The 56,920-nt window shown below is 68.4% G+C and carries 52 protein-coding genes and 1 pseudogene; 23 read left to right on the top strand and 30 right to left on the bottom strand.

The features are described from left to right. Nucleotides 1–186, bottom strand: a 186-nt coding sequence (locus ACFYTS_RS32215) for a hypothetical protein (protein ID WP_387309196.1), incomplete at its 3' end; no start/stop codon positions are given. Nucleotides 187–459: 273 nt separating this feature from the next. Between ACFYTS_RS32215 and ACFYTS_RS32220 the strand changes: the two genes are divergently transcribed. From ACFYTS_RS32220 to ACFYTS_RS32235, 4 genes are all read left to right on the top strand, one after another. Beyond that, on the top strand, nt 460–1,332 hold the full coding sequence (locus ACFYTS_RS32220; RefSeq protein ID WP_387309197.1) for an alpha/beta hydrolase: 873 nt from the start codon (nt 460–462) through the stop codon (nt 1,330–1,332). A gap of 29 nt (nt 1,333–1,361) precedes the next feature. Beyond that, nucleotides 1,362–2,936, top strand: coding sequence for an FAD-dependent monooxygenase (locus tag ACFYTS_RS32225; protein ID WP_387309198.1), 1,575 nt, complete (start codon nt 1,362–1,364; stop codon nt 2,934–2,936). Between the two features lie 123 nt (nt 2,937–3,059). Beyond that, nucleotides 3,060–3,938: an alpha/beta fold hydrolase gene (locus tag ACFYTS_RS32230; protein ID WP_387309199.1), complete on the top strand. Its 879-nt coding sequence runs from the start codon at nt 3,060–3,062 to the stop codon at nt 3,936–3,938. Between the two features lie 2 nt (nt 3,939–3,940). After that, nucleotides 3,941–5,056, top strand: coding sequence for a GlxA family transcriptional regulator (locus ACFYTS_RS32235; RefSeq protein WP_387309200.1), 1,116 nt, complete (start codon nt 3,941–3,943; stop codon nt 5,054–5,056). A 311-nt stretch (nt 5,057–5,367) separates the two neighbouring features. Here ACFYTS_RS32235 and ACFYTS_RS32240 read toward each other — a convergent pair whose 3' ends face one another. The 3 genes from ACFYTS_RS32240 to ACFYTS_RS32250 all read right to left on the bottom strand — a co-directional run bounded on the left by ACFYTS_RS32240 (nt 5,368) and on the right by ACFYTS_RS32250 (nt 7,630). Further along, nucleotides 5,368–5,808, bottom strand: a complete 441-nt coding sequence (locus ACFYTS_RS32240; protein ID WP_387309201.1) for a hypothetical protein — start codon at nt 5,806–5,808, stop codon at nt 5,368–5,370. A 248-nt stretch (nt 5,809–6,056) separates the two neighbouring features. Then, nucleotides 6,057–7,088, bottom strand: coding sequence for a hypothetical protein (locus ACFYTS_RS32245; protein WP_387309202.1), 1,032 nt, complete (start codon nt 7,086–7,088; stop codon nt 6,057–6,059). Between the two features lie 32 nt (nt 7,089–7,120). Continuing rightward, nucleotides 7,121–7,630 (bottom strand): PspA/IM30 family protein, encoded by a 510-nt coding sequence (locus ACFYTS_RS32250; RefSeq protein ID WP_387309203.1) that lies wholly within the window; start codon nt 7,628–7,630, stop codon nt 7,121–7,123. A 209-nt stretch (nt 7,631–7,839) separates the two neighbouring features. Here ACFYTS_RS32250 and ACFYTS_RS32255 point away from each other — a divergent pair, with 209 nt between their 5' ends. Continuing rightward, on the top strand, nt 7,840–9,012 hold the full coding sequence (locus ACFYTS_RS32255) for a transcription termination factor Rho, short form (RefSeq protein WP_387309204.1): 1,173 nt from the start codon (nt 7,840–7,842) through the stop codon (nt 9,010–9,012). On the opposite strand, the gene ACFYTS_RS32260 is transcribed toward ACFYTS_RS32255, so the two are convergent. From ACFYTS_RS32260 to pheS, 3 genes are all read right to left on the bottom strand, one after another. Beyond that, nucleotides 8,999–9,784, bottom strand: a complete 786-nt coding sequence (locus tag ACFYTS_RS32260; RefSeq protein WP_357285973.1) for an alpha/beta hydrolase — start codon at nt 9,782–9,784, stop codon at nt 8,999–9,001. The two genes, ACFYTS_RS32255 and ACFYTS_RS32260, sit on opposite strands and share 14 nt — an antisense overlap. Nucleotides 9,785–9,847: 63 nt before the next feature. Continuing rightward, nucleotides 9,848–12,349, bottom strand: a complete 2,502-nt coding sequence (gene pheT, locus ACFYTS_RS32265) for a phenylalanine--tRNA ligase subunit beta (RefSeq protein WP_387309205.1) — start codon at nt 12,347–12,349, stop codon at nt 9,848–9,850. 32 nt (nt 12,350–12,381) lie between these two features. After that, nucleotides 12,382–13,440, bottom strand: coding sequence for a phenylalanine--tRNA ligase subunit alpha (pheS, locus tag ACFYTS_RS32270; protein ID WP_357285968.1), 1,059 nt, complete (start codon nt 13,438–13,440; stop codon nt 12,382–12,384). Between the two features lie 185 nt (nt 13,441–13,625). Between pheS and lipB the strand changes: the two genes are divergently transcribed. Further along, the gene (gene lipB / locus ACFYTS_RS32275) at nt 13,626–14,297 is read left to right on the top strand and encodes a lipoyl(octanoyl) transferase LipB (protein ID WP_387309206.1); all 672 of its coding nucleotides are present in this window, start codon (nt 13,626–13,628) and stop codon (nt 14,295–14,297) included. On the opposite strand, the gene ACFYTS_RS32280 is transcribed toward lipB, so the two are convergent. Beyond that, nucleotides 14,275–14,796 carry a hypothetical protein gene (locus tag ACFYTS_RS32280; RefSeq protein ID WP_387309207.1) on the bottom strand — a complete coding sequence of 174 codons (522 nt, stop codon included), beginning with the start codon at nt 14,794–14,796 and terminating at the stop codon, nt 14,275–14,277. The genes lipB and ACFYTS_RS32280 overlap by 23 nt on opposite strands. A 29-nt stretch (nt 14,797–14,825) precedes the next feature. After that, nucleotides 14,826–16,277, bottom strand: coding sequence for an MFS transporter (locus tag ACFYTS_RS32285; protein ID WP_387309208.1), 1,452 nt, complete (start codon nt 16,275–16,277; stop codon nt 14,826–14,828). Nucleotides 16,278–16,381: 104 nt separating this feature from the next. On the opposite strand from ACFYTS_RS32285, the gene ACFYTS_RS32290 reads away from it, so the two are divergent. Further along, nucleotides 16,382–16,954 carry a TetR/AcrR family transcriptional regulator gene (locus tag ACFYTS_RS32290; RefSeq protein ID WP_357285957.1) on the top strand — a complete coding sequence of 191 codons (573 nt, stop codon included), beginning with the start codon at nt 16,382–16,384 and terminating at the stop codon, nt 16,952–16,954. A gap of 6 nt (nt 16,955–16,960) precedes the next feature. Here the strand turns inward: ACFYTS_RS32290 and ACFYTS_RS32295 are convergent, their stop codons facing one another. The 4 genes from ACFYTS_RS32295 to infC all read right to left on the bottom strand — a co-directional run bounded on the left by ACFYTS_RS32295 (nt 16,961) and on the right by infC (nt 19,278). After that, on the bottom strand, nt 16,961–17,764 hold the full coding sequence (locus tag ACFYTS_RS32295) for a TrmH family RNA methyltransferase (protein WP_387309209.1): 804 nt from the start codon (nt 17,762–17,764) through the stop codon (nt 16,961–16,963). A gap of 106 nt (nt 17,765–17,870) precedes the next feature. Beyond that, the gene (gene rplT, locus ACFYTS_RS32300) at nt 17,871–18,251 is read right to left on the bottom strand and encodes a 50S ribosomal protein L20 (RefSeq protein WP_040807291.1); all 381 of its coding nucleotides are present in this window, start codon (nt 18,249–18,251) and stop codon (nt 17,871–17,873) included. Nucleotides 18,252–18,320: 69 nt separating this feature from the next. After that, nucleotides 18,321–18,515, bottom strand: a complete 195-nt coding sequence (rpmI, locus tag ACFYTS_RS32305; RefSeq protein ID WP_033090982.1) for a 50S ribosomal protein L35 — start codon at nt 18,513–18,515, stop codon at nt 18,321–18,323. Nucleotides 18,516–18,579: 64 nt separating this feature from the next. Beyond that, a complete protein-coding gene (gene infC / locus ACFYTS_RS32310) occupies nt 18,580–19,278 on the bottom strand; it encodes a translation initiation factor IF-3 (protein WP_357286021.1) in 699 nt (232 codons plus the stop codon). A 332-nt stretch (nt 19,279–19,610) separates the two neighbouring features. On the opposite strand from infC, the gene ACFYTS_RS32315 reads away from it, so the two are divergent. Further along, nucleotides 19,611–19,979 (top strand): DUF1844 domain-containing protein, encoded by a 369-nt coding sequence (locus ACFYTS_RS32315; protein ID WP_213560615.1) that lies wholly within the window; start codon nt 19,611–19,613, stop codon nt 19,977–19,979. Between the two features lie 75 nt (nt 19,980–20,054). Here the strand turns inward: ACFYTS_RS32315 and ACFYTS_RS32320 are convergent, their stop codons facing one another. After that, a complete protein-coding gene (locus ACFYTS_RS32320) occupies nt 20,055–20,663 on the bottom strand; it encodes a TetR/AcrR family transcriptional regulator (protein WP_387309210.1) in 609 nt (202 codons plus the stop codon). Between the two features lie 6 nt (nt 20,664–20,669). Next, complete coding sequence (locus ACFYTS_RS32325) at nt 20,670–21,506, bottom strand: class I SAM-dependent methyltransferase (protein ID WP_387309211.1); 837 nt, start codon at nt 21,504–21,506, stop codon at nt 20,670–20,672. Nucleotides 21,507–21,909: 403 nt separating this feature from the next. On the opposite strand from ACFYTS_RS32325, the gene ACFYTS_RS32330 reads away from it, so the two are divergent. The 4 genes from ACFYTS_RS32330 (at nt 21,910) to ACFYTS_RS32345 (ending at nt 27,668) form a co-directional block, all read left to right on the top strand. Continuing rightward, on the top strand, nt 21,910–22,740 hold the full coding sequence (locus ACFYTS_RS32330; RefSeq protein ID WP_357285947.1) for an LppX_LprAFG lipoprotein: 831 nt from the start codon (nt 21,910–21,912) through the stop codon (nt 22,738–22,740). Between the two features lie 305 nt (nt 22,741–23,045). After that, complete coding sequence (locus tag ACFYTS_RS32335) at nt 23,046–24,437, top strand: fatty acid desaturase (protein WP_379106974.1); 1,392 nt, start codon at nt 23,046–23,048, stop codon at nt 24,435–24,437. An 81-nt stretch (nt 24,438–24,518) separates the two neighbouring features. Beyond that, nucleotides 24,519–25,715, top strand: a complete 1,197-nt coding sequence (locus ACFYTS_RS32340; RefSeq protein ID WP_387309212.1) for a type III polyketide synthase — start codon at nt 24,519–24,521, stop codon at nt 25,713–25,715. 36 nt (nt 25,716–25,751) lie between these two features. Continuing rightward, entirely contained in the window at nt 25,752–27,668 is a 1,917-nt protein-coding gene (locus ACFYTS_RS32345) for an ATP-binding cassette domain-containing protein (protein WP_387309213.1), read from the top strand. A gap of 183 nt (nt 27,669–27,851) precedes the next feature. Here the strand turns inward: ACFYTS_RS32345 and uvrA are convergent, their stop codons facing one another. Together uvrA and ACFYTS_RS32355 are read right to left on the bottom strand one after the other, a co-directional pair. Continuing rightward, nucleotides 27,852–30,854: an excinuclease ABC subunit UvrA gene (gene uvrA, locus ACFYTS_RS32350; RefSeq protein WP_387309214.1), complete on the bottom strand. Its 3,003-nt coding sequence runs from the start codon at nt 30,852–30,854 to the stop codon at nt 27,852–27,854. Between the two features lie 147 nt (nt 30,855–31,001). Further along, nucleotides 31,002–31,838 carry a sigma 54 modulation/S30EA ribosomal C-terminal domain-containing protein gene (locus ACFYTS_RS32355; RefSeq protein WP_387309215.1) on the bottom strand — a complete coding sequence of 279 codons (837 nt, stop codon included), beginning with the start codon at nt 31,836–31,838 and terminating at the stop codon, nt 31,002–31,004. 261 nt (nt 31,839–32,099) lie between these two features. Here ACFYTS_RS32355 and ACFYTS_RS32360 point away from each other — a divergent pair, with 261 nt between their 5' ends. Beyond that, nucleotides 32,100–32,747, top strand: a complete 648-nt coding sequence (locus tag ACFYTS_RS32360) for a response regulator transcription factor (protein WP_357285936.1) — start codon at nt 32,100–32,102, stop codon at nt 32,745–32,747. Between the two features lie 71 nt (nt 32,748–32,818). Beyond that, nucleotides 32,819–34,564, top strand: coding sequence for a GAF domain-containing sensor histidine kinase (locus tag ACFYTS_RS32365; RefSeq protein WP_357285934.1), 1,746 nt, complete (start codon nt 32,819–32,821; stop codon nt 34,562–34,564). A gap of 7 nt (nt 34,565–34,571) precedes the next feature. On the opposite strand, the gene ACFYTS_RS32370 is transcribed toward ACFYTS_RS32365, so the two are convergent. Further along, nucleotides 34,572–35,717 (bottom strand): beta-ketoacyl synthase N-terminal-like domain-containing protein, encoded by a 1,146-nt coding sequence (locus ACFYTS_RS32370; RefSeq protein WP_387309216.1) that lies wholly within the window; start codon nt 35,715–35,717, stop codon nt 34,572–34,574. Nucleotides 35,718–35,895: 178 nt separating this feature from the next. On the opposite strand from ACFYTS_RS32370, the gene ACFYTS_RS32375 reads away from it, so the two are divergent. Both ACFYTS_RS32375 and ACFYTS_RS32380 read left to right on the top strand, forming a co-directional pair. Continuing rightward, on the top strand, nt 35,896–37,230 hold the full coding sequence (locus tag ACFYTS_RS32375; RefSeq protein ID WP_387309217.1) for a diguanylate cyclase domain-containing protein: 1,335 nt from the start codon (nt 35,896–35,898) through the stop codon (nt 37,228–37,230). Nucleotides 37,231–37,388: 158 nt separating this feature from the next. Next, a complete protein-coding gene (locus ACFYTS_RS32380) occupies nt 37,389–39,674 on the top strand; it encodes a HelD family protein (protein ID WP_387309218.1) in 2,286 nt (761 codons plus the stop codon). A 114-nt stretch (nt 39,675–39,788) separates the two neighbouring features. On the opposite strand, the gene ACFYTS_RS32385 is transcribed toward ACFYTS_RS32380, so the two are convergent. From ACFYTS_RS32385 to ACFYTS_RS32395, 3 genes are all read right to left on the bottom strand, one after another. Further along, nucleotides 39,789–40,241 (bottom strand): universal stress protein, encoded by a 453-nt coding sequence (locus tag ACFYTS_RS32385; RefSeq protein WP_357097823.1) that lies wholly within the window; start codon nt 40,239–40,241, stop codon nt 39,789–39,791. 349 nt (nt 40,242–40,590) lie between these two features. Next, complete coding sequence (locus tag ACFYTS_RS32390) at nt 40,591–41,010, bottom strand: DoxX family protein (protein WP_387309219.1); 420 nt, start codon at nt 41,008–41,010, stop codon at nt 40,591–40,593. A gap of 89 nt (nt 41,011–41,099) precedes the next feature. Then, nucleotides 41,100–41,963, bottom strand: coding sequence for a DUF6597 domain-containing transcriptional factor (locus tag ACFYTS_RS32395; RefSeq protein ID WP_387309220.1), 864 nt, complete (start codon nt 41,961–41,963; stop codon nt 41,100–41,102). Between the two features lie 56 nt (nt 41,964–42,019). Here ACFYTS_RS32395 and ACFYTS_RS32400 point away from each other — a divergent pair, with 56 nt between their 5' ends. After that, a complete protein-coding gene (locus ACFYTS_RS32400; protein WP_357285922.1) occupies nt 42,020–42,490 on the top strand; it encodes a VOC family protein in 471 nt (156 codons plus the stop codon). A gap of 158 nt (nt 42,491–42,648) precedes the next feature. On the opposite strand, the gene uvrB is transcribed toward ACFYTS_RS32400, so the two are convergent. Further along, entirely contained in the window at nt 42,649–44,814 is a 2,166-nt protein-coding gene (gene uvrB, locus ACFYTS_RS32405; protein ID WP_387309221.1) for an excinuclease ABC subunit UvrB, read from the bottom strand. A gap of 366 nt (nt 44,815–45,180) precedes the next feature. Between uvrB and ACFYTS_RS32410 the strand changes: the two genes are divergently transcribed. Beyond that, the gene (locus ACFYTS_RS32410; protein WP_357285917.1) at nt 45,181–45,765 is read left to right on the top strand and encodes a DUF402 domain-containing protein; all 585 of its coding nucleotides are present in this window, start codon (nt 45,181–45,183) and stop codon (nt 45,763–45,765) included. A gap of 73 nt (nt 45,766–45,838) precedes the next feature. Here ACFYTS_RS32410 and ACFYTS_RS32415 read toward each other — a convergent pair whose 3' ends face one another. Then, nucleotides 45,839–46,315, bottom strand: a complete 477-nt coding sequence (locus tag ACFYTS_RS32415) for a hypothetical protein (RefSeq protein WP_357097840.1) — start codon at nt 46,313–46,315, stop codon at nt 45,839–45,841. A 212-nt stretch (nt 46,316–46,527) separates the two neighbouring features. Between ACFYTS_RS32415 and ACFYTS_RS32420 the strand changes: the two genes are divergently transcribed. Then, complete coding sequence (locus ACFYTS_RS32420; RefSeq protein WP_357285915.1) at nt 46,528–47,052, top strand: DUF402 domain-containing protein; 525 nt, start codon at nt 46,528–46,530, stop codon at nt 47,050–47,052. 76 nt (nt 47,053–47,128) lie between these two features. Here ACFYTS_RS32420 and coaE read toward each other — a convergent pair. Next, nucleotides 47,129–48,073: pseudogene (gene coaE, locus ACFYTS_RS32425) on the bottom strand (dephospho-CoA kinase); the annotation flags it as partial. Between the two features lie 288 nt (nt 48,074–48,361). Between coaE and ACFYTS_RS32430 the strand changes: the two are divergent. Next, nucleotides 48,362–48,580 carry a hypothetical protein gene (locus tag ACFYTS_RS32430; protein ID WP_357285913.1) on the top strand — a complete coding sequence of 73 codons (219 nt, stop codon included), beginning with the start codon at nt 48,362–48,364 and terminating at the stop codon, nt 48,578–48,580. Nucleotides 48,581–48,695: 115 nt separating this feature from the next. Here ACFYTS_RS32430 and ACFYTS_RS32435 read toward each other — a convergent pair whose 3' ends face one another. Both ACFYTS_RS32435 and rpsA read right to left on the bottom strand, forming a co-directional pair. Then, nucleotides 48,696–50,219: a phospholipase C gene (locus ACFYTS_RS32435; RefSeq protein ID WP_387309222.1), complete on the bottom strand. Its 1,524-nt coding sequence runs from the start codon at nt 50,217–50,219 to the stop codon at nt 48,696–48,698. Between the two features lie 180 nt (nt 50,220–50,399). After that, complete coding sequence (rpsA, locus tag ACFYTS_RS32440; RefSeq protein ID WP_357285909.1) at nt 50,400–51,866, bottom strand: 30S ribosomal protein S1; 1,467 nt, start codon at nt 51,864–51,866, stop codon at nt 50,400–50,402. A 267-nt stretch (nt 51,867–52,133) separates the two neighbouring features. Between rpsA and ACFYTS_RS32445 the strand changes: the two genes are divergently transcribed. Together ACFYTS_RS32445 and ACFYTS_RS32450 are read left to right on the top strand one after the other, a co-directional pair. Continuing rightward, nucleotides 52,134–53,006, top strand: a complete 873-nt coding sequence (locus ACFYTS_RS32445) for a methyltransferase domain-containing protein (RefSeq protein WP_357285907.1) — start codon at nt 52,134–52,136, stop codon at nt 53,004–53,006. A 60-nt stretch (nt 53,007–53,066) separates the two neighbouring features. Then, on the top strand, nt 53,067–53,222 hold the full coding sequence (locus ACFYTS_RS32450) for a hypothetical protein (protein ID WP_387309223.1): 156 nt from the start codon (nt 53,067–53,069) through the stop codon (nt 53,220–53,222). Here the strand turns inward: ACFYTS_RS32450 and ACFYTS_RS32455 are convergent, their stop codons facing one another. From ACFYTS_RS32455 to ACFYTS_RS32465, 3 genes are all read right to left on the bottom strand, one after another. After that, nucleotides 53,223–53,387 carry a hypothetical protein gene (locus ACFYTS_RS32455; protein ID WP_357097856.1) on the bottom strand — a complete coding sequence of 55 codons (165 nt, stop codon included), beginning with the start codon at nt 53,385–53,387 and terminating at the stop codon, nt 53,223–53,225. After that, a complete protein-coding gene (locus tag ACFYTS_RS32460; protein ID WP_357285901.1) occupies nt 53,387–54,262 on the bottom strand; it encodes an SPFH domain-containing protein in 876 nt (291 codons plus the stop codon). The genes ACFYTS_RS32455 and ACFYTS_RS32460 overlap by 1 nt, the downstream gene beginning before the upstream one ends. A 128-nt stretch (nt 54,263–54,390) precedes the next feature. Then, complete coding sequence (locus ACFYTS_RS32465; RefSeq protein WP_387309224.1) at nt 54,391–55,752, bottom strand: FAD-binding oxidoreductase; 1,362 nt, start codon at nt 55,750–55,752, stop codon at nt 54,391–54,393. 71 nt (nt 55,753–55,823) lie between these two features. Here ACFYTS_RS32465 and ACFYTS_RS32470 point away from each other — a divergent pair, with 71 nt between their 5' ends. After that, nucleotides 55,824–56,765 carry a LysR family transcriptional regulator gene (locus ACFYTS_RS32470; protein WP_387309225.1) on the top strand — a complete coding sequence of 314 codons (942 nt, stop codon included), beginning with the start codon at nt 55,824–55,826 and terminating at the stop codon, nt 56,763–56,765. Here the strand turns inward: ACFYTS_RS32470 and ACFYTS_RS32475 are convergent. Beyond that, nucleotides 56,723–56,911 (bottom strand): hypothetical protein, encoded by a 189-nt coding sequence (locus tag ACFYTS_RS32475; RefSeq protein WP_387309226.1) that lies wholly within the window; start codon nt 56,909–56,911, stop codon nt 56,723–56,725. The genes ACFYTS_RS32470 and ACFYTS_RS32475 overlap by 43 nt on opposite strands. Between the last annotated feature and the right edge of the window lie 9 nt (nt 56,912–56,920).

Raw genomic sequence — 56,920 nt, forward strand, 5'->3', positions numbered from 1 at the left:
GATCAGACACGTATCCAACGCCGCGAGTTGACGCTTGCAGCCTTCAACCTGCCGCATCAACGACACAACATCCTCGTCGGAGAACCCTGTCATCTCCCCGCCCTGAATGGACTCGGTCAGAGTCGCCACCGCGGCCGCCAGTTCAGCGATACCGCAGTCGTCGAGTGTCACCCCATTCGAATCCATGCCCCAATTCTACCGCGATAGAGTGACTCAGATAGGCGAATTAAATTGTGATACAGGGCTTTTCAGAGACAGAGAAGCCCATCCCCAACCAATTGCTTGCCACTCCCCATGCCGGTTGGTACGGTTCTCGCGACCGTGACACCACGCAAGGAGGTGAGACCCATGAACGCTGATTCCATGTGGGTGCTCCCCATCGTGGTCGCGGTCGGGCGTACGCAGTAGCTGTCGCCGGGAGCGCTTGTGTAGCAAGGCATTCCCGAGAGGCAGAACATCATGCATTTCATTGCGCGGACATCGGTGAGCGGTGTCGTAGAACGTGAATTCCAGTTGGGCGAGATCACCGGTGTGATGTGGTCCCCCGAATCCCATTCCGAGGGCGCGCCGCTGATCCTGTTGGGTCACAGCGGCGGCATGCACAAGAAGGCGCCGAACCTGGTGACCATGGCGCGCCATTTCGCAACGGAGAGCGGCTACCGGGTCGCCGCTATCGATGCTCCCGGGCATGGCGACCGGCCGCGCAACGCGGAGGATCAGCGGTGGGCCGAGGCGCTGCACGTGGCGCGGGCGGCCGGCGAACCGATGGATTCGATGATCGCCGACTACAACACGTCGCTGGCGGAGCGGGCCGTGCCGGAGTGGCAGGCCACCCTGAACGCACTCCAGGCACTGCCGGAGATCGGCCCGGACGCGCCGATCGGTTATGGCGGCATCACCTTGGGCACCGTCATCGGGATGTGGCTCACCGCGGTCGAACCCCGGATCCAGGCCGCGACGTTCAACAGCGTCTTCGTCTTCGACGCGCTGTTCCACATCGCCTGCAAGTTCACCGTCCCGCTCACGTTCCAAGTCGCCTGGAACGACGAGGAAATCGATCGCCGACCCAGTTTTCGACTTGTTCGAGGCCTTCGCCTCGGAGGACAAGACGCTGCTGGCCACACCCGGTCGGCACAACCAGATGTCCAAGACGCAGCCCGATTTCGCGGCCGCGTTCCTGCGACACCACCTGGGCCGGTAAACGAAAAAACCGCCCGGCGATGGCGGACGGACGGAGTGGGGGGTGGGTCGAACCACTTCCCTCTTCAACGTATATCGCACCCCGGGGCTTGCCACAAGACCCCTGTGATGCCGCAGAATCGCTCGCCGTAGCGAAAACCCACGGAAACGGAGTAATGCGAGTGCGTAGTACCGATGCCGACGTGATCATCGTGGGTGCGGGCCCGACGGGTCTGATGTTGGCCGCCGAACTGCGGCTGGCCGGGGTGCGGCCGATTGTGCTGGAACGGCAGCCGCAGCTGCGGACCGTTCCGAAGGCCAATGGTCTGGGTGGGCAGATCCTGCGCTTGCTGGACTATCGGGGGCTGACCGAGCGGCTCGGCGAGATCGGCGTGGATGCCGGTCCCACGGCGGCGATTCCGTTCGGCGGATTGCACGTGGACTTCAGCCCCTTGGTCGATTCGCCGCTGCAGGCGATGCACCTGCCGCAGCAGAAACTCGAACAGCTGCTGGATGATTGGTCGTCCGAGCTCGGCGCGGAAGTGCGCCGGGGCCACGAGGTGACCGCCCTCGAACAGGACGACGCCACGGTCACCGTGGACGTGCGCGGCCCGGACGGCGACTACCGGCTCACCGCGCGCTATGTGGTGGCCTGCGACGGTTCGCGCAGCCGCGTGCGCGACCTGGTGGGAGTCGACTTCCCGGGCTCCACCTATCCGGAAGTCAACCGGCTGGGGCAGGTGAGCGTGCCGGATTCGGTGACGCAGCGGGAGAACGGGGACCTCGACGTCCCCGGGTTCGGCACCGTCGCGGCCGGTTTCACCCGCACCGAGCACGGCGTGTTCGCGATGGGGTCGCTCGCCCCGGGCACGATGGCGATCCAGACCACCGAGGACACCATCGACGACACCGATGACAACGAGCCGCTGACCCTCACCGAACTGCAGGACAGCATCCGCCGCGTCCTCGGCGTCGACCTTCCACTGGGAGACCCGATCCGCCTGTCCCGTTACCAGTTCCAGGCCCGCCAGGCCGAACGGTACCGGGCCGGAAGGGTTTTCATTGCCGGTGATGCCGCGCACGCCTTTCCCATGACCGGTGTCGGCCTCAACGCGGGCATGCTCGACGCGATCAACCTGGCCTGGAAACTGGCCGCCGACCTGCACGGGCGGGCGCCGGAGGGACTGCTGGACAGCTATCACACGGAGCGGTACTTCGCCGGCACCCGCATCATGATGCAGACCCAGGCTCAGGTGGCCTTGCGGCGCGGTGACGATCCGGCGGCGCTGGCGCTGCGGGAACTGTTCCAGGAACTCCTCACCGACGAGCCCGCCCTGCGCCGGGTCGGAGCTCTCATCGCGGGCACCGAGCTGCGCTACCCGCTGCCGAACCCCAACCAGCACCCCGTGACCGGCACCGTCGTCCCGGATCTGCCGCTGCGCACCGACGCGGGAGACACCCGCGTCGCCGAACTCCTGCGGACGGCCCGCCCGGTTCTGCTCGTCCTGGCCGACCGCCCGGACCTTCGCGCCATCGCCGAGGAGCGGGCCGGCCGTGTCGACCTCCGGGTCGCCGCCACCGACGACCGTCCCGGCGACGCCCTGCTGATCCGCCCGGACGCCCACATCGCCTGGGCCGCAACGGTCGACGAACCCGGGGACACGGCGGAGCCGGCGCTGCGGGACGCGCTCACCACCTGGTTCGGCGCCGCCGAAACGGCGAAGACCGAGGTGCGGGTCGGGGCGGTCAGCGACTGACCGGATCGGCCACACCACTGATCCGCCCTGCCCGAGCCGTCTGCCGAACCCCGCTTCCGGCGTTCAATTCCTGCATGCCGCCCATCGCGGCATCGGAGCGAAATCGCTGGGAAGGACCGGGAAATGACCGAGTATGTAGAGCTCGAGCACGGGCGGATCGCGTGTGACGTGACCGGTGACGGCCCGTTGGTGGTGTTGTCGCACGGGATGGGGACCTGGCGGCGGGATTTCCGTCATCTGGTCGCCCCGCTGGCCGCCGCCGGGTACCGCGTGGTCAACGTCGATATGCGCGGGCACGGCGAGTCCAGCGTGGACTGGCCGTCGGTGACCGGCAAGGCCGCCATCAGCCGCACCGACGTGGCCCTCGACCTGCTCGGAGTCATCCGGCATTTCGGGGGTCCGGCGGTGATCGTCGGGCATTCGCTGTCGGGTGGCTCGGCCACCATCGCGGCGGCCGAGGCGCCGGAGCTGGTATCGGCGATCGTCGAGATCAACCCCTTCACGCTCACCCAGAGTGTGGACTTCGGGGCGCTGTGGTCGGATCGCCGTCACCGCCGCGGCTTGCTGGAGCTGGTGGGCACCCAGCTGTTGAAGTCGCCCCGGCTGTGGTTCCGGTACCTCGACGGCGTGGCCTACCCGACCGCGCCCGCCGATCACGACGACTACCTCGCCGAACTGCGGACCCTCTTGGAACGCCCCGGCCGCTGGGCGGAATTCATGAAGACCGGCAAGACCACCCCCGCCGACGCCGAGGCCCGGCTGCCCGAGGTCCGCTGTCCCGCACTGGTGATCATGGGCGTGGACGATCCGGACTTCCCCCACCCCGAGGACGAGGCCCGCGCGATCGTGGCGGGCCTGCCGACCAGGCTCGGCCAGTTCGTCCTGGTCGATCGAGGCGGCCACTATCCGCACGCCCAGTTCCCCGAACGGGTGGCCGCGCTGATGATTCCGTTCCTGGACCGCCACACCACCCGCGATCCGGCCGGATCGGTCAGCAACTGACCGTGACAGCCGCGCGCGCCGACTGCGATGATCGGGAGGTGCCCGCGCCTCGCACCATCGTCTTCGTCGTCTTCCAAGGCATGCAGATCTCCGAACTGGCGGGACCGCTCGATGTGTTCGCGCTCCTCAACACCATCGTCGAGACGCCTCCGGATCGGCTGCCACCGGAATTGCGTGGTCCGGCCGGCACTCTCGGCGAGACCGGGGACACCTCCGGCGGCGACTCCCCCGCACTGCCGTATCGGCTGCTGACGGCTTCGCCGGGCGGACTGCCCATCGAAGCCGATGGCGGACTGACCCTCTCGGTCGCGCATTCGCTCGAGGACATCGCCGCCGGGGACGACTTCGACACCCTCATCGTGGTGGGCGGCGATGTCCACGGTCCAGGGGCGGCGGCGGTGGTCCCCGCTCTCCCCACCCTCGCCCGGAAGGCTCGCCGGGTGACGTCGGTGTGCGCGGGCGCGCTGCTGCTGGCCGCCGCGGGTCTGCTCGACGGCTACCGGGCCACCACTCACTGGGGTTCGACCGCTCTACTCGCCCAGCGCTATCCGCGGGTCACCGTCGAACCGGACCGCATCTACGTCCGCGACCGCAATCGCTGGACCTCCGCGGGCATGTCCGCGGGCGTCGATCTGGCGCTGGCCCTGGTCGAGGACGACCACGGTCGCGAGACGGCCGCCATGATCGCGCGGGTGTACGTGGTGTTCACCCGCCGTCCCGGCGGTCAGGCCCAGTTCAGCGCCCAGTTGCGCAGTCAGCCCGCCCGCACGCCCGCCATCCGGGCCGTACAGCAGTGGCTGCCCGACCACCTCGGCGACGAGCTCACGGTGAGCGGGCTGGCCGCCCGCGCGGGTATGAGCGAACGTCATTTCGCCCGCGCCTTCCGCGCCGAAACCGGCTGCACGCCCGCAGCATTCGTGGAGGACCTGCGGGTGGAGGCGGCCCGCCGACTCCTGGAGTCCACCGAACTGACGATCGCCGCGATCGCCCGGCAGGTCGGCTACCGCCACGGGGAGACACTGCACCGGGTGTTCACCCGCCGCCTGGCCACCACGCCCGAACGCTACCGCCAGCATTTCGCCCTGGGCCCGGCTCGGTCGACCGGCACCAGCGAGTAGATCCACCACGGCCGCTGCGGCAGTTCGAATTCGAAGAGCTGGACGTGCATGCTCACCCATTCGCCGGTCTCGGGTGAGCGCACCCGGATGGGACGGCGCTCGGTATCGGCGGGCGCGACCTCGGTCGACCAGAACCGCTCCCGGACGGCGATATCGGGTGTCTGCCAGGGGACGCCACGAACGCGGGCACCTCGGGTCGCCGTAGTCCGTGAGGCGTGCCGAAAGACAGGCCCGGGTCGCGCCGGTGGACCCGATGAGGGGTCCACCGCCGGGCGATATCGCCGGTCGCACAACAGTTTTCATCCACGCCGTCAGGCGATTGCGATGTGCTGGTGGTCGGTGCGGATGCGGCCGTGCTCGTCGAGCGCCAGCACGTCCAGGCCGCCGCCGACCACGGCGCCGTCCTCGGTCACCATGGACCAGGTGACGGCGACGACATGGTTCAGCAGCGCCGTCGCCTCCCCGCGCTGCACGAAACGGTGGCCGGTGCCGATGAACATGTCGTAGGCGCGCTCCACGCGACGTTCCAGGGCGTGGTGGCCGCGGACCTCGAGGGCCGGGATCGGGAAGTTCAGCTCGGCGGCCGCGTTGCGCAGGTCCTCGGGCGGATCGACGAGGATCTGCGCGCCGTCCTCGGCCCACAGGTCGGCGATGAGCTTGCGGCGCACCTGCGGGTCGGGCTCGTTCCACTGCGCGATGTAGCGATCGGTGAGGTCATTGATGTCGATGGCGGTCTCGTTGCTGTTCGTCATGACCATGAGTCTGCGAGGAATCGATGCGGTGCGCGATTCCCTCCAGGGAATGACGCACACAGCCCTCCAGGGAATGATGAACACAGCCCTCCAGGGAATGATGAACACAGCCCTCCAGGGAATGACGCACACAGCCCCCCAGGGAATGACGAGCACCACCCTCCAGAGACTGGCGAACACCGCCCCCGCAGGAACGACACAGGGCCGCACGCGGATTCCGCGCGCGGCCCTGTGACAGGTACCGGCCGTCAGTTCCCGGCGAGCACCGCCAGCACCGGCTCGGACAGGAAGAACGGCTCCAGCCGCTCGCGGATCAGCTTGGCCAGCAAGCCGTTCCGCTTGGCGGCCTCCACCACGGCCGGGCCGTAGCGCAGGATCTCCTCGGCGATGATCGCCTCGGACAGGCCCAGCTCGGGCAGCATGGCGGCCAGGGTGTGGTCGCCGTACTTCTCGAAGAACACCTCGACGCCCTGGTCCACCAGCACGCCGACGTATTCCTTGTTGCGGGTGGTCACCGCGATCCGGTGGATGATCAGCGCCAGATCCTTCAGGTCCTGCTGCGACAGGTACTCGCGCAGGCCGCTGACCGGTTCCCCGGCGTGCAGGTCCCAGAACTCCATGGCGGCGTCGTGCACGGGCGCGTCGCGCAGCATCTCGCGGATGGCGTTATTGGTCCGCTTGAGCGCGAATTGCGCTCCCTTCCCGGCCATTTCGCCGATGAAGGTGCCACCGGCCTTCTCCGCCGCCTTGCGCGCGGTCTTGGCGGCATTGGTGCCCATCGACACCAGCGAGCCGACCCCGGGAATCTTCGAGGCCATCTGCTTGTTGGTCTCCATGAGATCGTCGACCAGCTTGTCCACGAACTTGGCGGCCACGGTCGCGATCAGGGGGCTCTCGGTGAGGCGTTCCAGGATCCGCTCCTGGGCCTGGTGCATGCCGAAGAGCTTCTCCAGCAGCTGTTCGACCGGTTCGCGGTCGACCACGTCACCGAGGGTGTACTCGGTGTTCCCGGCGATGTCCTCGTAGAGCGTGTCGGCCAGCGTGCCGACCATCTCGCCCAGCACCGGGCTGCCGCCGATGAGGTCGATGACATTGGCGACGGTCTGCTTGGCCTGATCGATCTCGACCACGTCGCGGAAGATGATGGTGTCGGCGACGCCGATCACGTCTTTCACGTCGCGGGCGATCACTTCCGCGAAGCGGTCGCCGCTGACCTCGGCGACAATGAAGTCGACCTGCAGATCCAGCAGCTTCTCGGCGATTTCACGAGGCTCGGTCAAAGTTCCACCCAATCTTAGACGGAACGCCGGACCTACTCGGAATCGTTGCCGTGCATCGATTTTCGAATTTGATCCAGGCGTTCCCGCGCGGCCTTGGCGCGCGCATCCCACTGTTCCTCTACGCTACGGCCCACTGGTGTCTGCCGATCGAGCTCGCCCATCCCCTGCGAAGTCCCGTAGCGCTGCTCGACCTTATCGCGAACTGACTCGAAAGTAGGGACGCCGGCGGAGGTATAGCCGCCCACCGCGGGCCCGGTGGGGATACCCGCAGGCGGTACCGGTATCCCGGTCGCCACCGGACCCGCTCCGACCTGCCCGGATCCCCCGACCGTCTCAGACTGTGAATAGCTTTCCACCGGCAGGGTGTCAGGAGTCACATCGATGACATCCGGCGCATGACCGAGAGTATCGGTCAGGGACCGCGCCACCGCGTGCAGGGCGGCCAGACCGGCCCGGCCCTCGGTGGCGGCGGCGACCACGGCCGCGAGTTCGGCGTCCGGCAGCTGCGCCAACAACGCCGCGAGTTCCTGGGCATCGCTCATGGGTTCCAGGCTACGCATTGACCGCGCAGCGCGGGGTGACGTACCGTGGTGGCGTCGCGATCCCGTGGACGCAGGTCGACGCAGAGTCCCTCCCACCGCGATTTCCTTCCTCACCGAGCAGATCCCGCCCCATGCGGTGATCCCTCGGCATTCATCCGCGGTCTCCCACCGCCCCTCGGCCGTATCCGGCCACAGCAAGGAGAAACACCATGACAACCACCGAAATCCGGCCCCCGGTCGTATCCACCGATCCGACCCCGGCCCTCGACCACATCGAAACACTCACTCCAACAACGGGAATTCTGGATATGCACGGTCAGACCGGCGTCCTGCGCCGCGACGGCTACCTGCCCGGCCCGAACGACATCCACGTCCCGGCCCGCCTGATCCGCACGCACGGACTGCGCCGCGGCGACCTGGTCGCCGGACTCGCGCAACCGAATCCCAAGGGCGGCAAGCAAGCTCCGCTCGTGCGCGTCGACACCGTCAACGGCCGACCGGCCGCCGAGGCGGCCGCGCGACCGCACTTCCGGGAACTGACCCCCATCCACCCGAACGAGCGGCTGCGCCTGGAAACCCGGCCGAACCAGCTCACCACCCGCGTCACCGACCTGATCATGCCGATCGGCAAGGGCCAGCGCGCGCTGATCGTCGCACCGCCCAAGGCGGGCAAAACCTCTGTGCTGCAGTCGATCGCGCACGGCATCGCCGTCAATCACCCCGAGGCCCACCTGATGCTGGTGCTGGTCGGCGAGCGCCCCGAGGAGGTCACCGACCTGTCCCGCGGCGTCCCCGCCGAGGTGGTCGCCGCCACCTTCGACCACTCCCCCGCCGAGCAGACCGCCCTGGCCGAACTGGCCGTCGAACGGGCGCAGCGCCTGGTCGAGGAGGGCCGCGACGTCGTCGTGCTGCTCGACTCGCTCACCCGGCTGGCCCGCGCCTACAACACCTCCGGACCGGCCTCGGGCCGAATCCTCTCCGGCGGTGTGGATTCCACCGCGCTGCTGCCGCCCAAGCGGTTCCTGGGCGCGGCCCGCAATATCGAGCACGGCGGTTCGCTGACCATCGTGGCCAGCGCGCTCGTCGAAACCGGTTCGCTCGCCGACACCGTCATCTTCGAGGAGTACAAGGGCACCGGCAACGCCGAGCTCAAACTGGACCGCGCCCTGGCCGGCCGCCACGTCTTCCCGGCGGTGGACATCGCCAAGTCCAGCACCCGCCGCGACGATCTGCTGCTCGACCCGGCCGAACGCCAGGCCATCGCCACCCTGCGCCGCACCCTCGCCGATCTGGACGATCAGCGCGCCCTCGAGCTGCTCCTCGACGGCCTGCGCAAGACCGGCGGCAATGCCGAGTTCCTCGCCAATATCAGCCGGAAATGAGCCGCTTGGGCGGTAGTACGCCCGCCGCCCAGGACGCGACCCGCTCGGCCCAGCCGGGGAATCCGATCAGATTGTTGTGCAGCCCGCCCGGATAGATCACCAGCTCCTTGGGCTCCGGCGCCGCCGCGAACAACTCCCGCCCCATCCGCACGGGCAACAGCTCATCCGCGTCCCCGTGCATGATCAGGACCGGGCAGCTCAACCGCCGAATCCGCCGCAGACTCGGATACGCGTTGGGCACGAAGATCTTCGGCAGGAACGGATACACCGCCGTCGCCGCGTCCCGCATGCTCGTGAACGTCGACATGAGCAGCAACGCCGCGGGCGGCACAGCGTTCGCCAACTCCAGCATCACTCCCCCGCCGAGCGACTTGCCGAGATACACGACCCGCTCGGCATCCACCCCGGGCTGCGCCAGCAACGCCTCCCGCGCGGCCCGCACATCCTGATACGTCCCGCTCTCGCCCGGCCGCCCGGTACTGCGCCCGTACCCCCGGTAATCGAACGTCATCACATCGAATCCGGCCGACGCCAGCATGCCCAGCATCGGTGATCGGTCCCCGATGTTCCCACCATTGCCGTGCGCGAACAGGATGTGCCCCACCGGTTCCCCCACCGCCGGCACGAACCACGCGTTGACGGTCTCCCCGTCGGAGGTACGCAAGTACAGGTCCGCATAGGCGAACCCATACGTTTCGGGAGTCTCCATGATGCCGCGCTCGCCCGGTTGATAGCTGAGGGCGTTGAGGACGGGCGTCGCCGGATGCCACATGGTTCATTCATACCGAAAGGGCCCCGATCCATCAGGATCGGGGCCCTTCGCGGTGGCCTCGGATCAGCCGCGCAGGACCGCGCCCACAGTGTCCGAGGCGCGGGCGACGGCCGCGTCGCGGGCGGCGCTGGCCTCGTCCTCGGTGAGGGTGCGGTCGGTGGCCCGGAAGCGCAGGGCGTAGGTCAGGGATTTGCGGCCCTCACCCGCCTGCGCGCCCTCGTAGACGTCGAACAGGGAGATGTCCTCGAGCAGTTCGCCGGCGCCGGTGCGCAGCGCGTTCTCCACCGTCACGGCGGGGACGGCCTTGTCGACGCTGACCGAGACGTCCTGCAGCACCGCGGGGAACGCGGAAACCACCGGGGCGGGCCGGATCTCGCGCAGCGGCAGGGCGTCGAGGTCGAGCTGGAAGGCGCAGGTGCGCGGCGGCAGACCGGAGCGCTCCAGCACGGCGGGGTGCAGTTCGCCCGCGTGGCCGACGACGACGCCGTCCACCAGCAGCTCGGCGCAACGGCCCGGGTGCCACGGAAGGAACTGCGCCGCACGGCGTTCGATGGTCAGACCGGCGGCCTGGGCGATCGCGTCGACCAGGGCGAAGGCGTCCGACGCCTCGACCGGGCGGCCCGGGCCCCACGGTCCGCGCGGCTCGCGCCGGCCGGTGAGGACCGCGCCGACGCGGATCGGCTGCTCGGGCAGCGAGTCGAGCAGGACCTGGATCTCGTCGTCGGTCGGGCGGCGATCCACGGGCAGCAGCCCGACGGGCGCGGTCCGCTCGGTCGGCAGAGTGACCTGGCCGATCGCGTAGATCGCGAGATCGCGCTGGCCGCGGGAGATATTGCGGGCCGCGATCTCCAGCAGACCGGGCAGCAGCGTGGTCGACAGTTCCGCGCGCTCGACGTCGAGCGGGTTCAGCACCCGCAGCGTGTTGCGGCGCGGGTCGTCGGCGTCCAGACCCCAGGTGTCGAAGACACCGGCCTGCATGAAGACCGGCGCGGGCACCTCGACGCAGCCCTCGAACGCCAGCGCCTTGCTCACGGCGCGGCGACGCAGCTGAGCGGCGGTGAGGCCGCGCCCGGCGGGGGCGGTGGGCAGCACCGACGGGATCTGGTCCAGCCCCTCCAGACGCAGCACCTCCTCCACCAGGTCGGCGGGCTGGGTGAGGTCTGGTCGCCAAGACGGCGGGGTCACGATCAGCTGCGGGTGACCGGCCTCGCTGACGCCGACCTCGATGGCGCAGCCGACCTGCTGCAGGCGGCGGGTGGCCGCGCCGGGCGCGTAGTGCACGCCTGCGGTGCGGTCGGCCAGATCGATGTCCATGGTGATCGGGGCCGCGGCCGGGGTGGGCACGCGCACGTCGGTCAGCACGGATTCGACGGTGCCACCGGCGATCTCGGCCAGCAGGGTGGCGGCGCGATCGAGGGCGGCGATATTGACCTCGGGGTCCACGATCCGCTCGAAACGGCGGCTGGCCTCGGAGCCCAGCTTGTGGCGGCGCGCGGTGCGCGCCACGGCCACCGGGTTCCAGGTGGCGGCCTCGAGCAGGATGTCGGTGGAGGTGTCCGACACCTCGGTGCTCGCGCCGCCCATGATGCCGGCCAGCGAGATGACCCCGGACTCGTCGGTGATCACCACGTCCTCGGCGTCGAGGGTGCGCTCGGCCTCATCGAGGGTGCGCAGGGTCTCGCCGGTGTTGGCGCGGCGCACCACGAATCCGCCGCGCACCTTGGCGGCGTCGAAGGCGTGCAGCGGCTGACCGAGTTCGAGCATCACGTAGTTGGTGACGTCCACGGCCGGGGAGATCGGGCGCACGCCCGACAGCAGCAGGCGGCGCTGCAGCCACCACGGGCTCACGGCCTTCGGGTCGATGCCGGTGACGCGGCGCACCGCGAAACGCGTACAGCCCGACGCGGGTTCGATCTTCACCGGCCACGCCTCGACCTCGGAGTCCGGCAGCAGCCGCGCGGCCGGATCGCCGTACTCCAGGTCGAAGCCGCAGGCCAGCTCACGCGCCAGACCGCGCGCGGAGAACGCGTAGCCGCGGTCGGGGGTGATGGCCAGCTCGATGATGGTGTCGCCCAGGCCCAGCAGCTCGTTGGCGTCCGCGCCGGGCTCGGCGGTGCCGGGCTCGAGTACCAGGATGCCGCTGTGGTCCTTGCCGATGCCGAGTTCGGCGACCGAGCAGATCATGCCATTGCTGGTGTGGCCGTAGGTCTTCCGCGACGAGATCTTGAATCCGCCGGGCAGCTCACCGCCGGGCAGCACCACCACGACCAGGTCGCCGACGGCGAAGTTCCGTGCGCCGCAGACGATCTCCTGCAGCTCGGCGTTGCCGACGTCGACCTTGCAGAAGCGGATCGGCTTCTTGAACTCGGTCAGCTCGGTGATCTCGGCGACCCGGCCGACCACCAGCGGCTTGTCGATGTCACCGCCGATGGGCGCCAGATGGTCGACCTCTTCGACCTCGAGACCGACCCGGACGAACCCCGCGTCGAGCTCCTCGGCCGTCACCGACCACCCGGGGGTGGTCCGCTGCAGGATGTCCGTCAGCCAGGACTGAGCTACTCGCACTTGACGTTTCGCTTCCTCGTATCGGGGTCAGGTCAGGACTGGATGCCGAACGGCAGCGTGAACCGCACATCGCCCTCGACGATGTCGCGCATGTCCGGCAGGCCGTTGCGGAACTGCAGGGTTCGCTCCAGGCCCATGCCGAACGCGAAGCCGCTGTACACCTCGGGGTCGATGCCGCTGGCGATGAGCACCTTCGGGTTCACCATGCCGCAGCCGCCCCACTCGACCCAGCCGGGGCCGCCCTTCTTGTCCTCGAACCACACGTCCACCTCGGCGGACGGCTCGGTGAAGGGGAAGAAGCTGGGCCGCATGCGGGTGGTGGTGTTCGGGCCGAACAGCGCCCGCGCGAAACCGTCCAGGGTGCCCTTGAGGTGGGCCATGGTCAGGCCCTTGTCGATGGCCAGGCCCTCGATCTGCGAGAACACCGGGGTGTGGGTGGCGTCCAGCTCGTCGGTGCGGAACGTGCGGCCCGGGCACACCACGTAGATCGGCAGCTCGCGAGACAGCATGGTGCGCACCTGAACCGGCGAGGTGTGGGTGCGCAGCACCTGCCGCGACCCCTCCGGCGCGATGTGGAAGGTGTCCTGCATGGTGCGGGCCGGATGGTCGGGCAGGAAGTTCAGGGCGTCGAAGTTGAAGTGCTCGGTCTCGACCTCGGGGCCCTCGGCGACCTCCCAGCCCATGGCCACGAACACGTCCGCGACCCGCTCGGACAGCACCGAGATGGGGTGCCGCGCGCCGGGGGCGCGCCGGTCGGCGGGCAGGGTCACGTCGATGGTCTCCGCCACCAGGACCGCCGCGTCGCGCTCGGCGAGCAGCTCGGCCTGGCGGGTCTCGTAGGCCTGCGACACCCGGCCGCGCGCCACGTTCACCCGCTTGCCCGCGTCGGCCTTCTCCTCCTTGGGCAGCGTGCCCAGGGACCGCTGCGCCAGCGAGATCGGCGACTTGCCACCCATGTACTCGGTCTTGGCCGTGGCCAGCTCGTCCAGGGTCGAGGCCGAGGCGAACGCCTTCTCCGCGGCTTCCGCGGCGGCGGAGAGCGACTCCTCGCTCAACGCGGCGGTCTGCTCGGCACTGTTGTCATCGGCCACGATGGTTCGTCACTCCCCAGGCTGGTTACGGGTCGGGCGGAAAGTCTTATCGCTGATGGTTACTGCCCACCCATTCTTGCTGGTCGCATCGTAAACCTTGTAATCAGCCCACCTCACCTGGATTTTCCCAGCTCGGGCCCACCCTTCGGCGTGGTGGTGACCACAACGGTGGTACCAATGGACTCGTGAAGTCCCGGCCCCTGACCTTGATCGACGACTCCGACCGCCTCATCGAGTACTCGGCGGCGATGGACCGCATGCAGCAGATGTGGGAGGAGCGCGTCGCCGACCAGCGGCCCGACACGCTGTGGCTGCTGAGCCACGAACAGACCTTCACCATCGGCCGCCGCACCCCCGAGGAGCACCTGCCGGCCCCCGACACCGACATCCCGGTCTTCACCACCAACCGGGGCGGCCAGCTCACCTACCACGCCCCCGGCCAGCTGGTTGGCTATCTCATCGTGAAGCTGCGGCCCGGCGAGGGCGTCGTGGACCTGATCCGCGATGTGGAACTGCGCCTCGTCGCGGCGCTGGCCGAACTCGGCATCCCGGCCGAGCGCCGCGTCACCCCGCCCGGCTCGGAGCTGCTCACCGGCGTCTGGACCCGCGACACCGGCCGCAAGATCACCTCGATCGGCATGCGCGTCGGACGCAATGTCTCCACCCACGGCTTCGCGCTCAATGTCACCGGCGACCTGTCGCCGTGGAAGCTCGCCGTCGCCTGCGGGCTGCCCGATGTCGACATGACCTCGGTGGAAAGGGAACTGAACGACGACGAAGCCCCGACGATGGAGCGCGTCGTCGCGACCATCGCCGGGGCCTTCGAGGCGAGCGCTACCCCGTCTCCCCTGCCCTGACCGGGACCCGCCGGATCGCGTTCACGATCGGCGCGGTTCCCAGGGCGGCGAACAGGGCCACCGCGATGTAGACCAGCTGCTCGGGAATCCGGAACCACAACGGTGTGGCCGCCTGGCCGTTGAAGGAGACATTGTCCACGGCCGCATGGATATTCGCGGGCAGCAGCAGGACGAACAGCACGACCAGGGCCAGACCCGCGAGGCGGCGGAACGGGACCAGGATCAGCCCGAGCGCACCCAGGTACTCCAGAACGCCGGTCGCGTAGACGGTGAAGTCGGGAAACGGCACGAACGACGGGACCATGGCGACCAGATCGCTGTGATGCGGCATGACCGTCACCGAGTCGGGGACGAAGTGCGCGGTGCCGGTCGTGACGAGCATGAACGCCAGGCCGTGCGCGGCGGCGGAGTGCCAGGTCGCGAAGCGGGCCACGCCGACGGCGCCGAGCAGCCGCAGGATCAGGGTCGGGATCGCCAGCAGCAGGAGGGTCTCGAACATGATGCGTCTCCCTTGGATTTCGATCCGGCTCAGTGCGCGAGAACGGTTGCGCCGGAACCCGCTTCGGCAGCAGTGCGACGGCCGGGCAGCAGCAGCGCCACGAACGCGCCCAGCGCCACGATGACCGAGCCGACCTTCACCGCCGGGATCAGGCCGTCGACGTAGTCCGCCGGGCTCATGTAGGAGCCGTGCGAGGCGAACACCGAGGCCAGCACCGCGACACCCATGGCCACACCGACCTCGCGGATGGTGTTGTTGGCGCCCGAGGCCATGCCCTGATCCGCCGGTGACGCCGTGGCCATGACGACGGTGGCCGTGGGCGCGAAGGTCAGGCCCATGCCCACGCCGCCGAGGACGAACGGCAGCACGAAGTGGCTGTAGGACACGTCCACGCTCGTGGTGAGGGCCATCCACAGCAGCGCGACCGCCAGCAGCGCCTGCCCGATCGACACCAGCACCCGCGCGCCGACCCGGTCCACGATCAGACCGGCCAGCGGGGCCACCACCATCGGAGCCATGGTCCACGGCAGCGTCCGCACACCGGAAGCGAGCGGCGAATATCCCTGCACCACCTGGAAGTACTGGGCCAGCAGGAAGATCGAGCCGAAGGTGCCCAGCGAGAAGGTGAACGACACCACGTTGATGACGTAGCCGCGCTGACGGAACAGGCGCAGCGGCAGCATCGGATCAGTGGTCCGGCTCTCCCAGATCACGAACACCGTGAGCGCGATCGCGCCGCCGATCAGCCCGGTCAGCACCTTGGCCGAGGTCCAGCCGTCGTCGGCACCGTGGATGACGCCCCACACCACCGCGAGCACGCCGCCCGCCGACAGCAGCAGGCCGAGCAGGTCCAATCGCCGTGCGCCACCGAAGGATTCGTTCAGCACCCGGGCCACCAGCGGCACCGCGATCAGGCCGATCGGCACGTTCAGCCAGAAGATCCACTGCCAGTTCAGGCCGTCGACGACCGCGCCGCCGACCACCGGGCCCAGCGCGATGCCCAGGCCGGAGATGCCGCCCCAGATGCCGATGGCGGCGCTGCGCATCTTCTCCGGCACCGCCGCGGACAGCAGCGTCAGCGACAGCGGCATGACGGCCGCCCCGCCGAAGCCCTGGGCCGCGCGGGCGGCGATGAGCATCCACGGTTCGGTGGCCAGCGCGCACGCGGCCGATCCGAGCGTGAACAGCGCGATGCCGCCCAGGTAGACGCGCCGGCGGCCGAGCCGATCGCCCAGCGCGGCGGCGGTGAGCAGCAGCGAGGCGAAGGCCAGGGTGTACGCGCTCACGAACCACTGCAGGTCCGAGAGCGAGGCGTGCAGTTCGGTGCGGATCACCGGCAGCGCGTTGGTCACCACGAGGTTGTCGAGCGTGACCATGAACATCGGAATGCCCACGGCGGCGAGGACGGCGGCGAGCGGGCGCTGCCGGGCCTGTTCGGCCACCGTGCGGGTGAGCGAGGAGGTGTCGAGTGTCTCAGTCATGTCCGATCCCCTTGTTGTAATCGACTGATAACTAGAAAGTATGCATCGACTGATAACATGTCAATGGGAGGGATGATTCCCGACGACGAGGAGGCGCACCCACCATGACCAGGACCCGGATGACGGCCGAGGAACGCAGCGAGGAAGTGCTGCGCGCGGCCATCTCCGCCTTCGCCGAATCCGGTTACGCGGCAACGAAAACCGATGAGATCGCCCGCCGCGCGGGGGTCTCGCAGCCGTATGTCATCCGGCTGTTCGGCACCAAGTTGCAACTGTTCCTGGCGGTGCTGGAACGAGTCTGCGACCGCGTCGACGGACTCTTCCGCGAGGGGGCCGCGCAGGCCCCCGCCGACGCGACCCCCAAGGAGCGACTCGACGCCATGGGCGAACGCTTCGGCGACTTCCTGCTCGACGGCGACCTGCCCCGGGTTTTTCTCCAGGGGATCGCCGCGGCGGGAACGGACCCTGCCATCGGCGACGTCATCCGTGCCCGCTTCGGCAATATCTACCTGGTGGCGCGAGAGCTCACCGGGGCGTCGGCCTACGAGGTCCGCCGCTTCATGGGCACCGGCATGCTGCTCACCAATATGACAGCCATGGGACTCACCGGCCCGAACCCGATCGCCGCGCCCTGGGCCGAGGAGATCATGGAGAACCTGGAAGCCGACGGCATCTGAGCGGGACTACGCGCGGTGCTGCACCCGCGAGCTCGAGTAGAGGCAGATAGCCGCGGCGGCAGCCAGATTCAGGCTCTCCGCGCGGCCATGGATGGGAATCCGGATCCGGTGGGTGGCGCGGGCGGCGATGGCCTTGTCCAGGCCGTGCGCCTCGTTGCCGAACAGCCACGCGACCGGGCCGCGCAGGATCTCGTCGGCGTCGTCCAGGTCGACCTCGCCCTTGGCGCTGGTGGCCAGGATCGCGATGCCCGCCGCCTCCAGCGCGTCCAGGGTGGCGCCGATATCGCGGGAGCGGGCCACGGGGACGTGGAAAAGGCTTCCGGCACAGGCGCGTACGCATTTTCCATTGTGCGGATCCACCGAATCACCGGCGAGCACGACGCCGTCCGCGCCGACGGCGTCGGCCACGCGGATCAAGGTGCCCGCATTGCCCGGGTCGGCGATCTCGACGGGCACCGCGAGCATGCGCGGGGCGGCGTCGAGCACCTCGCGCAGCGGCACGTCCACCTGGCGGCACACCGCGACCAGACCCGGCGGAGTCACGGTCTCCCCCAGCATCTCCGCGGCGCGGTCGGTCACCATCGTGGTCCGCACCCCTTGGGCGGCGGCCCCGGCGACCAGCGCGTGCTCGCGTTCGGCGGCCTTCTCCGAGAAGAACAGCTCCTCGACCCGGCCGGTGTCCAGCGCCGCCTCGACCGAATTCGCGCCCTCGGCCAGGAACAGGCCGGTTTTGCGGCGGACCGGACTGCGGTGCAGCTTGACCGCCGACACGATCCGGGAGTTACGCCAGTCGATGGAATCAGCGCTCACGGCCACCTGTCCCTCGGAGATATGCGGAGATACGAGAAGAAACGAAACGACCCGCGGAACATCGTCCGCGGGTCGTTTCGGCTATTGCTTTGTCACGCAGACCGAATCAGGCGGCCGGGGCGTTGACGTCGGCCGGCAGGGCAGCCTTGGCGGCGGCGACCAGCTGGGCGAAGGCCTCGGCGTCGGAGACGGCGAGCTCGGCCAGGATCTTGCGGTCCACCTCGATGCCGGCGGCCTTGAGGCCCTGCATGAAGCGGTTGTAGGTCATGTCGTTCAGACGCGCGGCGGCGTTGATACGAGTGATCCACAGCTGACGGAAGTCACCCTTCCGCGCCCGGCGGTCCCGGTAGGCGTAGGTGAGCGAGTGCAGCTGCTGTTCCTTGGCCTTGCGGTACAGGCGCGACCGCTGACCGCGGTAGCCCTTGGAGGCCTCGAGAACGGAACGGCGCTTCTTCTGAGCGTTGACGGCCCTTTTGACGCGTGCCACTTTTCAGTCCTTGATCGAATAGGGGGTGCGGCGATCGCACCCGGAGGTTGGTCGGTCGGCTCAGCCGAATTACTTGGCGAGCAGCTTCTTGACGCGAGCGACGTCGGCCTTGGCGACGACCTCCACGCCGTCCAGACGACGAGTCCGGGTGGTCGGCTTGTGCTCGAGCAGGTGGCGACGGTTCGCCTGCTGACGCAGCAGCTTGCCGCTGCCCGACACCTTGAATCGCTTCGAGGCGCCGCTGTGGCTCTTCATCTTCGGCATGGATTCCTCAGTTCTGTCGTGCCGGAGGCGCGCGACTACCACACGCCTCCGGAGCTTCTCGTTATTACTGCTGCGGGGTGGCCGATTCGGCAGCCGGGGCTGCGGTCTCGGCCGGGGCCGCCTCGGCGGGAGCCGGCGCGGGCGCACTGCTGCGCTGCTGCGTCGAGCTCGCGTCGTTCTGGGCCTTCACCCGCGTCTTCGCGCCCTTGTGCGGCGCGAGGACCATGGTCATGTTTCGGCCGTCCTGCTTGGCCGAGGTTTCGACGAATCCGAGGTCGGCGACGTCGGCGGCCAGTCGCTGCAGGAGCCGGAACCCGAGTTCGGGGCGCGACTGCTCGCGACCACGGAACATGATGGTGACCTTGACCTTCGACCCGGCCTCCAGGAAGCGCATCACGTGGCCGCGCTTGGTGGCGTAGTCGTGGTCATCGATCTTCGGGCGGAGCTTCTGCTCCTTGATCACGGTCTGGACCTGGTTCTTCCGGGACTCACGCGCCTTCTGCGCGGTCTCGTACTTGAACTTGCCGTAGTCCATGATCTTGCACACCGGCGGGCGTGCATCGGGCGCGACCTCGACCAGGTCGAGGTCAGCTTCCTGAGCGACGCGTAGTGCATCTTCAACACGCACGATCCCAACCTGCTCGCCGCCGGGTCCGATGAGTCGGACCTCGGGAACGCGGATGCGATCGTTGATGCGGGTCTCAGTGCTGATGGGGCCTCCTAGGTCAAGCGGTTCGTCAACGACCGCAAGCAATAACTGCAACCCCAATTTCAACACGAAAGCCCCGCTCCGGTATTTCACCGGCACGGGGCCCGAGTCGACCGATCCGCGACGCAAACAGCTCGCATCGCACCACGCGCAGGAAAAACCCACGCGCAGAACCCATCACGCAAATGATGGGCGACCGGACCGTTCAACCTCGCGCTGTCAGCGCTGGTTGACGGTGGGAGTCGGGCTCCACTTGATGCCCCGAGTCGGTTGCAGGAACCAGTCCAGGGCGGTCGTCGCGGAAGAGTCTAACACTCATAGCGGTGAGCTCCGAATCGGCCGCCCCCGCGACCAGCGCCGACCCGCGCGATGGCATTCTCTACCCCATGAGCGAGGCTACCTTGAACGACGATTCCGCCCTCATCGACGGCGAGGTCGTGCGCGAACTGGCCGAGATCCCCGCGGTCGAGGTCATCAGCCGCGCCGCCGTCATGCTGATGAGCTCCGCGGCCGAGAAGCTCGGCCTGGGCGAACCCGACCCGGCCAGCAGCCCCCACCTGGACCTGGACGAGGCGCGTCGCGTCATCACCGCGCTCGCCGGTCTGGTCACCGCGTCGGTCGAGTACCTCGGCCCGCACGCCGGTCCGATCCGCGACGGCCTGCAGTCGCTGCAGCGCGCGTTCCGCGAATCCTCGGAGTACCCGGACGCGCCGGGCGCGGGCCCGGGCGAGAAGTACACCGGCCCGGTGTACTGACCGAACCGGTATCGACCTGTCGAAAACGGCCCGCCCGAGTTCTTTCGGGGCGGGCCGTTTTTGTTCGCGCGGCCTCTACGTCCTGGGGCCGATGCCGTCGAGGAGCGTTGCGACGACCGCCGAGGGCTCGACGGCGGGTGGCGACATGCCGGGCAGCACCGCGTTGAGGATCCGGTCGTGGCAGATGCCGACCAGGACGGCCGCCGCGGCGGCGGTGTCGGCGCCGGGGGCGAGGCGGCCGAGTCGCCGCTCACCGGCCAGGTAGTCCGAGAGCAGCACTCGCCAGTCGGGCTGATCGGTCGGCAGTTCGGCGAAGCGATCCAGCACGACCGGAGCGGACAGCAGGCCCGCGAAGACCGGCAGCACCGCGCGGTGCAGGTCCAAGCCCGCGCTCAGATATATAAGGAGATTCTCCGCGACCGTCGCTTCCCCCGGGGCGGGCAGTGCGCCGAGCGCGCGGTGCGCGGCGTCGACGTGCGCGCGGACCGCGGCGGCGAGCAGGGTGTCCTTGTCCGGGAAGTGGTTGTAGAGGACGCCGTCGGCCACCTCGGCCGCGCGCGCGATGGCGCGCACGGTGAGGGTGGCGGCCGAGCCCTCGGCGAGCAGGCGCTGCGCGGTGGCGACGAGGTGATCGCGCAGGGTGTCGTCGGTGGCGCGCAGCGCCGCGGCCTTGCGGGGGGACATGGATGGCTACGGTAGCGGGGTCGCGGCCGTCACGAGCCAGGCCGACCCGCGCAGGACGATGCCGGCGGGGGTGGCGTAGGGGATCAGGGCCGTGGAGATCGCCTGGCGGACTTCGGCGTCGGTGGCGAATCCGGCCAGGGAGCGGTGATAGCGGACCGGGCCCCAGCCCATGATGAAGTCGGTGGCGTCGGCGATATCGTCGCCCCAGATGCCATCGGCCTCACGGTATTCGACGCCGATCTCCCCGAAACCCGCGGCGGACAACAGGTCCCGGATGCAGTCGGGCTCGGAGAACGGGCCTTCGGCGGGGCTGACCGCGAAGTTCCCGAGATGGGCTGCGGCGGCGCCGAATACGGCGCCCAGATCGGTACCCGGGAGCGGGGTCATGGCGGCGAAGGCCAGGCGGCCGCCGGGGCGCAGGGCACGGGCGATATTGGCGAAGGCCGCTACCGGGTCGGTGAAGAACATGATGCCGAAGCGGCTCAGCGCGGAGTCGTAGGCGGCGGCGGGGAAGGGATGGATCTGGGCGTCGCCCTGTTCGAAGCCGACATTGGGGACGGCTTCGGCGGCGGCCCGTTCGCGGGCGCGGGCGAGCATCGGGCCGGAGAGGTCGACCCCGGTCGCGGAGCCGGTGCCGGCGCGGCGGGCGGCGGCTCGGGTCAATTGGCCGTTACCGCAGCCGATGTCGAGGACGCGGTGGCCGTCGGCGATGCGGGCGGCGGTCAGCAGGGGTTCGTCGAAGCCGTGGTTCACGGCGTCGTAGCGGTCGTAGTGCCCCGCCCAGTGTTCGCCTTCGTAGCCGTTCCAGGCTTCGGACTGGGCGGTATTCACGATCTCGGTCATGCTCGACTCCTATTATGAACGATTGTTCATGAACGCACGTTCATATTGCGCGCGGACGGAGGAACGTGTCAATACCCGCCCCGGGTAACGGTTTACGCTGAACGTTCACCGACCGGCTGGCAAACGTCCAGCGACGGAGGGGCATCCGGAGAATCGGCCGCATCGGCCTGCCACGATCTCGGCCGGATTGTTAACGCTCGACCGGACATGCGACATAGCTGGTTGCGGGCTGATCGCCTGTGCGGCTGGATGATCGAAACAGCGTGGCGACATCGAGCCGGTGCTGGTTGGATGCCGGAGTATCGCACCGATCGGCGCGAGCGCGGGCGACGTCCTGCATACTACGACGGGCAGCGGCAAGGCTGCCCTCACTACGAGATCGAATGGACTTCGGGGGTTGTACATGAATGACCTGATATCCCAAGGGAACCGCACGTCCGGCAGCCGGATTCGGCGCGGCGTCCTCCCGATCATGATCGCCGCGGCCGCGACCGCCGCGCTGGTGGCGGGCTGCACCTCGTCCTCCAACTCGGACAGCAAGGCCACCACCTCGCAGGCCGCCCCGCCGGCGCAGCTGCCCGAGGGCGCGCAGATCGTCGCCGAATCGGCCAAGACCACCCAGACCCTGCAGTCGGTGCACGTGGTGCTGGACGTGAAGAACCTGCCCACACTGTCGGTCAAGAGCATCAAGGCCGACGTCACCAACCAGCCGCAGGGCCAGGGCCAGGCCATCGGTGACGCCGAGGTGAAGGTCAAGCAGGACGGCGACTTCACCAAGACCAAGTTCATGGTCGTCGACAAGACCCTCTACACGGGTGACGGCACCAAGTACGCCCCCGTCGGCCCCGCCGAGAAGATCTACGACCCGGGCGTCCTGCTCGACAAGGACAAGGGTCTGGCCTACGCCATCTCGCAGGTGAAGAACGCCAAGGCCGAAGGCCGCGAGAAGATCGACGGCGTCGACACCGTGAAGGTCAGCGGCACCATCTCCGCCGACGTCATGGACCCGGTCGTCCCGCAGATCGGCAAGGACGGCGGTGAGTTCCCGATCACCCTGTACATCAAGGACGTCGCGCCGCCGAGCGGTGCGGGCACCACCCTGCCCTCGACCGCGGCCTCGCCGGGCACCGGCCCGAACCTGGTGCGCGCCATCGTCACCAAGGACTCGGGCACCGTCACCGTGACGTTGTCCGACTGGGCGAAGCCGGTGCACGTCACCAAGCCCGGCGGCTAGTCACCCGTCTATCCGCCCTGTGAGTGGGGAGCCGGTTCGGGGAACGAGCAACGGCGGCAACAGCTGTCGTCCGACCCCGGCCGGCTTTCGCATTTTTTTCGGGCTGCTGTTAACAAAAGCCCACTTAAGAGATTGTTCAGTGAATTGCAAGCCGCAACGCCGACGATTCCATTCGTAAGTTCGAACGCGGTGTGTGCGTGTGGAGGAAAGCTATGACGATCGAACGGCCCGAGGCCGAGGCGACGATCGAACGGCAGGCGCCAGCAGATGAATTCCGCCGGCCCCCGCTCGACGGACCGCCGCCGATTTCCAACGTCTGGGTCTACGACGGGAAAGCCTACGACCTCTCCGACTGGATTTCCAAGCATCCGGGCGGCGAGTTCTTCATCGGCCGCACCAAGAACCGCGACATCACCTCGATTGTCGGTTCGTACCACAAGAATCCGGAAGCCATCGGCAAGATTCTGAAGAAGTACGCGCTCGACCGCGACGCCCTGCCGGAGGACATCCACCCCAAGGCCAACGCGCCCGCGTTCCTGTTCAACGAGGGTTTCGACAGCTGGCGCGACACCCCGAAGTTCAGCTTCGACAACAAGGACGACCTGCTGCACAAGGTGAAGGCGCGGCTCAAGGAACCCGAGCTGGCCGCCCGGATCCGGCGCATGGACACCTATTTCAATATCGTGGTCGCCATTCTCGCGGTGGCGTACTTCGCGGTGCAGGGCCTGCGGTTGTTCGAGCGGTCCTGGATGCCGTTGCCGGTCTTCGTGATCGCCATGGTGCTGCTGCGCAGCTCCCTGGCCGGGTTCGGGCACTACGCCATCCACCGTGCCCAGAAGGGCATGAACAAGATCTACACGAACGCCTTCGACTTCAATTACGTCGCACTGGCATTCGTGACCGCGGACGGCCACGCCCTGCTGCACCACCCGCACACCCAGAGTGAAGTCGACATCAAGAAGAACGTCTTCACCATGATGATGCGGATCCCGCGGCTGTACCGGGTGCCGATCCACACCCTGCACAAGTTCGGTCACACCGTCACCGGCATGACCTTCCGCCTGCTCGACGTCTGCCGCCTCACCCGCAAGGTGGGCATCAAGGACATGTACGGCACCTGGGGTGGGGCGCTGCCGCACTTCATCGGGTCCTTCGGCGCGCGATTCCTGCTGCTGGGCGAGCTCATCGCCTTCACCGTGATGGGCGACTTCTGGGCCTGGGCCCTGCAATTCGTGATCACCCTGTGGGTCTCCACCTTCCTGGTGGTGGCCAGCCACGACTTCGAGGTCGAGACCGAGGAACTCGAGCACAACTCCGAGGACTGGGGCGTCGACCAGATCGAACAAGCCTACGACCTCAAGGTGGTCGGCAACCGCTACCTGGACTGCTTCCTGTCGGCGGGCCTCAGCTCGCACCGCGTCCATCACGTACTGCCCTACCAGCGCAGCGGTTTCGCCAATATCGCCACCGAGGACGTGCTGCGTGAAGAGTCGGCGAAGTTCGGCGTGGAATGGCTTCCCGCCAAGAGCTTCTTCACCGACCGCTTCCCCAAGCAGATCCGCACCTACATCCTCGCGCCGTCCGACGACGCGGTGGAACGCAAGTGGGGGTTCGTCAAGGAGCACTTCTCGCCGCTCGCCCTGAAGACCTGTGTCGTCTACACCGCGCAGGGCTTCACCGGAATCGGCACGGTCTGAACCGATTCCGACACCGCGGCGCGCCGGAACATGCGCCGGCCGCACCGCGGGTTCCACCAAAGAATACGAGGGGAGTCATTCGTGTCCATCACCATCGACGAAGGGGCCGCCCGGCCCGCCGCCCGGTTCGCGGGAGGCGAACCCGGCTACGACTTCGCGCCGACACCGCTGCCGCCGGCCCCGCCGACCACAGTCGGCGTGATCGAGTCCATCGCCACCGGCGCGCCCGCGCAGATCTTCGCGCAGGCCGACGCCGCCGCCCAGGTCGCCGGACTGTTCACCGATCCGGCCCAGCAGGCCCGGATCCCGCGGATCTACCAGAAGACCCGGGTCACCACCCGCCACCTCGCGGTGAACCCGATCGACCCCGAATTCCTGTCCTACAGCCGGGAATCGGGCACCATCCGCGACCGCATGAACACCTTCTACGACCACGCGGTGCCGCTGGCCGTGGACGTGGCCGGGCGCGCCGTCGCCCACCTCGAGGACCCGGCCGCCGAGATCGGCATGCTGGTCTTCGCCACCAGCACCGGGTTCATCGCGCCCGGCGTGGACGTGGCCGTGGTCAAGCAGTTGGGCCTGTCCCCCACCGTCAACCGGGTGGTCGTGAACTTCATGGGCTGCGCCGCGGCCATGAACTCCGTACGCGCCGCGACGGATTACGTGCGGGCACACCCGGACAAGAAGGCACTGGTCATCTGCATCGAGCTGAGCTCGGTCAACGCCGTGTTCGACGACAATGTCAACGACGTCATCATCCACAGCCTCTTCGGCGACGGCTGCGGCGCGGTGGTCATCGGCGCCCGGCAGGCGCATCAGAAGCTGCCGGCCGGATCCATCGTGATCCGGGACAGCTTCAGCTACCTGTTCGACGACGCCGAGGACGGAATCGTGCTCGGCGTCAACGACAACGGCATCACCTGCGAGCTGTCGGAGAACCTGCCGCAGTACATCCTGCGGGGCGTGGACCCGGTGGTGACCGCGGTGCTCGCACGCCAGGGCCTCACGAAGTCCGACATCGATCTGTGGGCGATCCACCCGGGCGGCCCCAAGATCATCGAGGAGTCGGTGCGCTCGCTCGGCCTCGGCGCCGAAGAGGCCGCCACCAGCTGGGACGTGCTCGCCGAGTACGGCAACATGCTCAGCGTCTCGCTGATCTTCGTACTCGAGCAGATGGTCGCGCAGTCGACGTCCCGGCCGATCTCGACGGGCGTGGCGTTCTCCTTCGCGCCCGGCGTGACCCTCGAGGGCGTCGTGTTCGACGTCATCCGTTCCTGACCAGCCCGACCCGTCCAGTCCAGAGAGCCAGCAGTCATGCAACTCATCAGATTCCTCATCTCCATCTCGTGGATGCGGATCGCCGGCGTCATCGCCTCCGGTCTCGTCTGCGGTGCGGCCAATACCTACCTGGTGACATTGATTCGGGGAGTGGTGTCACCGGAACCGCACCCGGGCGTCACCGTCCAGGCGTTCGTCGCGACCGCCCTGGTCATCCTGATCAGCGGCGTGATCTCGCAGGTGCTGCTGATCCGGCTGGCGCAAGACGCCATCTACCGGCTGCGCGCGGACCTGAGCTCGCGCATCGTGTCCGCGCCGCTGGAACACCTGGAGCGGCTGGGCCAGCACCGGCTGATCGCCACCCTCACCGAGGACGTGCGGGCGCTGTCGCAGGCGGTCACGGCCATCCCGAGCATCTGCATCGACCTGGCCACCATCGTGGGCTGCTTCGTGTTCCTCGCGGTCGTGTCCGGGCCGATCTTCGCCACCACGGTGGCGGGCACGCTGCTCGGAATCGCCTGTGTGGAACTGGTTCTCAAGCGGGTGCGGGCGCTGTACCAGTCCGCGCGGGAGAACGAGGACGGGCTGCTGCGCTCCTTCCAGGCGGTGTCGCTGGGCATCAAGGAGCTCAAGCTGCACCGCGGGCGGCGGCGCGACTTCATGGACAAGCACCTGCTCGGCTCCGCGGAGACGCTGCGGGCGCAGAACATCGACGCCGGATCGAAATTCACCGTGGCCCAAGGGTTCGGGCAGCTGTTGCAGCTGGCCACCATGGCGCTCATCCTGTTCGGGCTGGCGCGGGCGCTGGACCTGCCGCAGAACGTGATGGTCGGCTACGTGCTCGTCACCACGTTCCTGGCGATGCCGATGCAGAATTTCATGCACCGCATCCCGGACCTGCTGCGCGGCGACGTGGCGCTGTCGAAGATCCGGTCGCTCAACCTGTCGATTCAGACCGCACACGATGAGTCGACGCTGCCCTACACCGACCGGCCGGCGGTCACGTCGGCGCGGCTGGAGCTCAATGACGTCAGCTACAACTATCTGACCGAGGCCCCGCCCGCGTTCCCGCCGCCGCCCGGCAGCGGACCCCATCCCGGCGGCGGTGCGCGACCGCATCCCGGTGACGGCGGCGGACGGCCGGGGGCGCCGGGCGCGCCCGTGGGCGGACGGCCCGGACCGCATCCGGGCGGACGCCCCGCCGGCCCACCTCCGGGCCACGGCCCGCAGGGCGTCGACCGGCCGGATGTCAACGGGCACAGGTTCGTCGGCCACGGCGGACGCCAACGGCCCGTGCCGATGGGCGGGCCCATGGCCCCGCCGCAGGCCGACGGCTCCGGCTTCCATCTGGGACCGCTGGACCTGACCTTCGAGCCCGGCCAGATCAGCTTCATCGTGGGCGGCAACGGCAGCGGCAAGTCCACCCTGGCCAAACTGATCACGGGCCTCTATGTCCCGCAGCACGGCCACCTGTCGCTCAACGGTGAGGCCGTCGATCACGAGAACATCGAGTGGTTCCGGCAGCACAGCTCGGCCGTCTTCACCGACTTCCACCTGTTCGAGGACTACCTCGGCTTCGACGAAGGCGTCGACGACGAGGTCCGGCAGTACTTGAAGGAACTCCAGATCGACCACAAGGTCACCGTGGAGAACGGCCGGCTGTCCACGATCTCGCTGTCCCAGGGGCAGCGCAAGCGGCTGGCGTTGCTGACCGCGCTGCTCGAGGACCGCCCGATCTACATGTTCGACGAGTGGGCCGCCGATCAGGAGCCGAAGTTCCGCGACGTGTTCTACCGCGAGATCCTGGTCTCGCTGAAGAACCGCGGCAAGACCGTCATCGTCATCACCCACGACGACCGGTACTTCGACTGCGCCGACCAGCTCATCAAACTCGACTTCGGCCGCATCGCCGAGGTCAAGCAACTCGCCGCGCCGGTTGCCACGGCCGACTGAGCCGCAGAGACGAAGCCCCGCACCGGAATTCGGTGCGGGGCTTCGTCGTGACTGCCAGTGGGCGCACCCGCTGTCGCGCTGGGCGCGACGCGAACTTGCCGGCGCGGGATACGAACCGGCTCCACTCCCCGCGAAAGGCACGGGCCCCATCGCCCGTGGGGACGGGGCCCGCTACCCGCGGTGTCAGCGCAACGCGGCGGCCTTGCGGCGGGCGGCCGCCGCCTTCTTGGTGGCCGCGGCCTGGGCCTCGGTCTTCGGGGCGGCCTTCTTCGCGGGAGCCTTCTTGGCCGCCGCCTTCTTCGCGGGCTTCGGCTCGGCGAGCGCGGGCGGCTGGGCCGCGAGCACGTCCTTCAGGAACTGGCCGGTGTAGCTGTCCGGTACCGCCGCGATGTCTTCCGGGGTGCCCTGGGCGATGACCATGCCACCGCCGGAACCACCTTCGGGGCCCATGTCGATGACCCAGTCGGAGGTCTTGATGACATCGAGGTTGTGCTCGATGACGATCACCGTATTGCCCTTGTCGACCAGGCCGTTGATGACGGTCAGCAGCTTGCGGATGTCCTCGAAGTGCAGGCCCGTGGTGGGCTCGTCCAGGATGTAGATGGTGCGGCCGGTGGAACGCTTCTGGAGTTCGGCGGCCAGCTTCACGCGCTGCGCCTCACCACCGGACAGCGTCGGGGCCGACTGGCCCAGGCGCACATAGCCGAGACCGACGTCCACCAGCGTCTTGAGATAGCGGTGGATCGAGGTCACCGGTTCGAAGAAGTCCGCGGCCTCCTCGATCGGCATGTCCAGCACCTCGGCGATGGTCTTGCCCTTGTAGTGGACTTCGAGGGTTTCGCGGTTGTACCGCGCGCCGTGGCAGACCTCGCACGGGACATACACGTCCGGCAGGAAGTTCATCTCGATCTTCAGGGTGCCGTCACCCGAGCACGCCTCGCAGCGGCCGCCCTTCACATTGAAGGAGAACCGGCCCGGCTGATAGCCGCGCACCTTGGCCTCGGTGGTGGCCGCGAACAGGGTGCGGATCTTGTCGAAGACACCGGTGTAGGTGGCCGGATTCGAGCGCGGGGTGCGGCCGATCGGCGACTGGTCCACCTGCACCAGCTTGTCCAGATGATCGAGGCCGTTGACCCGGGTGTGGCGGCCCGGCACCTGACGCGCGCCGTTCAGCTTGTTCTGCAGCACGGTCGCCAGAATGTCGTTGACCAGCGTCGACTTACCCGAACCGGAGACGCCGGTGATCGAGGTGAGCACGCCCAGCGGGAAATTCACGTCGATGTCGCGCAGGTTGTGCTCGGTCGCGCCGACCACGGTGAGCTGCTTCTTCTTGTCGATCGGCCGCCGCACCAGCGGCAGGTCGATGCGCTCGCGCCCGGAAAGGTAAGCGCCGGTGAGGGAATCCTTGTCCTTCAGCAGCCCCTCGTAGGGACCCGAGTACACCACCTGACCGCCGTGCTCACCGGCCAGCGGGCCGATGTCGACCACCCAGTCCGAGGCGTGGATGGTGTCCTCGTCGTGCTCGACCACGATCAGCGTATTGCCGAGACTCTTGAGGCGCGTGAGGGTTTCGATCAGGCGGCGGTTGTCGCGCTGGTGCAGGCCGATGGACGGCTCGTCCAGCACGTACAGCACGCCCACCAGGCCCGACCCGATCTGGGTGGCCAGGCGGATGCGCTGCGCCTCACCGCCGGAGAGGGTGGCGGCGGCGCGCGAGAGCGTCAGATACTGCAGGCCGACGTCGAGCAGGAAGCCCAGACGCGCCTGGATCTCCTTGATCACCTGCGCGGCGATGGCGGCCTGCCGGTCGTCGAGGGTGAGGGTGTTCAGGAAGTGCGCGGCATCGCCGATCGACAGATCCGAGATGTCGGCGATGGAGCGGCGTTCCGTGCCGGCCGACAGCGTGACCGCGAGGATCTCCGGCCGCAGACGCGCGCCGGCGCACACCGGGCACGGGATGTCGCGCATGTACCCGTCGTAGTGCTCCTTCATCGCCTCCGACTCGGTGGCGTCCATGCGCCGCTGCAGGAACGGCATCACACCCTCGAAATCGGCGTAATACGAACGCTTGCGGCCGTAGCGGTTGGTGTAGGAGACGTGCACCTGCTCGGAGCTGCCCTCCAGCACCGCCTTGCGGGCCTTGAGCGGCAACTGACTCCACGGCGTGTCCATGGAGAAGCCGATGGCCTCGGCCAGACCCGACAGCAGGCGGGTGAAGTACTCGGCGGTCTGCCCGCGCGACCACGGGGCGATCGCGCCGTCGGCCAGGCTCAGATCCGGGTCCGGCACAACGAGATCCGGATCGACCTCCTTGCGAATACCCAGACCGGTGCAATCCGGGCAGGCGCCGTAGGGCGAGTTGAAGGAGAACGACCGCGGTTCCAGATCCTCGATGTCGAGGGGGTGCCCGTTCGGGCAGGCCAGCCGCTCGGAGAAGCGCCGCTCCCGATCGTGGGCGTGCTCGTCGCGGTCCACGAAGTCCAGCACCACGATGCCGTCGGCCAGCCGCAGCGCGGTCTCGATCGAATCGGTCAGGCGCTGTTTGGAACTCGGCTTCACGGCGAGGCGGTCGACGACCACCTCGACATCGTGCTTCTCCTGCTTCTTCAGCTTGGGCGGATCGGTCAGCGGATGCACCACGCCGTCGACCCGGACCCGCGAATAGCCCTGCGCGTTCAGCGACTCGAACAGGTCCACGAACTCACCCTTGCGGGTGCGCACCACCGGTGCGAGCACCTGGAACTTGGTGCCCTCCGGCATGGCCAGCACCTGATCCACGATCTGCTGCGGGCTCTGCTTGGCGATCAGGTGACCGCAGACCGGGCAGTGCGGGGTGCCCGCGCGCGCGAACAGCAGACGCAGATAGTCGTAGACCTCGGTGATGGTGCCGACCGTGGACCGCGGGTTGCGGTTGGTCGACTTCTGGTCGATGGACACCGCCGGGGACAGGCCCTCGATGAAGTCCACGTCCGGCTTGTCCATCTGGCCCAGGAACTGCCGGGCGTACGCGGACAGCGACTCCACGTAGCGGCGCTGCCCCTCGGCGAAGATGGTGTCGAAGGCCAGCGAGGATTTTCCGGACCCGGACAGACCAGTGAAAACGATGAGACTGTCACGGGGTAGGTCGAGATCGACCCCTTTGAGGTTGTGCTCCCGCGCTCCGCGCACCGTCAGGCGATCCGCCACCTGGCCATCCTTCCAACGTTCCGGCATCCAGACATACCCCCGACGCCATGCTAGGGGCACCCACCGACAAGTTTGGATACGAGAGCTGAAACGCTGGTCACAGTGTGTTTATTGCGACGGGTGAGGGTGATGTCGCCCGCACCCGGCTCAGGCCGACTTCTCGGTGATCGCCCGGGCGGCCCCGGCCGCGCTGGGCAGCGCCCGGCGCACACAGCTCGAGATCACCCGCGGCTGCCGCGCCCGCTCCCGATCGCGGGCGCGATCCTCGGACCCGGCCGCGGCGACCAGGGCCAGATCGCCGTCGAAGCGGCGGTAGAGCAGCCGCCCGCGGCGGACGTCGGCGTCGATGAAGAAGAGGTACGGCAACCCGCCCAGGCACAGCCGGGCCACCGCCTCGTCCTCGAGCAGCACGGGCACGCCGTCCCGCGGACGGCCCAGCGTGCGCACCCCGAGCGGCCCGGTCCAGCAGACCACCGCCTCGGATCCGGTGTCGGCGTCGATGAACAGGTGCGCGTCGTAGTCCATGGCGTCGAGCACCCGCGCCGCCGCCGCGGGCGTGGCCACCTGTAGTCGGCAGTCCTTGCGCCGCACGATCGGCCGCGGCTCGGTGATCGCGGACAGCGACGGCCGCGCGGGATCCGGCCAGGGCCTGGACAATTCGTCCGGCGGGCAGCCCAGTCGCAGGTCCAGCCGTTCCAGTGCGAAGGTGGCGGCGAACCGTCCCGGCCCGGCGACCTGCACCCGGAACGCCTTCCCCAGTGCTCGGACGCTCGCCTGCGCCAGGGTGGTGCCGGCCTCGGGATCGCCGTCGTCGGGATCGGGCCAGTGCAGCCGCGCCCGCACCGGCCCGTCGGCCCCGTGGCGGCGCAATACCCTGCCCAGTCCGCGCGCCACGCGGGTCACCTCCCCCGACGGGACAGGCCCATGTGTGGTCACCACGAAATCCGGATCGATTCCACTCGACCACACATCGAACGCGCCCATCGCCGACCCCGCTCTCCCTGTATCCGACCCGGCAACCGAACTCCATGGCAACACACGTCACGCGGGCCCGACAGTGCCGAAAGTCCCGAAACAGACCACTTTCGGGGAAAAGTCTCCGACAAAAGATCTCGGGCCGCCGATCCACCCGGAGATTAGGGACCTTCGGCGGTATCCCGTTGCCGCGCCGCGAGTTACGTTGACCGGGACCGTTCGCGCACGCGCGCGAGCCGAGCGCGCATCACCGACATCCTGGAGGCCGTCGTGATCAGAGTCTTCCTGGTGGACGATCACGAGATCGTCCGCCGCGGTCTGACCGATCTGCTGGAGGAGGACCCCGAGCTGACCGTGGTCGGCGAGGCCGGCGACGTCGCCCAGGCACTGGCCCGGATCCCGGCGCTGCACCCCGACGTGGCGGTTCTCGACGTGCGCCTGCCCGACGGCAACGGCATCGAACTGTGCCGGGACCTGCTGGCCGACATCGACGATCTGCGCTGCCTGATCCTCACCTCCTACACCGACGAGCAGGCCATGATGGACGCCATCCTGGCCGGCGCCAGCGGCTACGTGGTCAAGGACATCAAGGGCATGGAGCTGGCCAAGGCCATCAAGGAGGTGGGCGCGGGCCGCTCGCTGCTGGACAATCGCGCGGCCGCCGCCCTCATGGCCCGGCTGCGGCGCAGCACCGAATTCGACGGCCCGATGGCCGGTTTGACCGATCAGGAACGCAAACTGCTCGACCTGCTCGGCGACGGCCTCACCAACCGGCAGATCGCCGAACGGATGTTCCTGGCGGAGAAGACGGTCAAGAACTACGTGTCGCGGCTGCTGGCCAAACTCGGGATGGAACGCCGCACCCAGGCGGCCGTGCTGGCGTCGAAATTGCGTACGGGGCAACCACGTTCGGCATGACAACCGCACGGCAACCTCGGCGCGCATAGAATCGCGCTGACGTGGCGTATCCGCCGGACCGCAGGACATACATGCACGACATTCCCCGCACCGGCCCTTACTCGGTGCGTGAAACGCTGTCGCAGCTGCGATTACGCGAGTTGCTCACCGAGGTCAAGGACCGAGTCGAACAGATCATCGACGCCCGCGATCGGATCGACGGGCTGGTCGAGGCGATGTTGCTGGTCACCTCCGGGCTCGATCTGGACCAGACGCTGAGCACCATCGTGCGCGCGGCCACCATCCTGGTCGACGCCCGCTACGGTGCGCTGGCGGTGCTCGGGCACGAACAACAGCCCAGCCAGTTCATCTTCCACGGCATCGACGAGCAGACCCGGGTCCAGATCGGGGCGATGCCCGAGAGCCACGGCGTGCTCGGACTGCTGCTCGACAAGCCCGAACCGCTGCGCCTGGACGATCTGACCCGCCATCCCGCCGCCGTCGGCTTTCCCGAACACCATCCGGAGATGCGCACCCTGCTGGGCATGCCGGTGCGCATCCGCGGCGAGATCTTCGGAAACCTGTATCTCGCCGAGAAATCCGGCGGGCACCCCTTCACCGAGGACGACGAGGTGCTGCTGCAGGCGCTGGCCGCCGCGGCCGGTATCGCCGTCGACAATGCCCGGCTCTACGAGCAGGCCCGCACCCGGCAGGCGTGGATCGAGGCCACCCGCGACATCGCCACCGAATTCCTCGCCGACACCGAACCGAGCAAGGTGCTCGCGCACGTGGTGGCGCACGCGCGCGAACTCACCGCCTCCCAGCAGGCGCTGCTGGCCGTGGTCGCCGACCCCGAGGAAGCGCCCGAGCACATCACCGAGCTGGTGGTGGCGCAGTGGTCCGGGCCGGGCGAGCCGCCCGCGGGGCACGCGGTACACACTGTCGAGACCGCCGTCGGCCAGGCCCTCACCACCCGCACCCCGCTGCGTTTCGACGACGGCCGCCACATCGACCTGGGCACGCCGATCGCCGATATCGGCCCGGCCCTGGTGCTGCCCCTGCACACCCCCGATTCCACCCTGGGCGTGCTGATCACGCTGCGCTCGGCCGAATCCGCGCCCTACTCCGACGAATTGGTGGAGCTGATCGCCGCCTTCACCGATCAGGCCGCGCTGGCCATGCAGCTGGCGGTGGCACAGCGGCGCATGCGCGAACTCGACATCCTCACCGACCGCGACCGCATCGCCCGCGATCTGCACGACCACGTCATCCAGCGGCTGTTCGCCATCGGGCTGGCGCTGCAGGGCACGGTGCCGCGCGCGCGGGTGCCCGAAGTGCAGCGCCGGCTCGCGGACGCGATCAACGATCTGCAGGACGTGGTGGAGGAGATCCGCACCTCGATCTTCGATCTGCACGGCGGCGACGGGCACAGCACCCGGCTGCGCCAGCGCATCGAGCGCGCGGTCAAGCAGCAGACCACCGCCACCGACATCCGGGCGCTCATGCACATCACCGGACCGCTGTCGGTGGTCGAGCCCGCGCTCGCCGATCACGCGGAAGCCGTTGTGCGCGAAGCCGTCTCGAACGCGGTCCGGCATTCGGGGGCCGACACCATCACCATCGACATCGGGGTGGCCGACGATCTGACCATCGTGGTCGCCGACAACGGCCGCGGGATCCCGGACTCGATCACGCCCAGCGGGCTCACCAACCTCGCGCGCCGGGCCGAACAGTCGGGCGGGCGGCTGGCGGTATACCCGCGCCGCGCCACCAACGGCGACGACGAGGACGCCACCACCACGGGAACCAAACTGCACTGGTCGGTGCCGCTGCACTGACCGGGAGTCACACGATCGGGCCGAGCACCACCGCACTGTTGCTGCCGCCCATGCCGAGCGCGGTCTTCAGGGTGAGGCCGCGGATGCCGGGTTGCACGCCGTCCACCAGGCGGGTGCGTGTGGGCGCGACGATCGGCGCGGACACCAGCAGACCGCGCTCGTAGCCCATGGCCGCGGCGGCCACCTCGATCCCGGCCGAGGCGGCCTGGCAGTGCCCCGCCAGCGGCTTGAGCGCCGTCACCTGCGGGCGGTCGTCGAAAATCCGGGCCAGCAGCGCGGTTTCGGCCGCGTCGCACTGGGCGGTGCCGGAGGCGTGGGCGCTGAGACAGGCGATCTCCCCGGGGCGGACGTCCGCCGCGGCGAGGGCGCGGTGCACACAGTCGAAGATCTGCTCGAACGACGGCTCCACGGAGACGACGTGGTACGCGTCGCTGGTCATGGCCCCGCCGAGCACCGCCGCGTAGGGGCGGTCGGCGTCGCGGGTGAGCATCAACGCGACCGACGCCTCGCCGAAGACGAAGCCGCGACTGCCCTCCTGGAACGGCCGGCACGCCTCCAGCGGATCGGCGTCGAAGACCGCCGCGCCCAGATTCACGAACGCCTGCACCATGTCCGGGGAGGCCGACAGGTCGGTGGCGACCACCAGCACATCGTCGGCCAGGCCGTGGTCCATCCATAGTCGGGCGGTGACCAGGGCCACGTTGAGCGAGGAGCAGGCGGCGCTCACGTTCATGGCTGGTCCGTGGAAGCCGAACTCACTCATGAGCATCGACACCGGGGTTGAGGGGATCAGCCGCAGATAGTCGCGCGAGCGCCGCTGTCCGCCGTCGATGGTGAAGAACTCCTGCCACTCGTCGAGGTTGCCGAGCACGATCGCGTGTAGCAGTCCGACGGTCCGGCCGGGCCGCCAGCCGCGGCTGCTGGCGTCGGTGACCGCTTCGCGCGCGGAGTCCAGGACCGCGCGCAGGTAGCGGCTCGGCGGCAAGTCCGGATCACCGCCCTCCGGCACGCGAGCAACCCATCCGTGCCGATCACGTTCGGGCCCGTACCCTGGATGTAGCCGGGCCGCGGATTTGCCGCTCAGCAAACCCTCCCAGAGGGTTTCTCGGCCCCAGCCGTACCCGGTCACGGCACCGATACCGGCAATCGTCATATGATCTTGATGCTGACCGTCGGCGATCGGGACGGGGATAGTGCCAGGCATTTACATCGCTCCTCTCCGGTTAATTCATTCAATACGGTCGGCAAGCTGCATCAGCAAATTTCCAGATAACAGAATGGTGCCGTGCTCCATCGACGTGTTCCGCACCGACGATCAGGGGGTGAACGAAATGGTGGGTAACGATCGGGCAAACCTCCCGGCCGACGCCGAACAGCTGGCCCAGCGCTACCGGTCCCTGGTGGACTACAGCCCGGACGGGATCGTGGTCCACGAACGCGGAATGATCGTCTACGCCAATCCGGCGCTGCTGCGCATGCTCGCGGCCGCAGAACCCGAGGACGTCATCGGGCGCCCCGTCACCGAGTTCGTCGCGCCGCCGTCGGTCGCGCCCATGCTCGACCGCATCCGCCGGCTCACCATCGCCGGCACCGCCTCCGACCCCGCCGAGATGACCCTGCTGCGCTGCGACGGGCACTCGGTGGAGGTCGAGACCGTGTCGGTGCTGACCGCCTGGCACGACCATCTGGCCTATCAGGTCGTCGTGCACGACCTGACCTCGCAGCGCCGCGCCGAGGCCGCCCAGCGGCGCGCCGAGCAGTTCTTCACCTCCGTGGTGTCGCAGCTGGACGAGGGCGTGGTGGTGATCGGCCGCGACGGCCGCATCGAATCCGCCAATCCGGCCGCGCGCCGCATCTTCGGCTACGACGCCGAGGATCTGATCGGCACCCATATCGACGACCTGCCACTGTGCCTGCTCGACGCGAACGCCCAGCCCATGCCCTCGACCTGGTATCCGGTCATCCGCACCCTGGCCACCGGCGAGGACGTGACGCGGTTCGTGTTCGGGCTGGACCGCCCCGACGGGCAGCGGCGCTGGCTCTCGGCCAACAGCCGCCTGCTCAACCCTCAGGACCCGAACTCCCCCGCGGTGTCCTCGTTCAACGACATCACCGAATTCCGGGCCAGCCGAAGGCAATTGGAGTACCAGGCCACCCACGATCCGCTCACCGGGCTGGCCAACCGGTCGCTGGTGCTGTCGAAGCTGGCCGCGGCGCTGGGCACCACCGAGACGCTGCCGGTGTCGAGCGTGCTGTTCATCGACCTGGACGGATTCAAGACCATCAACGACACCCTCGGCCACGCCATCGGCGACACCGTCCTGCAGATCGTGGCCCAGCGGTTGCAGCGCGGGCTGCGCGCCGACGACGTGGTGGGCCGCATCGGCGGCGACGAATTCCTGGTACTGCTGTCCGGGCGCACCCTGGGCGACGATCTGGACGCCCTCATCGCGCGGCTGCGGCAGGCCACCTCCGAACCGATCGTCGCGCGCGGACACCGCATCCAGGTCGACGCCTCCATCGGCGTCACCCATCTGCACGCCGGTGACACCCGCACACCGGAAGCCGTACTGCACGACGCCGACCTGGCCATGTACCGGGCCAAGCCGCCCAACCACCACAACAGTCCGCTGGCGCGGCGCACCGACAGCACCCACGCCTCGTAACCCGGGCACCCACGCCTCGTCACCTGGCGATACGGCGCGGGCAAGCAAGGCGCACTAGACTCGACAACTCTGTTCTCGATGCTTCACGCGCCGTCCCCGCACGGCGGACGTGGTGAACAAGGAGTTCCGTCTTGCCCGACCTCACCGAGGAGCGTTCTGTGCCCGATTCCGCTGACGCGGTATCCCCGGACCTGGAACGCGAGCAGCAGTACCTCACGAAGCTCTACGAACAGCTCGACGGCATGCGCGCCTACGCCCAGCGGCGGCTGCGCACCGTGCTCCTGGAAACCGGTGGCACCCCGCAGGCGCGCAGTGAGCGCGAGTCGTTCACCCAGCTCTACTCCGAGGATCTGTCCAAGTACGACGCCGCCGAGCACGGCCTGTGCTTCGGCCGCATCGACATCGCCCCGGGCGAGAACGACGGCGACGGCGAGAACCGCTACATCGGCCGCATCGGCATCCTCGACGAGAGCGCCGACTACGAGACACTGCTGCTGGACTGGCGCGCTCCCCTGGCCCGGCCGTTCTACCTGGCCACCACCGCCGCCCCCGACGGGGTGACCCGGCGGCGCCACATCCGCTCCCGCAACCGCAAGGTCACCGGGGTCAACGACGAGTACCTGAGCCTCGAGGCCGCCCAGGCGGCGGGGGTGATCGGCGCCGACGGCGGCGTCGGCAGCGAGAGCGCGCTGCTGGCCGCCCTCAACGCCGCCCGCACCGGGCACATGAACGACATCGTCGAGACCATCCAGAGCGAGCAGGACGCGATCATCCGCTCCGAGCACAAGAGCGTGCTCGTGGTGCAGGGCGGGCCCGGCACCGGCAAGACCGCGGTGGCGCTGCACCGCGCGGCCTACCTGCTCTACACCTACCGCCAGCAGCTGGACAAGGCCGGTGTGCTGATCATCGGGCCGAACTCCACCTTCCTCGACTACATCGGCCAGGTGCTGCCCTCGCTCGGTGAGACCGGCGTGCTGCTGTCCACCGTCGGCAACCTGTACCCGGGAGTGCAAGCGACACTGGAGGATTCGCTGCGCGCCGGGGAACTCAAGGGTTCCCTCGACATGCTCGAGGTGCTCAAGAAGGCGGTGCGCGACTGGCAGGACGTGCCGCGCGAGACCATCCCGCTCTACTTCGACGGCCACCAGCTCGAACTCGACCGCAAGATCGTCACCAAGGCCCGCGGCCGCGCCCGCTCCTCGCGCCGCCCGCACAACCTGGCCCGGCCCATCTTCGCGGCCGCGGTGGTGGACGCGCTCACCGATCAGCTCGCCGCCGCCATCGGCTCCAACCCGCTGGGCGGGCGAAACCTGTTGAGCCAGACCGATCTCACCGAGATCCGCGACGAGATGCGCGCCGACGCCGAGATCCAGCGCGCCATCGCCGGACTGTGGCCGATCCTCACCCCGCAGGAGGTGCTGGGCGGGCTGTGGGCCGACCCGAAGCGCCTGGCCAACGCGGGCGGACAGCTCAGCGCGGCCGATCGGGCCGAACTGCGGCGCTCCGACAGCGGCGAGTTCAGCGACGCCGACGCGCCGCTGCTCGACGAACTGGCCGAACTGCTCGGCATCGACGACAGCGAGGAGCGCGAGCGCTCCCGCCGCCGCTGGCGCGCCCAGCTCGCCGAGGCGCAGGACGCCCTCGACATCCTGACCGGTTCCGCGCCACAGGATCTCGAGGACGACCTCGACCCCGAACTGCTCATGGCCTACGACCTCATCGACGCCTCCCAGCTCGCCGAGCGTCAGCAGGTCCGCACCCGCCAGACCACCGCCGAACGCGCCGCCGGGGATCGCACCTGGACCTACGGGCACGTCATCGTGGATGAGGCGCAGGAGCTTTCGGCCATGGCGTGGCGGATGGTCATGCGCCGCATCCCGAATCGGTGGATCACCGCGGTCGGCGACGTCGCCCAGACCGGCGATCCGGCGGGCGCCTCGTCGTGGCAGCAGGTGCTGGAACCGTATGTGGCCAAACGCTGGAAGCTCACCGAGCTGACCGTCAACTACCGCACGCCCTCGGAGATCATGGCGGTGGCCGGGGACGTGCTGGCCGCCATCGATCCGGCCGCGCCCGCGCCGCGCTCGGTCCGCGACTCCGGTTTCGAACCGGCCGCGACCCGGGTGACGGCGGGTGAGCTGGCCGACGAGGTGAAACGGCTGATCGCGGCCGAAGCCGAGCATCCCGGCACCACGGCGGTCATCGTGCCGCACGATCTGGCCGCCGAACTCGGTCACCTGTCCGATGATTCGACGCGGGTGCTCACCGTCCACGAGGTGAAGGGCCTGGAATTCGACGCGGTGATCCTGGCCGAACCGCACCGGATCCTGAGCGAATCGCCGCGCGGACTCAACGACCTGTACGTGGCGCTGACCCGCGCCACCCAGCGGCTGGCCGTGGTGCACACCGAGGACCTGCCGGCGGTACTGCACCGGCTGGCCTGACCCGCCGGTGAACAGCGAAGCGGCCGAGCCCGGTGGGCTCGGCCGCTTCGTAGGAACGGGGGTTCGGGGGCCAGGCCCCCGATTTCGTCCTGGGGTGTGGGGCGGCAGCCCCACTCAGCGCACGGTGTGCACGATCAGCACGTCGCAACGCGACTTGCGGGCCACGTCCGAGGGCACCGAGCCGAGCAGGCGACCGGCCAGGGTGTTGAGTCCGCGGTTACCGACGACCAGCAGGTCGGCCTCCACGTCCTTCACCAGGTCCAGCAGCGACTCGACCGGCTCGCCGACGACGGGCTTCTCCACGACGTTCACCGCGCCGAGGGCGACGGCCTTGTCGCGGGCGACGCGCAGGATCTCACTGGTGGGCGCGGAGCCGCGCACCTGGTAGGCCTCGTCCTTCAGCACGTCCGCGGCCGCGGCGACATCGCGGTCGTCGGTCGGGAAGTAGGCGCAGGCGATGTACAGCGTGGCGCCCTCGTCGCCGGCCAGAGCCGCGGCCCGCTCGACGGCGACGTACGACGAGTCCGAGCCATCGGTACCGACGACGATCGTCCGGTAGGCGGTCATTTCTCCTCCAAGTACAAGGGTCGGGGCCACGGATTCCTCGACAGTGGGGTTTTCACCGCGGCAACTTCGCCTGACAATAGCGGCATAACCGGCGGAAATATTCGATATCGCAACACATCACACCACGTGGCGGGATCGGCGACTGTGACATTCCCGGCACACTCCGAACGCAGCCCCGGCTACCAGCGAATTTCCCGGCGATCGCGACGCGGAACACACAATGCCAACAGCGTTGCACGCCTGGGAGATTCGTCACAAGCCCGAAATGTCCGCGGGCCGTTCGTTGTGTCACGTCACAACGAACGGCCCGGGAATCAGTGACTTCGTTTTGCCGGTCGCCGCGGATTTCCTAGGAGAGGTCGAAAAGCGGTCCGGTGAGCGTCAATCCGAGATCGTGGCCGACGTAGGCGAAGAAGGCGAACAGCATGAGCGACGCGCCCGCCAGCGCGATGTCCTTGTTGAAGTGCACCATCTCGCCCTGCTTCGCCTCGGGATCGGTCTCCTTCCAGAACGCGTGCATGAGGAAGGCGGTCGGCACCAGGAACAGGATCAGCAACAGTGCGCCGAGGTCGGCCCAGACGCCCAGCAGCACGCTCAACCCGCCGGCCAGCAGCAGCACGCCCGAGGCGGGCACCGCGAGCGTGGGCATCGGTATGCCTTTGAACTGCGCGTACTGCGCCATCGACGCACGCTGGGCCAGATGCCCGAAGCCCGAGCCGAGGAACAGCAATGCGAACAGGATCCGTCCGATCAACACCAGCACGTCCATGGCCCGCTCCTTCGATGATCGATATGCCATTGGATGACATGGCAACCAACCTCATCAGGTCCACCGCTATTCCCGTACCAGCCAGTTTGTCAGGATGGTAGCGAGATGCGGGCGTATTCGAGCGGAGGCATTCCAATCTCCTTGGCGAACTCGTTGGAGAAGTGCGCCTGATCGAAATAGCCGAGCTCGAGGGCCAGCGCGGCCAGGTCCGAGGTGCGGCCCTCGGCCAGCAGGTGCGCGCCGTCCTGCAGCCGATAGCGGCGCAGGACCCACTTCGGGCCCGCCCCGACATAGCGGCGGAACAGGCGCTGCAGGGTGCGGACCGGGATGTCGAAACGCTCGGTGACCTGGTCCACGCGGGTCAGGTCGCGATCGTGCTCCATCGCCTCGATGATCGTCAGCACCTGACGGTAGGCGCTCTGGTCGCCCTCGACGCCCTGGGCCGCCACCAGGAAGTCCTCGATCAGCTCGCGGCGGAGCAGCGGGTCGCCGGTGGCCAGCACCGCCTCGGCCAGGGTGTCGGCGGCGGGGAAGATCTCGGCCGCCGGGACCGAGGTGTCGCTGAGCGCGCCCACATCCAGCCCAGTGAACGCGCCGAAGCCACCCGCCCGGAACTTCACCCCGAACGTCTCACCCGCCCCGGCCAATTCGCGCACGTACTTGGTGGTCCACACGCCGGTGACGAAGGCGCCGGTGCGTTCGTGGGTGCGCTCGAAGGTCAGGTTCACGCACGGGTAGGGCAGCACCTCGGCATGGAACGGCGGCTCACCGCGGCGGTCCCAGCGGACCGCCCAGTACCACTCGACATAGCGCGACACCCGTTCGCCCGCGGGCAGACGGGCGTGATTGTTGGTGGCGTTCTGCTGGCGCGGCCGCAGGATGCCCTTGGCGGTCTCCGGCGGCGGCACCGGCCGTGGCGCGAACCGGTTCTCGGGATTGCCAGCGCTGGTCATAGTCCCTGTCGCTTTCTTACAAGACCATCGCGGCCGCGCCGAGGAAGGTAGTAGCCATGAGCGACACAGTGAATCCGATCCCGCAGGACTACCACTCCATCACCTGCTTCCTGGCCGTCCCCGACGCCAATGCGGCCATCGACTTCTACAGCGCCGTGTTCGGCGCGAAGGTGCTGAGCCGCAACGATCTTCCCGACGGCCAGGCCGCGCACGCCGAACTGCTGATCGGCGACTCCACCATCCAGGTCGGCATGCCGATCCCCGACGAGGGCCTGCGCGCCCCCGCCGACGACTGGGTCCACACCAGCGTGGTGCACTACTGCCCCGATGTGGACGCGGTCTCGAAGTTGGCCACCGAGAACGGGGCCCGCTTCGTCTCCGAGCCGCAGACCTTCGTCACCGGTGACCGCTACGGCCGGGTCATGGATCCGTTCGGCCACCGCTGGATCGTCATGACCCGGGTCGAGGACGTCTCCCGTGAAGAGGCCGAACGCCGCGTGAACGAGTGGATGGCCCAGCAGGCCTGAGCACGCCGCTTCCCCGCCCGGCGACCGGTTCGCCGAGCGGGGACCGCCGAGTTCGGACAGTCCGGCCACCGTTCCGGCGCACGCCCGGCCGCAATCCGCCCGACGCGCGTCACCTCCCCGCCCCGGCCGCCGAATGCCCTTGCGCCGCAGGCCCTCTCTCACGAGAGACCGGCGGCGTCCATGCCGCGTAGTTCCTTCTTCAGGTCGGCGATCTCGTCGCGGAGCCGACCGGCCAGCTCGAACTGCAGCTCGCGGGCCGCGTTCATCATCTGCGCGGTCATGTCCTTGATGAGGTCGGCGAGTTCGGCGCGCGGCATGTTCCGCACGTCGCGGCCCTCGTAGACGCCGGCGCTCACCGCGCGTCCGGGCTCGCCCTGGGCGGGGCGGCCGCGGCTGGCATTGCGGCCCGAGCCGCCCACCTCGACCTCGGTCTCCTCGGCCTCGCGGTACACCTGGTCCAGAATGTCGGCGATCTTCTTGCGCAACGGCTTCGGATCGATGCCGCGCTCTTCGTTGTAGGCGACCTGCTTGGCCCGGCGGCGCTCGGTCTCGTCGATGGCGTGGCGCATGGAGTCGGTGATCTTGTCCGCGTACATGTGGACCTCACCGGACACATTGCGCGCCGCGCGGCCGATGGTCTGGATGAGACTGGTGGAGGAGCGCAGGAAGCCTTCCTTGTCGGCGTCCAGAATGGCGACCAGCGACACCTCGGGCAGGTCCAGGCCCTCGCGCAGCAGGTTGATGCCGACCAGCACGTCGTATTCGCCCAGGCGCAACTGGCGCAGCAATTCGACGCGGCGCAGGGTGTCGATCTCCGAGTGCAGATACCGCACCCGCACACCGAGTCCCAGCAGATAGTCGGTGAGGTCCTCGGCCATCTTCTTGGTCAGCGTGGTGACCAGGACGCGTTCGTCGCGTTCGGTCCGCAGCCGGATCTCGTGCACCAGATCGTCGATCTGCCCCTTGGTCGGCTTGACCACCACGTGCGGGTCCACCAGGCCGGTCGGGCGGATCACCTGTTCGACGAACTCACCGCCGGTCTGGCCCAATTCGTACGGGCCGGGAGTGGCCGACAGGTACACCGCCTGCCCGATCCGCTCGGCGAACTCCTCCCAGGTGAGCGGCCGGTTGTCCACCGCCGACGGCAACCGGAAGCCGTACTCGACCAGGTTGCGCTTGCGGGACATGTCGCCCTCGTACATGCCGCCGATCTGCGGCACGGTCACGTGGGATTCGTCGATGACGAGCAGGAAATCGTCGGGGAAGTAATCCAGCAGGGTGGCGGGCGCGGAACCCGCGGGCCGCCCGTCGATATGCCGCGAGTAATTCTCGATACCCGAGCAGAAACCGACCTGCTTGATCATCTCCAGGTCGTATTGGGTGCGCATCCGAAGCCGTTGCGCCTCCAGCAGTTTGCCCTGCTTCTCCAAATCCGCCAGCCGCGTCTCGAGTTCGGCCTCGATGTCGCGCACCGCGCGTTCCATACGGTCGGGACCCGCCACATAATGGGTGGCCGGGAAAATCCGGACCATATCCACCTGGCGCACCACATCACCGGTCAGCGGGTGCAGATAGTAGAGCGCCTCGATCTCGTCGCCGAAGAATTCGATGCGCACCGCCAATTCCTCGTACGAGGGAATGATTTCGACGGTATCGCCGCGCACCCGGAAACTACCGCGGGTGAACGACATGTCGTTGCGGGTGTATTGCACGTCCACCAGCAGGCGCAGCAGCCGGTCCCGATCGATCTCGGTGCCCACCTCCAGCTGCACCGACCGGTCCAGGTAGGACTGCGGCGTGCCGAGGCCGTAGATGCACGACACCGACGCGACCACCACGACGTCGCGGCGCGAGAGCAGGCTCGAGGTCGCCGAGTGGCGCAGCCGCTCGACGTCGTCGTTGATCGAGCTGTCCTTCTCGATATAGGTATCGGTCTGCGCGATGTAGGCCTCGGGCTGGTAGTAGTCGTAGTACGAGACGAAGTACTCGACCGCGTTGTTGGGCAGCATCTCGCGCAGCTCATTGGCCAGCTGCGCGGCGAGGGTCTTGTTGGGGGCCATGACCAGGGTGGGCCGCTGCAACCGCTCGATCAGCCAGGCCGTGGTCGCCGACTTACCGGTACCGGTGGCGCCGAGCAGCACCACGTCCTTCTCCCCCGAGCGGATGCGCCGCTCGAGTTCGGCGATGGCGGCCGGCTGGTCACCGGCCGGAACGTGCTCGCTGACCACCTGGAACTGGCTGTCGGTCCGCTCGACCTCACCGATGGGCCGATGCTCCGAATGGGCCAGCGGCAGGTCGTCCGGGATCTCGGTTGCGAAAGCCATGGCACCAGCCTAGGACGGACCACCGACAAGAACACCCAGCCGCTCGCCTGTTCACCGACGGCGGACCCCGCCGTGGCCCCGGCCACGATCGGCGGTGACCCCGGTCACGATCGGACTCGTCGCCGCGCGATGGCTGCCCGCGCGGAGCACACCCGTCCAATCGCGCGCCGGCTCCGAATTCTCTAGTCCGGTACTCATTTCGGTAAAGGACTTCCAATGTCTGAATTGACCGTTACCGCAACGGATTTCAGGCCGTCCATACCGATCGGTGTCGCGTAGATCTCAGTCCGTTCACGACGGTTTGAATCCCACGTTCCGGGTGTACTCTGAGCTCGCTGGTCGCACGATTCGAGAGAAGGCATGGCGATGACCGGTTTGTTTACGCCACAGCGGAATTCCACCAATGGCGCGCGCCCGCACCGGACGGCCGACGGCACCCCCGCGGTGTCCCCGCATCGCCCCAGACTCGAGTATTTCAATCTCGCGGATCTGTCGTGGACCGATTATCGCGGGTTTCTGCACCCCGTGGAGCGTTTACACGCCGAACCGTTCGGTCTGTATATCGAACGGACAGTGGACAATCCGCGGTACCACTACGTCGAGTCCTGGCTGCTGCCCGAGCTGTCGCTGCGCGCCACGGTGTATCACCTGCGCCCGGGCCACGATCGGACCCAGACCCACTACCTCGACATCGGCGAGTACGGGCCGTGCGAGGACAAGAAGTGGCGCGCCGAGAGCCACTATCTCCACGTGGTGGCCCGGCCCGGCCGGGCGCCCGAACTGCTCGGCATCGACGACCTGCTGACCGCGCACGCGGCCGGGCAGTTCGACACCGCGCAGACCCACCGGGCCATCGAGCGGGCGGCCGCCGTGGTCGACGGCCTCGGCGCCTGCGGGCACGATGTCGACCGGTGGCTCGCCACCAAGGGCGTCACCCTCACCTGGCTCTGACTCCGAGAACGCGAACGCCCGGTCCGGATGGATCCGGACCGGGCGAGGTCTTGCGGGTATCTCCGCCCTCCGACTAGCCGGAGATGCTCGGCAGCAGGCCGTTCAGACCGCCCGACAGACTCGGGAACAGGCTGCTCGAGCCGCTGCTCAGGCCGCAGCCGACGCTGCCGGTGCTGGTCAGCGGGTTGGCCTCGGCGACGTCGACGTCGATCGACTTCGAGATCAGGGTCTGAGTCACGGTCAGCGTGTGCTTGCCCGCGGTGCTCGGAGTCCAGTTGATGGTGACCTTGCCGCTCAGCAGCGACGGGGTGACCGGGCTGCCCGGCAGCTCGGTGCCGTTGTCACGGAAGGCCACCGACAGCAGCCGGTCCACATCGATGGACGCGGTCAGCGTGTAGGAGCAGCCGACATTGTGGCTGGTGCCGGAAACCTCGAGGCCGGTCGGCCACGCACCGGCCTGGGGCGCGGCCAGGACGATGGTTCCAGCCACCGCGCCGAAGGTCGTGAGGCCCATGCCGACCCGGCGGGCACGGGTTTTCTGTTCGCTCATGCAGGTATTCCCTTACGGTTGAGGCCCCGCCCACGAAACGGCGGGTCGTCGTGCGCGACGATACAGCGCAACCGAACCATAGCGAAACACGCTCGCTTCAAATAGAGTTTTCGAAATATTCGCCCCGCTCCGCGCCGGATTCCAGCAATCCGCGAGCGACGCCACCCCCGCTCCCCTGGACGGCCGCCGCTCGACACGCGATGCTGAATGACATGACTCGGGCGCCCGCGGTGGATCTGCACCGACCCAAGGTGGAGTACTTCAATATCGACGAGCTCACCAATATCGATCCCAAGGGTTTCGTGCGGCAGGTGGAGCGCTACCAGGTGGAGCCGTGGGGGCTGTACATGGCCCGCACCTCGGACCATCCCGAGTTCCACTACATCGAATCCTGGCTGCTGCCCACGGTGTCGTTGCGCGCCACCGTCTTCCACTTCACCCCCGCGCATCTGCGCGACCAGGACTACTACATCGACATCGGCGAGTTCGCACAGGTCGGGCCGAAGCAGTGGAAGTCGGTGGACCACTACCTGGATCTGGTGGTGCGGCAGGGCAGAGAGGTGGAGCTCCTCGACGTGGACGAGCTGCTGGCCGCTCACGCCGCCGACTACCTGACCCTGGCCGAGGCCCAGCAGGCCATCGAGTCCGCCACCGCGACTATCGACGGAATCGCCGCGCACGGACACAGTTTCGAGGACTGGCTGGCCTCCCAGGGCATCACGCTCACCTGGATGTAGACCGAGAAACCAGGGGCCGTCCGCACCGAGGGGTGCCGACGGCCCTTTTCGTCGGCTAGGCGCCGATGATCAGGTTGACCGGACGACCCGGGTCGGCATTGGCGTGCAGCCGCTCCCCCGCCGCGAGCTCGACACCCGCGGCCGGCGGAGCGTCCGCGGCGACCGGCGGAAAACCGATGTCCGCCAAGCGATCCCGAAGCGAGTCCGGGTCCACCCCGGGCGCGACCGTGATCCGGATGTCGAGGACGTCGGCCGCGGGCTTGCCGGCCACGGCGGTCGCCCCGACGTGTTCGATGCTCGCCGCGTCGGCCGCGCACGCCAGCGCGAGGCGGGCGATCACCCGCCGCGCCTGCGCGGGCCATTCCGGATTCGCTTCCACCACGGGCAGTTCCGGCCGCGCGGCGGGCGTGCGGGTGCGCAGATTGCGTTCGAAGGGCACGAGGCGCTCGTCCCACAGCCGGTGCACCTCGGCGTCGATCAGGCCGGTCGCGCCATTGTTGTCGAGCAGAACGTCGGCGGTGGCGCGGCGCTGCGCGTCGGTGGCCTGGGCGGCGATGCGGGCGCGGGCGTCGGCCTCATCGATGCCGCGGAACTCCACCAGGCGGCGCACCCGGGTCTCCTCGGCCGCGTCTACGATGACCACCAGGTTCATGAACGGCGCGAGGCCGTTCTCGACCAGCAGCGGAATGTCCTGCACCACAATGCCGTCGGCGGGCGCGGCGGCGATGAGTGCGGCGGTGCGCTTGCCGACCAGCGGGTGGGTGATGCCGTTGAGGGTGGCGCGGGCCTCGTCGGTGGCGAAGGCCTTGGCCGCCAGGGCGGGCCGGTCGAGGCTGCCGTCGGCGGCGAGGATGTCGTCGCCGAACGCGGCGGCCAGGGCAGCCAGGCCCTCGGTGCCGGGGGCGACCACTTCGCGCGCGATGACATCGCTGTCCACGAGCACGGCTCCGCGCTCGGTGAGAATGCGGGCCACGGTGGACTTGCCCGCGCCCATGCCTCCGGTGAGACCGATTCGCAACATTCGACCAGTCTCGCACCGCCGCCGGTTCCGGCGCGTGCCAGGGTTACTCGGCCTGTCAGGATTACCCACTCGACCCGGTCTTTTCACCTGCAAGCACAGTCCTTGCCCGTTCCGTGATGCCGGTGAGATCATTTCGCAACTTTTCCGGCCAATCCCGACCGTTTGTCGGCAACATTCCGACACGCCGGGGCACACGCCCCGCAAAATTCGGTGACTCACACTTTTGTTCGGCTATCGTTCGCCGCAGGCGATCTTCAGGCCGGTTAACACGCAAGAGAAGGAACATCAGTGAGCACCAAGAACCTCCAGACGGGTCGCCACCGTCTGGGCCTGGCGGGCACCGTGCATTGCATCGAGATCCCCGCCGTCGCAGCCGCTCTCGCCGAGCACGGACGGTCCTGGCTGACCGCACTGTTCAGGCCGGCCCGGCACAGCGCGACCGCCAGGCGAAAACCGTCACCCGAGTCCGGCGTCGTCCGCCGCTGGGTGCCTGCCACCGTCGGCTGATCCCGCTGGAATCTCCAGCACCGCTCCCTGATTCGCCACATACACACGCAGTGGCTCGGTCCGAACCGGACCGAGCCACTGTGTTGTGTGCGTGTCTCCTTACGCGGCAGCGGAATTACACGATGCCACTGGGCTTGCGCCGAGTGCCGGGATCCTGACGCGGCATGGAGTTCGGCGGCACCGGGTACGGGGTGCCGACGGTCGCGGTCCCGAGGGCGATGTTCGGACCGCACTGCGCGATGGCGTCGTTGACCTTCCGGTCCGCCGGGGCGAACACGGGCTTGGACGCATCGGGGCCGGAACCGAAGTCGAAGACCGAGGTCATGTCACCGGTGACGCTGCGCCGCCACGCCGTCAGGTTCGGCACGTCGACTCCGAAGCGGCGCTCCAGGAGTCGCAGCTGCGAGGTGTGGTCGAAGGTCTCCGAGGCGACCAGGCCGCCACGGCTGTAGGGCGAGATGACCAGGCCCGGTACGCGGTAGCCGAGACCGATCGGCCCGGTGATGCCCTCGTGCTTCTTGTCGATCGGCACCGTGACGTACTCCCCCGGCGTGCCCGCGGGCGCCGTCGGCGGGGCGACGTGGTCGAAGAAGCCGCCGTTCTCGTCGTAGCTGATGATCAGCGCGGTCTTCTCCCACACCGCCGGGTTGGAGGTGAGGATGTCGAGCACCTGCATGATGCCGACCGCGCCGAAAGCCGGTGGCAGCGCGGGGTGTTCGCAGTTCAGCAGCGACGGGATCACCCACGACACGGCGGGCAGCTGGTTGGCGGCGACGTCGGCGGCGAAGTCCTGCGGATACGCCGGGGCCTTACCGCGCCGGGCCAGTTCGGAATTCGGGTCGGCGGCCTGCTTGAAGCAGCCCATCATGCCGTCCAGGATCACCGACGACAGCGGACCGACGTCCCGGTTGTTGTAGATCTTCCAGCTGACGCCGGCATCGGAGAGGTTCTCCGGCATGGTCCGCCAGCTGTAGGCGTTCTGCGGGATCAGGGTCGGCGTCTCGAGCAGCGGTCCGCCATGGTGACCCTCGGGGTCGATGGTCGCCGACATCCAGTACAGCCGGTTGGGGTCGGTCGGGCCGAGCACCGAGCAGTGGTAGTTGTCGAGCAGGGTGAAGGCATTGGCCAGGTCCCAGTGCACCGGAATGTCGGCCTGGGTGTAGTAACCCATTGCGGCGGGCGCGTTTCCGGGGCCGACCGAGGCGATCGACATGGGCATCCAGCCGTCGTTGCGGCCGTTGTTCCACGCCTTGTGCATGGCCGCCCAGCTGTGGTCCGGGTCGTTGATGCACTCACCGTCGAGGCTGGCGCCGCGGGTGGTGTCGAGGCGGAACGGGTTCAGGAAGCCGTCCGCGGTGGGGCCGACGCCGGGGGTGTAGCCGTACTGGTTCCAGGCCGGGGACGGGTCGTCGAACCCGCGCACCCCGGACATGGTGCCGAAGTAGTGGTCGAAGGAGCGGTTCTCCTGCATGAGCAATACGAAGTGCTCGATGTCGCCGAGGCCGCCCATGCCCGCCGGGTCTGCGGCGTAAGCCTTTTCGATGATCGGTCCGGCGACCGACGCGAGCGCGCCCGCACCGCCCGCTGCCATGGCTTTCGCCAGAAATTCCCGCCTGTTGACTCCGGCGAACACGCCCATGCTCCGGTGGTGCCTTCCCGCTAGAAGTGACAGTGAAGGGACGGTGCCGACACGGATCGGTCGCACGTCCAGTTCGTATCCAACCTGCGCATCATGACAGCCCAGCGAACCGCTGGTAAACGAAAGTCCCCTGGTCGAGGACCAGGGGACTTTCGTTATCGCTTAACGCGGATCAGCGAATCAGGCGTTGCCCGACAGCTTCTCACGCAGCGCGGCCAGCTGCGCATCGCTCGCGAGCGAGCCACCGGCCGGCGCGTCCGAGGACGAAGCGGCAGCCTGCGAACCGGACTCCGAGGAGTAGTTCTGCGGTCCACCGTTGGCAGCCTCGGCGGCGGCGTCGGCGGCCATCTTCTCCATCTGAGCGGTGTGCATCTTGTGGCGACGCTCGGCCTCGGCGTACCGGGTCTCCCACTCCTCACGCTGCTTCTCGAAGCCCTCGAGCCATTCGTTGGTCTCGGAGTCGAAGCCCTCGGGGAAGATGTAGTTGCCCTGGTCGTCGTAGCTGTCGGCCATGCCGTACTTCGACGGGTCGAACTCGGCGGTGTAGTCCTCGTTGGCCTGCTTCAGCGACAGCGAGATCCGGCGACGCTCGAGGTCGATGTCGATGACCTTGACCATGGCGTCGTCGCCGACGGCGACAACCTGGTCCGGGACCTCGACGTGGCGCTCGGCCAGCTCGGAGATGTGCACCAGGCCCTCGATGCCCTCTTCGACGCGCACGAACGCACCGAACGGAACCAGCTTGGTGACCTTGCCCGGCACGATCTGACCGATCGCGTGGGTGCGGGCGAACTGACGCCACGGGTCTTCCTGGGTCGCCTTGAGCGACAGGGAGACACGCTCGCGGTCCAGGTCGACGTCGAGAACCTCGACGGTGACCTCGTTGCCGACCTCGACAACCTCGGACGGGTGGTCGATGTGCTTCCAGGACAGCTCGGAGACGTGCACCAGACCGTCCACGCCACCCAGGTCCACGAAGGCACCGAAGTTGACGATGGAGGAGACCACACCCTTGCGGACCTGGCCCTTCTGCAGCTGGTGCAGGAACTCGCTGCGGACCTCGGACTGGGTCTGCTCGAGCCAGGCGCGACGCGACAGGACCACGTTGTTGCGGTTCTTGTCGAGCTCGATGATCTTGGCCTCGATCTCCTTGCCGACGTACGGCTGGAGGTCGCGGACACGGCGCATCTCGACCAGCGACGCCGGGAGGAAGCCGCGCAGACCGATGTCCAGGATCAGGCCGCCCTTGACGACCTCGATGACGGTGCCCTTGACGGCCTCGTCCTTCTCCTTGAGCTCCTCGATCGTGCCCCAAGCCCGCTCGTACTGAGCGCGCTTCTTCGACAGGATCAGGCGGCCTTCCTTGTCCTCCTTGGTGAGAACGAGGGCCTCGACCTCATCGCCCACGGAAACGACCTCATTGGGGTCGACATCGTGCTTGATGGACAGTTCGCGAGACGGGATCACGCCTTCGGTCTTGTAACCGATGTCGAGAAGGACCTCATCGCGATCGACCTTGACGATCGTGCCTTCGACGATATCGCCGTCGTTGAAGTACTTGATGGTCTTGTCGATGGCGGCGAGGAAGTCCTCGGCAGTGCCGATGTCGTTGACGGCAACCTGCGGCGAGGTGACAGTGGTGGGCATGTGTTGGGAGGCTCCGGACGGATTGTGGTCGGTAGTGGACATGTGGACTTTCGGTTTTGCTGCGAACAGCGGGCAATGGATCTAACGTTGCACAACGCTGCCGTGGCTGTAACTTCCAAAGACAGCTTGCGGACTCACAGCACGATTATCTGCTCTACGCGGTCTCGAGAAACCGGGTACAGAAGACACTCGCGGAAAACAGCGTACGCGACGGGTGTTGTACCAAGCAAACATGGGTCTCATCGCAAGCCTCGCTAGGGTGTGCCCATGTCCGAAGATCACTCTGCCACCCCCGACGACGCCCGGCACGCCCAGGCCAATGCCCTGCTCGGCACGGTGGGAGTGACCCGCGCCAAGGTCGATTCGGAGTCGAGTCAGCGCGCCAGCCGCAAGTGGTGGGACGCCGACGCGGCGGCCTACCACGAGACGCACGCCGACTTCCTCGGCGTGGACTCCCCCGCCGGCGAGTTCGTGTGGTGCCCGGAGGGGTTGCACGAGGGTGACTGGCATCTGCTCGGCGATATAGAGGACAAGCGGATCCTGGAGATCGGCTGCGGCTCGGCCCCCTGCTCGCGCTGGCTCGCCTCGCACGGCGCGCACCCCGTCGGCCTCGATATCTCCCGTTCCATGCTGGACCGCGGTCTGGCCGCGATGGCGGCGGGCGGACCCCGCGTCCCCTTGATCCAGGCGGGCGCCGAGGATTTGCCGTTCGCCGACGAATCGTTCGACCTGGCCTGCTCGGCCTTCGGTGCGGTCCCCTTCGTCGCCGACTCGGCCCGGGTGATGCGTGAGGTTCACCGCGTCCTGCGTCCCGGCGGCCGCTGGGTCTTCTCCGTCAATCACCCCATGCGCTGGATCTTCCCCGACGATCCGGGCCCCGGCGGCCTGCGCGCCACCATCCCCTATTTCGACCGCACTCCTTATGTGGAGGTCGGACCCGACGGCGAGCCCACCTACGTCGAGCACCACCGCACCATCGGCGACCGCGTCCGCGAGATCGTCGCCGCGGGGCTGATCGTGAAGGACATCATCGAGCCCGACTGGCCCGAATGGCTCGACCGCGAATGGGGCCAGTGGAGCCCCCTCCGGGGCGAGATCTTCCCCGGCACAGCTATTTTCGTCACCGAAAAAGCGAACTGAGACCGATCGACCCGATCGCTTCCAGCGACACGCCCAGGGGGCGAAGTCGATTCCGTCACGGTGGCGGAACTGTCGGCCGCCACCGGGCGGTCGACGGTGGCCTATCGGCCGACCCCGCGCTACGCCGACGGCCGGAACGGGACCGAGCCGCGGCGTGCGCGACTGGTCCCGTCCGGGGGAAGCTACCTGATCGACAGTGCCGAACCGGTGTCGTGACTATTTGGGTTCGCGGCCCGCTTGCCTGAGAGCCATCCGGAGCGCGTACTCGATCTGGGCGTTGATGCTGCGCAGGTCGTCGGCCGCCCATTTGGCGATGGCGTCGTGGACGGCCGGGTCCAGGCGCAGCAGCACGCGTTTCGGTTCGCGTTTGGCGGCGGACATCAGGCGTAGAGAGTGCCGGCGTTGACCACGGGTGCGGCGGAGCGGTCCCCGCACAGCACGACCAGCAGGTTGGACACCATCGCCGCCTTGCGCTCCTCATCCAGATCGACCACGCCCTGTTCCGCGAGCCGGTCCAGCGCCATCCCGACCATACCGACCGCGCCTTCGACGATGCGGCTGCGGGCGGCGACCACCTGGGCGGCCTGCTGGCGAACCAGCATGGCCTGGGCGATCTCCGGCGCGTAGGCGAGGTGGGTGATACGGGCCTCGATGATCTCGATGCCGGCCAGCTCGGTGCGGGCGCGCAGCTCCGCGGTCAGCTCACCCGCGACCTCCGCGCCGTCGCGCAGGCTCGAGGTGCTCGCGTCGTCGGTCTGGTACGGGTGGGTGGTGGCCAGGTGCCGGACCGCGGTCTCGGACTGGGTGCGTACGAAGTCCTCGTAGTCGTCGACGGCGAAGGCGGCCTTGTAGCTGTCCACCACCTGGTAGACGACGACCGCGGCGATCTCGACCGGATTGCCGTCCAGGTCGTTGACCTTCAGCTTCTGGGTCTCGAAGTTGCGGATGCGCAGCGAGATGCCGCGGCGGCTGGACAGCGGGGTCACCCAATGGAAGCCGGACTCGCCGACCGAGCCGATGTAGCGGCCGAAGAACTGGATCACCTTGGCCTGGTTGGGATTCACCGTGATGAAGCCGCTGGCGGCGAGCACCGCGGCCAGGATGGTGACCGCCAGCGCGATGCCGATGACGGTCCGCGCACCCCCTTCGGCTCCGGTGCTCAGCGCGTGCGACTCCAGCACCATTCCGATCACCAACAGGATGAAGACCCCCAGCACGAGGAAGCCGTTCAACCGGAAGGCTCGACGCAACTCCATGACACTCTCCTAGTATCGAAGTGATATCACGACGATAGCGCGAGCACAGCGGTGCGGCAAGGTTGAAACAGCAGATCGCCCCGCCGCGCAACAGTGCGGCGGGGCAAGGGACCACGGGTCCCGGCCGATCAATTCGGCCGGATATTGCGGTTGTTGCGGAACAGGTTGGCGGGGTCGAACCGCGCTTTGAGCGCCGCGAGCCGGTCGTAGGTGGCATCGGAGTATCCGGCGCGCGTCTGCGCCTCGTCGGCCTCATCGCCGCCGCCGTACAGGAAGTTGAGGTTGTGGCCGACGGTCCACGGCTCCAACGTCTTTCGCACCAGATCCAGCTGATCGCGCACCTGCTCGGCGTTGTCCGGCCGCGGCATGGCCAGCGCCCGCGCGATGTACTGCGCGTCGCGGTGGTCCATCGAGATTCCGTGCGGCCCCGGGCGGCTCAACGCCCCGCCCAGGTGCCGGAATCCGGCCACCGTCGGCAGCGCGGCCCCGGGTCCGGTCGCCTCCAGAAAGGCGTCGGCGGCGTCGGCGGGCAGCTCCGAGAGCAGCGCGTTGGTGGCGGTGTAGGCGTGCGGGTGATCCGGATCCCGGTAGATGGCATGGCTTTCGGTGTACGGCATCATCCGCAGGTCGTCGGTCATCCGCTCGCCGGCCGCGCGCAGCGGAGCGACGAGGCGCTCGCCGTCCTCCTCGGTGCCGGTGAACGCGATATTGATGGTCGCCACGTACCGCCCGCGCAGGTGCGGGGGCAGCTGGGGGATGTCGGGGAAGGTCAGCATGGTGATGGCCGAGGTGACGGTCTCGGGCACGTCCTGGGTCCACCGCCGCCACGCCTCGAGTGCGGGAGCCACCAGCGCGGTGTCGAACTGCAGCTGGCCGCCGTACACCCGGGTGACGGGCAGCAGGTCCAGTTCCAGCGCGGTGACGACGCCGTAGTTGCCGCCGGTGCCCAGCACCGCGCCGAACAATTCGTCGCCCGGCGCCAGCGTGCGCAGCCGCCCGTCGGCGGTGACGATCTCGATGGCCCGCACATGCTCTGCGGCGTAACCGTATTCGCGGGCCAGAATGCCGACCCCGCCGCCCAGGAGGTAACCGACCACGCCGACCGACAGCGACGAGCCGTTCAGCGGCGCGAGGCCGTGCGCGGCGGCCGCCTCGATCAAGGCCCCGGCCCGCACGCCCGCCCCGATGCGGGCGGTGCGGGCGGCCGGGTCGACGCGGATGTCGGTCAGGCGGCGGGTGGTGATGAGCACACCGCCGTCGCCGGCGACCGAGAGGCCGTGGCCGGTGGCCTGCACGGCGATCGGAAGACCGTGGCGCGCGGCGTATTCCACGGCGGCCCGCACGTCCTGGGCGTGGGCCGCGGCGACGATAACGGCGGGCCGGTGGGTGTAAGCGGTTTGGAATCCGGCGATTTCGGCGTCGTAGCCGGTGTCGCCGGGCTGGAAGACGGGGCCGCTGGTGGGCAGTTCGGTGATCGCTGTCTTCGTCATGTCTCCTACCCTGCTCGCCCCGGAACAAGAACTCCAACAGATAGTTTTTCTCGTAGCTAGAATCATCACTTATGGAACTGCGTCAGCTGCGCTACTTCGTGACGGTCGCCGAGGAGGCGAACTTCACCCGGGCAGCGGCCCGTCTGCACCTCGCCCAGCCCGGACTGAGCGCGCAGATCCGGCAGCTGGAACGCGAACTGGGACAACCCTTGCTGGATCGGACCAGCCGCTCGGTCACGCTCACCCCGGTCGGCGAGGCGGTGCTGCCGATCGCCCGCGCGGCCCTCGAACAGGTCGAGCGCATCACCCACACCGTGGACGAATTCACCGGTCTGCTGCGCGGGCACGTGCGGGTCGGCTTGATCTCCGGCGCGGCGGGCGAGGAGATCGACATCGCGCAGGTCTTGTCCGACTTCCACCGAGATCATCCGCAGATCGGCATCTCCCTCACCGAGGACACCTCCGACGCCATGTACGGCGCTCTGCGTCGCGGCGAGCTGGACATCGGCCTGCTCTCCATCTCGGAGGATCTGGACCCGAGCATCGGCACCGAGCTCATCTACGAGAGCACCATCGTGGCGGCCGTGCCGGTGGCGGCCGAGGGCTTCGGAGCACGGATCACCCTGGCCGAACTGTGCGAGCACCCACTCATCTGCCTGCCCACCGGCACGGGGCTGCGCGCACTACTCGAGAACGCCTGCGCCGCGGCCTCTCTGATACCCGATGTGGCATTCGAGGCCGCCGCGCCCCCGCTGCTCATCCGGCTGGCCGCCCACGACCTCGGCATCGCCGTCATTCCGAGAATCCCGGCGGAGGAGGCCGCTCGCCTCGGGATCCGCACCCTGGAGATCGATCCGTCGATGTGCGGCCGCCTGGTGCTGGCGTGGAGCACCGAGCGTCCCCTGAGCCCGGCCACGAAAGTCCTGCTCGGCCAACTCCGTATCGCGCTGGCGAGCTGGAAGACGCCTGGTCAGGCGAACACGGCCCGCAGGCCGCGGTCGCGGACGGCCTGAATCCCGACCAGCGCCAGCAGCACGACGCCGGTCACCATGTGCTCGATGGCGTCGCTGCGGTGATTCGGGAGGCTGAACATCACGACGTTGTGCGCGAACAGCGCCCGGATCCCGACCACGAATCCGCCTCCGACAGCGGCGATCACGCAGTACCA

This window comes from Nocardia sp. NPDC004151, from assembly GCF_042874235.1.
Lineage (GTDB): Bacteria > Actinomycetota > Actinomycetes > Mycobacteriales > Mycobacteriaceae > Nocardia.

Bases quoted from the DNA above. Each gene is read 5' to 3' on its own strand.
- ACFYTS_RS32220 (WP_387309197.1), top strand. From the start codon at position 460: ATGCATTTCATTGCGCGGACATCGGTGAGCGGTGTCGTAGAACGTGAA.
- ACFYTS_RS32230 (WP_387309199.1), top strand. From the start codon at position 3,060: ATGACCGAGTATGTAGAGCTCGAGCACGGGCGGATCGCGTGTGACGTG.
- ACFYTS_RS32240 (WP_387309201.1), bottom strand. From the start codon at position 5,808: ATGACGAACAGCAACGAGACCGCCATCGACATCAATGACCTCACCGAT.
- ACFYTS_RS32250 (WP_387309203.1), bottom strand. From the start codon at position 7,630: ATGAGCGATGCCCAGGAACTCGCGGCGTTGTTGGCGCAGCTGCCGGAC.
- ACFYTS_RS32255 (WP_387309204.1), top strand. From the start codon at position 7,840: ATGACAACCACCGAAATCCGGCCCCCGGTCGTATCCACCGATCCGACC.
- ACFYTS_RS32260 (WP_357285973.1), bottom strand. From the start codon at position 9,784: ATGTGGCATCCGGCGACGCCCGTCCTCAACGCCCTCAGCTATCAACCG.
- ACFYTS_RS32280 (WP_387309207.1), bottom strand. From the start codon at position 14,796: ATGTTCGAGACCCTCCTGCTGCTGGCGATCCCGACCCTGATCCTGCGG.
- ACFYTS_RS32285 (WP_387309208.1), bottom strand. From the start codon at position 16,277: ATGACTGAGACACTCGACACCTCCTCGCTCACCCGCACGGTGGCCGAA.
- ACFYTS_RS32290 (WP_357285957.1), top strand. From the start codon at position 16,382: ATGACCAGGACCCGGATGACGGCCGAGGAACGCAGCGAGGAAGTGCTG.
- rpmI (WP_033090982.1), bottom strand. From the start codon at position 18,515: ATGCCGAAGATGAAGAGCCACAGCGGCGCCTCGAAGCGATTCAAGGTG.
- ACFYTS_RS32315 (WP_213560615.1), top strand. From the start codon at position 19,611: ATGAGCGAGGCTACCTTGAACGACGATTCCGCCCTCATCGACGGCGAG.
- ACFYTS_RS32320 (WP_387309210.1), bottom strand. From the start codon at position 20,663: ATGTCCCCCCGCAAGGCCGCGGCGCTGCGCGCCACCGACGACACCCTG.
- ACFYTS_RS32325 (WP_387309211.1), bottom strand. From the start codon at position 21,506: ATGACCGAGATCGTGAATACCGCCCAGTCCGAAGCCTGGAACGGCTAC.
- ACFYTS_RS32330 (WP_357285947.1), top strand. From the start codon at position 21,910: ATGAATGACCTGATATCCCAAGGGAACCGCACGTCCGGCAGCCGGATT.
- ACFYTS_RS32345 (WP_387309213.1), top strand. From the start codon at position 25,752: ATGCAACTCATCAGATTCCTCATCTCCATCTCGTGGATGCGGATCGCC.
- ACFYTS_RS32355 (WP_387309215.1), bottom strand. From the start codon at position 31,838: ATGGGCGCGTTCGATGTGTGGTCGAGTGGAATCGATCCGGATTTCGTG.
- ACFYTS_RS32365 (WP_357285934.1), top strand. From the start codon at position 32,819: ATGCACGACATTCCCCGCACCGGCCCTTACTCGGTGCGTGAAACGCTG.
- ACFYTS_RS32370 (WP_387309216.1), bottom strand. From the start codon at position 35,717: ATGACGATTGCCGGTATCGGTGCCGTGACCGGGTACGGCTGGGGCCGA.
- ACFYTS_RS32375 (WP_387309217.1), top strand. From the start codon at position 35,896: ATGGTGGGTAACGATCGGGCAAACCTCCCGGCCGACGCCGAACAGCTG.
- ACFYTS_RS32385 (WP_357097823.1), bottom strand. From the start codon at position 40,241: ATGACCGCCTACCGGACGATCGTCGTCGGTACCGATGGCTCGGACTCG.
- ACFYTS_RS32390 (WP_387309219.1), bottom strand. From the start codon at position 41,010: ATGGACGTGCTGGTGTTGATCGGACGGATCCTGTTCGCATTGCTGTTC.
- ACFYTS_RS32395 (WP_387309220.1), bottom strand. From the start codon at position 41,963: ATGACCAGCGCTGGCAATCCCGAGAACCGGTTCGCGCCACGGCCGGTG.
- ACFYTS_RS32400 (WP_357285922.1), top strand. From the start codon at position 42,020: ATGAGCGACACAGTGAATCCGATCCCGCAGGACTACCACTCCATCACC.
- uvrB (WP_387309221.1), bottom strand. From the start codon at position 44,814: ATGGCTTTCGCAACCGAGATCCCGGACGACCTGCCGCTGGCCCATTCG.
- ACFYTS_RS32410 (WP_357285917.1), top strand. From the start codon at position 45,181: ATGACCGGTTTGTTTACGCCACAGCGGAATTCCACCAATGGCGCGCGC.
- ACFYTS_RS32415 (WP_357097840.1), bottom strand. From the start codon at position 46,315: ATGAGCGAACAGAAAACCCGTGCCCGCCGGGTCGGCATGGGCCTCACG.
- ACFYTS_RS32420 (WP_357285915.1), top strand. From the start codon at position 46,528: ATGACTCGGGCGCCCGCGGTGGATCTGCACCGACCCAAGGTGGAGTAC.
- ACFYTS_RS32435 (WP_387309222.1), bottom strand. From the start codon at position 50,219: ATGGGCGTGTTCGCCGGAGTCAACAGGCGGGAATTTCTGGCGAAAGCC.
- rpsA (WP_357285909.1), bottom strand. From the start codon at position 51,866: ATGCCCACCACTGTCACCTCGCCGCAGGTTGCCGTCAACGACATCGGC.
- ACFYTS_RS32445 (WP_357285907.1), top strand. From the start codon at position 52,134: ATGTCCGAAGATCACTCTGCCACCCCCGACGACGCCCGGCACGCCCAG.
- ACFYTS_RS32455 (WP_357097856.1), bottom strand. From the start codon at position 53,387: ATGTCCGCCGCCAAACGCGAACCGAAACGCGTGCTGCTGCGCCTGGAC.
- ACFYTS_RS32460 (WP_357285901.1), bottom strand. From the start codon at position 54,262: ATGGAGTTGCGTCGAGCCTTCCGGTTGAACGGCTTCCTCGTGCTGGGG.
- ACFYTS_RS32465 (WP_387309224.1), bottom strand. From the start codon at position 55,752: ATGACGAAGACAGCGATCACCGAACTGCCCACCAGCGGCCCCGTCTTC.
- ACFYTS_RS32470 (WP_387309225.1), top strand. From the start codon at position 55,824: ATGGAACTGCGTCAGCTGCGCTACTTCGTGACGGTCGCCGAGGAGGCG.